Annotated in this window: 49 protein-coding genes and 1 riboswitch (1 of these 50 running past the window's edge); of the genes, 32 read left to right on the forward strand and 17 right to left on the reverse strand. The window is 63.7% G+C overall.

Features of this window, described 5'->3' with window-relative positions; translation table 11 throughout:
- Positions 1-180 precede the first annotated feature (180 nt).
- From KZJ38_RS20430 to KZJ38_RS20450, 5 genes are all read left to right on the forward strand, one after another.
- Positions 181-1,311 carry a PAS domain-containing sensor histidine kinase gene (locus tag KZJ38_RS20430; protein WP_219797960.1) on the forward strand — a complete coding sequence of 377 codons (1,131 nt, stop codon included), beginning with the start codon at positions 181-183 and terminating at the stop codon, positions 1,309-1,311.
- A 198-nt stretch (positions 1,312-1,509) separates the two neighbouring features.
- Positions 1,510-2,181 carry a gamma-glutamylcyclotransferase gene (locus KZJ38_RS20435; RefSeq protein ID WP_219797961.1) on the forward strand — a complete coding sequence of 224 codons (672 nt, stop codon included), beginning with the start codon at positions 1,510-1,512 and terminating at the stop codon, positions 2,179-2,181.
- A gap of 246 nt (positions 2,182-2,427) precedes the next feature.
- A complete protein-coding gene (locus tag KZJ38_RS20440) occupies positions 2,428-3,711 on the forward strand; it encodes an efflux RND transporter periplasmic adaptor subunit (protein WP_219800510.1) in 1,284 nt (427 codons plus the stop codon).
- 34 nt (positions 3,712-3,745) lie between these two features.
- A complete protein-coding gene (locus KZJ38_RS20445; RefSeq protein WP_219797962.1) occupies positions 3,746-6,973 on the forward strand; it encodes an efflux RND transporter permease subunit in 3,228 nt (1,075 codons plus the stop codon).
- Between the two features lie 17 nt (positions 6,974-6,990).
- Positions 6,991-8,523, forward strand: coding sequence for an efflux transporter outer membrane subunit (locus KZJ38_RS20450; RefSeq protein ID WP_246641571.1), 1,533 nt, complete (start codon positions 6,991-6,993; stop codon positions 8,521-8,523).
- Positions 8,524-8,617: 94 nt separating this feature from the next.
- On the opposite strand, the gene KZJ38_RS20455 is transcribed toward KZJ38_RS20450, so the two are convergent.
- Both KZJ38_RS20455 and KZJ38_RS20460 read right to left on the reverse strand, forming a co-directional pair.
- Positions 8,618-9,004, reverse strand: a complete 387-nt coding sequence (locus KZJ38_RS20455) for a YybH family protein (protein WP_219797963.1) — start codon at positions 9,002-9,004, stop codon at positions 8,618-8,620.
- Positions 9,005-9,107: 103 nt separating this feature from the next.
- A complete protein-coding gene (locus KZJ38_RS20460; RefSeq protein WP_219797964.1) occupies positions 9,108-10,028 on the reverse strand; it encodes a LysR family transcriptional regulator in 921 nt (306 codons plus the stop codon).
- A 382-nt stretch (positions 10,029-10,410) separates the two neighbouring features.
- On the opposite strand from KZJ38_RS20460, the gene KZJ38_RS20465 reads away from it, so the two are divergent.
- Complete coding sequence (locus tag KZJ38_RS20465) at positions 10,411-11,601, forward strand: oxidoreductase (RefSeq protein WP_219797965.1); 1,191 nt, start codon at positions 10,411-10,413, stop codon at positions 11,599-11,601.
- 40 nt (positions 11,602-11,641) lie between these two features.
- Here KZJ38_RS20465 and KZJ38_RS20470 read toward each other — a convergent pair whose 3' ends face one another.
- Positions 11,642-12,598 (reverse strand): LysR family transcriptional regulator, encoded by a 957-nt coding sequence (locus KZJ38_RS20470; protein ID WP_219797966.1) that lies wholly within the window; start codon positions 12,596-12,598, stop codon positions 11,642-11,644.
- A gap of 259 nt (positions 12,599-12,857) precedes the next feature.
- Here KZJ38_RS20470 and KZJ38_RS20475 point away from each other — a divergent pair, with 259 nt between their 5' ends.
- Both KZJ38_RS20475 and prpF read left to right on the forward strand, forming a co-directional pair.
- Complete coding sequence (locus KZJ38_RS20475; protein WP_219797967.1) at positions 12,858-13,514, forward strand: glutathione S-transferase family protein; 657 nt, start codon at positions 12,858-12,860, stop codon at positions 13,512-13,514.
- A 211-nt stretch (positions 13,515-13,725) separates the two neighbouring features.
- Positions 13,726-14,862: a 2-methylaconitate cis-trans isomerase PrpF gene (gene prpF, locus KZJ38_RS20480; protein ID WP_246641810.1), complete on the forward strand. Its 1,137-nt coding sequence runs from the start codon at positions 13,726-13,728 to the stop codon at positions 14,860-14,862.
- Between the two features lie 20 nt (positions 14,863-14,882).
- On the opposite strand, the gene KZJ38_RS20485 is transcribed toward prpF, so the two are convergent.
- From KZJ38_RS20485 to serC, 3 genes are all read right to left on the reverse strand, one after another.
- Positions 14,883-15,407, reverse strand: a complete 525-nt coding sequence (locus tag KZJ38_RS20485; protein WP_219797969.1) for an ArsI/CadI family heavy metal resistance metalloenzyme — start codon at positions 15,405-15,407, stop codon at positions 14,883-14,885.
- Between the two features lie 19 nt (positions 15,408-15,426).
- Positions 15,427-16,239: a class I SAM-dependent methyltransferase gene (locus KZJ38_RS20490; protein WP_219797970.1), complete on the reverse strand. Its 813-nt coding sequence runs from the start codon at positions 16,237-16,239 to the stop codon at positions 15,427-15,429.
- Between the two features lie 367 nt (positions 16,240-16,606).
- Positions 16,607-17,704, reverse strand: coding sequence for a 3-phosphoserine/phosphohydroxythreonine transaminase (serC, locus tag KZJ38_RS20495; protein WP_219797971.1), 1,098 nt, complete (start codon positions 17,702-17,704; stop codon positions 16,607-16,609).
- Positions 17,705-18,036: 332 nt separating this feature from the next.
- Here serC and KZJ38_RS20500 point away from each other — a divergent pair, with 332 nt between their 5' ends.
- Complete coding sequence (locus tag KZJ38_RS20500; RefSeq protein WP_219797972.1) at positions 18,037-19,488, forward strand: tetratricopeptide repeat protein; 1,452 nt, start codon at positions 18,037-18,039, stop codon at positions 19,486-19,488.
- A 37-nt stretch (positions 19,489-19,525) separates the two neighbouring features.
- Here the strand turns inward: KZJ38_RS20500 and KZJ38_RS20505 are convergent, their stop codons facing one another.
- Together KZJ38_RS20505 and KZJ38_RS20510 are read right to left on the reverse strand one after the other, a co-directional pair.
- The gene (locus KZJ38_RS20505) at positions 19,526-20,857 is read right to left on the reverse strand and encodes an MFS transporter (RefSeq protein ID WP_219797973.1); all 1,332 of its coding nucleotides are present in this window, start codon (positions 20,855-20,857) and stop codon (positions 19,526-19,528) included.
- Between the two features lie 189 nt (positions 20,858-21,046).
- On the reverse strand, positions 21,047-22,138 hold the full coding sequence (locus KZJ38_RS20510; protein WP_219797974.1) for a tartrate dehydrogenase: 1,092 nt from the start codon (positions 22,136-22,138) through the stop codon (positions 21,047-21,049).
- Positions 22,139-22,317: 179 nt separating this feature from the next.
- Here KZJ38_RS20510 and KZJ38_RS20515 point away from each other — a divergent pair, with 179 nt between their 5' ends.
- Positions 22,318-23,226 (forward strand): LysR family transcriptional regulator, encoded by a 909-nt coding sequence (locus tag KZJ38_RS20515; RefSeq protein ID WP_219797975.1) that lies wholly within the window; start codon positions 22,318-22,320, stop codon positions 23,224-23,226.
- Between the two features lie 157 nt (positions 23,227-23,383).
- Here KZJ38_RS20515 and KZJ38_RS20520 read toward each other — a convergent pair whose 3' ends face one another.
- Positions 23,384-24,064, reverse strand: a complete 681-nt coding sequence (locus KZJ38_RS20520; protein ID WP_219800513.1) for a FadR/GntR family transcriptional regulator — start codon at positions 24,062-24,064, stop codon at positions 23,384-23,386.
- Between the two features lie 173 nt (positions 24,065-24,237).
- Between KZJ38_RS20520 and dgoD the strand changes: the two genes are divergently transcribed.
- The 3 genes from dgoD (at position 24,238) to KZJ38_RS20535 (ending at position 26,351) form a co-directional block, all read left to right on the forward strand.
- Positions 24,238-25,386 (forward strand): galactonate dehydratase, encoded by a 1,149-nt coding sequence (dgoD, locus tag KZJ38_RS20525; protein ID WP_219797976.1) that lies wholly within the window; start codon positions 24,238-24,240, stop codon positions 25,384-25,386.
- Between the two features lie 291 nt (positions 25,387-25,677).
- Positions 25,678-25,980 carry a hypothetical protein gene (locus KZJ38_RS20530; protein ID WP_219797977.1) on the forward strand — a complete coding sequence of 101 codons (303 nt, stop codon included), beginning with the start codon at positions 25,678-25,680 and terminating at the stop codon, positions 25,978-25,980.
- 173 nt (positions 25,981-26,153) lie between these two features.
- Positions 26,154-26,351 carry a YodC family protein gene (locus tag KZJ38_RS20535; RefSeq protein ID WP_246641572.1) on the forward strand — a complete coding sequence of 66 codons (198 nt, stop codon included), beginning with the start codon at positions 26,154-26,156 and terminating at the stop codon, positions 26,349-26,351.
- A gap of 47 nt (positions 26,352-26,398) precedes the next feature.
- Here KZJ38_RS20535 and KZJ38_RS20540 read toward each other — a convergent pair whose 3' ends face one another.
- Complete coding sequence (locus KZJ38_RS20540; RefSeq protein WP_219797978.1) at positions 26,399-27,328, reverse strand: CopD family protein; 930 nt, start codon at positions 27,326-27,328, stop codon at positions 26,399-26,401.
- Positions 27,329-27,945: 617 nt separating this feature from the next.
- On the opposite strand from KZJ38_RS20540, the gene KZJ38_RS20545 reads away from it, so the two are divergent.
- The 4 genes from KZJ38_RS20545 to KZJ38_RS20560 all read left to right on the forward strand — a co-directional run bounded on the left by KZJ38_RS20545 (position 27,946) and on the right by KZJ38_RS20560 (position 32,589).
- Positions 27,946-28,677: a c-type cytochrome gene (locus tag KZJ38_RS20545; RefSeq protein WP_219797979.1), complete on the forward strand. Its 732-nt coding sequence runs from the start codon at positions 27,946-27,948 to the stop codon at positions 28,675-28,677.
- Between the two features lie 21 nt (positions 28,678-28,698).
- Complete coding sequence (locus KZJ38_RS20550) at positions 28,699-29,997, forward strand: cytochrome c (protein WP_219797980.1); 1,299 nt, start codon at positions 28,699-28,701, stop codon at positions 29,995-29,997.
- A gap of 83 nt (positions 29,998-30,080) precedes the next feature.
- Positions 30,081-30,701: a PAQR family membrane homeostasis protein TrhA gene (trhA, locus tag KZJ38_RS20555; RefSeq protein ID WP_219797981.1), complete on the forward strand. Its 621-nt coding sequence runs from the start codon at positions 30,081-30,083 to the stop codon at positions 30,699-30,701.
- A gap of 202 nt (positions 30,702-30,903) precedes the next feature.
- On the forward strand, positions 30,904-32,589 hold the full coding sequence (locus KZJ38_RS20560) for a DEAD/DEAH box helicase (RefSeq protein WP_219797982.1): 1,686 nt from the start codon (positions 30,904-30,906) through the stop codon (positions 32,587-32,589).
- Positions 32,590-32,792: 203 nt separating this feature from the next.
- Here KZJ38_RS20560 and KZJ38_RS20565 read toward each other — a convergent pair whose 3' ends face one another.
- Entirely contained in the window at positions 32,793-33,329 is a 537-nt protein-coding gene (locus KZJ38_RS20565; protein WP_219797983.1) for a hypothetical protein, read from the reverse strand.
- Between the two features lie 185 nt (positions 33,330-33,514).
- Positions 33,515-34,342 (reverse strand): ferritin-like domain-containing protein, encoded by an 828-nt coding sequence (locus KZJ38_RS20570; RefSeq protein ID WP_219797984.1) that lies wholly within the window; start codon positions 34,340-34,342, stop codon positions 33,515-33,517.
- 450 nt (positions 34,343-34,792) lie between these two features.
- Here KZJ38_RS20570 and KZJ38_RS20575 point away from each other — a divergent pair, with 450 nt between their 5' ends.
- Positions 34,793-35,572, forward strand: a complete 780-nt coding sequence (locus tag KZJ38_RS20575) for a DeoR/GlpR family DNA-binding transcription regulator (protein ID WP_219797985.1) — start codon at positions 34,793-34,795, stop codon at positions 35,570-35,572.
- A gap of 432 nt (positions 35,573-36,004) precedes the next feature.
- Positions 36,005-36,202 (forward strand): hypothetical protein, encoded by a 198-nt coding sequence (locus KZJ38_RS20580; protein WP_219797986.1) that lies wholly within the window; start codon positions 36,005-36,007, stop codon positions 36,200-36,202.
- 235 nt (positions 36,203-36,437) lie between these two features.
- Here the strand turns inward: KZJ38_RS20580 and KZJ38_RS20585 are convergent, their stop codons facing one another.
- Positions 36,438-36,812 (reverse strand): hypothetical protein, encoded by a 375-nt coding sequence (locus tag KZJ38_RS20585; protein WP_219800516.1) that lies wholly within the window; start codon positions 36,810-36,812, stop codon positions 36,438-36,440.
- 198 nt (positions 36,813-37,010) lie between these two features.
- Here KZJ38_RS20585 and glpD point away from each other — a divergent pair, with 198 nt between their 5' ends.
- The 3 genes from glpD (at position 37,011) to KZJ38_RS20600 (ending at position 41,067) form a co-directional block, all read left to right on the forward strand.
- Positions 37,011-38,639, forward strand: a complete 1,629-nt coding sequence (glpD, locus tag KZJ38_RS20590; RefSeq protein ID WP_219797987.1) for a glycerol-3-phosphate dehydrogenase — start codon at positions 37,011-37,013, stop codon at positions 38,637-38,639.
- 242 nt (positions 38,640-38,881) lie between these two features.
- The gene (glpK, locus tag KZJ38_RS20595; protein ID WP_219797988.1) at positions 38,882-40,384 is read left to right on the forward strand and encodes a glycerol kinase GlpK; all 1,503 of its coding nucleotides are present in this window, start codon (positions 38,882-38,884) and stop codon (positions 40,382-40,384) included.
- Positions 40,381-41,067: an HAD family hydrolase gene (locus tag KZJ38_RS20600; protein ID WP_219797989.1), complete on the forward strand. Its 687-nt coding sequence runs from the start codon at positions 40,381-40,383 to the stop codon at positions 41,065-41,067. Before glpK ends, KZJ38_RS20600 begins: the two co-directional genes overlap by 4 nt.
- 225 nt (positions 41,068-41,292) lie before the next feature.
- On the opposite strand, the gene ribB is transcribed toward KZJ38_RS20600, so the two are convergent.
- The 4 genes from ribB to KZJ38_RS20620 form a co-directional block, all read right to left on the reverse strand.
- Positions 41,293-42,057: a 3,4-dihydroxy-2-butanone-4-phosphate synthase gene (gene ribB, locus KZJ38_RS20605; protein WP_219797990.1), complete on the reverse strand. Its 765-nt coding sequence runs from the start codon at positions 42,055-42,057 to the stop codon at positions 41,293-41,295.
- A gap of 247 nt (positions 42,058-42,304) precedes the next feature.
- Positions 42,305-42,509, reverse strand: a riboswitch (FMN riboswitch).
- Positions 42,510-42,619: 110 nt separating this feature from the next.
- Complete coding sequence (locus KZJ38_RS20610) at positions 42,620-43,462, reverse strand: helix-turn-helix domain-containing protein (RefSeq protein ID WP_343223841.1); 843 nt, start codon at positions 43,460-43,462, stop codon at positions 42,620-42,622.
- A 229-nt stretch (positions 43,463-43,691) separates the two neighbouring features.
- On the reverse strand, positions 43,692-44,861 hold the full coding sequence (locus KZJ38_RS20615) for an MFS transporter (RefSeq protein ID WP_219797991.1): 1,170 nt from the start codon (positions 44,859-44,861) through the stop codon (positions 43,692-43,694).
- 106 nt (positions 44,862-44,967) lie between these two features.
- Positions 44,968-45,372, reverse strand: a complete 405-nt coding sequence (locus KZJ38_RS20620) for a VOC family protein (protein WP_219797992.1) — start codon at positions 45,370-45,372, stop codon at positions 44,968-44,970.
- A gap of 130 nt (positions 45,373-45,502) precedes the next feature.
- Between KZJ38_RS20620 and KZJ38_RS20625 the strand changes: the two genes are divergently transcribed.
- The 10 genes from KZJ38_RS20625 to gmhB all read left to right on the forward strand — a co-directional run.
- Positions 45,503-46,498 carry a LysR family transcriptional regulator gene (locus KZJ38_RS20625; RefSeq protein ID WP_219800519.1) on the forward strand — a complete coding sequence of 332 codons (996 nt, stop codon included), beginning with the start codon at positions 45,503-45,505 and terminating at the stop codon, positions 46,496-46,498.
- A gap of 189 nt (positions 46,499-46,687) precedes the next feature.
- Complete coding sequence (gene miaB / locus KZJ38_RS20630) at positions 46,688-48,064, forward strand: tRNA (N6-isopentenyl adenosine(37)-C2)-methylthiotransferase MiaB (protein WP_219797993.1); 1,377 nt, start codon at positions 46,688-46,690, stop codon at positions 48,062-48,064.
- Positions 48,065-48,117: 53 nt separating this feature from the next.
- Positions 48,118-49,233, forward strand: a complete 1,116-nt coding sequence (locus tag KZJ38_RS20635; protein ID WP_219797994.1) for a PhoH family protein — start codon at positions 48,118-48,120, stop codon at positions 49,231-49,233.
- Complete coding sequence (gene ybeY / locus KZJ38_RS20640) at positions 49,230-49,691, forward strand: rRNA maturation RNase YbeY (protein ID WP_219797995.1); 462 nt, start codon at positions 49,230-49,232, stop codon at positions 49,689-49,691. The genes KZJ38_RS20635 and ybeY overlap by 4 nt, the downstream gene beginning before the upstream one ends.
- 174 nt (positions 49,692-49,865) lie before the next feature.
- Positions 49,866-50,615: a gamma-glutamylcyclotransferase gene (locus KZJ38_RS20645; RefSeq protein ID WP_246641573.1), complete on the forward strand. Its 750-nt coding sequence runs from the start codon at positions 49,866-49,868 to the stop codon at positions 50,613-50,615.
- A 449-nt stretch (positions 50,616-51,064) separates the two neighbouring features.
- The gene (locus tag KZJ38_RS20650; RefSeq protein ID WP_219797996.1) at positions 51,065-51,961 is read left to right on the forward strand and encodes a CorC family transporter; all 897 of its coding nucleotides are present in this window, start codon (positions 51,065-51,067) and stop codon (positions 51,959-51,961) included.
- 242 nt (positions 51,962-52,203) lie between these two features.
- The gene (gene lnt / locus KZJ38_RS20655) at positions 52,204-53,877 is read left to right on the forward strand and encodes an apolipoprotein N-acyltransferase (protein ID WP_219797997.1); all 1,674 of its coding nucleotides are present in this window, start codon (positions 52,204-52,206) and stop codon (positions 53,875-53,877) included.
- A gap of 218 nt (positions 53,878-54,095) precedes the next feature.
- On the forward strand, positions 54,096-55,103 hold the full coding sequence (gene glyQ / locus KZJ38_RS20660) for a glycine--tRNA ligase subunit alpha (protein ID WP_219797998.1): 1,008 nt from the start codon (positions 54,096-54,098) through the stop codon (positions 55,101-55,103).
- A gap of 17 nt (positions 55,104-55,120) precedes the next feature.
- The gene (gene glyS, locus KZJ38_RS20665; RefSeq protein ID WP_425518268.1) at positions 55,121-57,229 is read left to right on the forward strand and encodes a glycine--tRNA ligase subunit beta; all 2,109 of its coding nucleotides are present in this window, start codon (positions 55,121-55,123) and stop codon (positions 57,227-57,229) included.
- Positions 57,230-57,239: 10 nt separating this feature from the next.
- A protein-coding gene (gmhB, locus tag KZJ38_RS20670) for a D-glycero-beta-D-manno-heptose 1,7-bisphosphate 7-phosphatase (RefSeq protein WP_219797999.1) crosses the window boundary here: on the forward strand, positions 57,240-57,671 show its 5' portion. 126 nt of this gene lie beyond the right edge of the window; 432 of the gene's 558 nt are visible here — the first part of the coding sequence; it begins with the start codon at positions 57,240-57,242; its stop codon lies beyond the right edge, outside the window.

Here is a 57,671-nt window from a genome sequence, read left to right on the forward strand (position 1 = left end):
TTGATATGGGTCAACCGGTGGCACCGTCGCCCACCGCATTCGCGGGCACTGCGATCGAATGCCGCAGCGCGCGCCGTATCGAGTCGCATAATACGAATGTCTGATCGGCGACCGGACGCGAACCGGTCGCCGCATGCATCACGAACCCCGTTGCGGACCCACTCGCGGAGGACCCAGCCGATGGCTTCATCGAACGAGCGCATGCCCGGCGCACAATCGCCGCCGTCGCCCGAAATCGCCATCGAAGACCGGCATCGCCTGCTGATCGATGCGGTCCGCGATTACGCGATCTTCATGCTGGACCCGAGCGGCCGCATCACGAGCTGGAATCCGGGCGCGCAGCGCATCAAAGGCTATACCCCCGACGAAATCATCGGACGGCATTTCTCGACGTTCTACACGCCCGACGACATCGCCGCGAACAAGCCGGCGCGCGAACTCGAACTGGCGAGCACCGCGGGGCGCGTCGAAGACGAAGGGTGGCGCGTGCGCCGCGACGGATCGCGCTTCTGGGCCAATGTCGTGATTTCCGCGGTGCGCGACGAATCGGGCACACTGCTCGGCTTCGCGAAAGTGACGCGCGACATGACCGAACGCACGCGGCTCGCGGCGCTCGAACGCGCCAGCGAAGTGTCGACGCAAATGCAGGTGGCGCGCGAAAACGAGCAGAAGCGTATCGCCCGCGAATTGCACGACGACCTCGGGCAGCAGCTGACCGCACTGAAAATGAGCGTCGCGCTACTCGAGGGCCGGCTCAGATCGCACGACGCGCCGGCCGCGCGTATCGAAGAAACGCATGAATTGAAGGCGCAAATCGATGCAATGGCCGCGTCGCTACGGCGTATTGCCTCCGATCTTCGTCCGCCGATGCTCGACGATCTCGGGCTGTCCGCTGCGCTTGAATGGCTCGCGGAAGACTTCACACGACGCTACGGCGTTCATGCGACCGCGCAGGTCACGCCGAACGCCGACGACATCAACGAATTCGCGGCCACGACGATCTTCCGCATCGTTCAGGAAGCGCTCACGAATGTCGCGCGGCATGCTCAGGCGCGCAACGTGTCAATCGATGTGACGCGCACTGAAGGCGGTTGCACGGTCAGCATCGTCGACGACGGCATCGGCGTGCCGGCCGACGCCGTGCCGAAGCCGCGATCGTTCGGCTTGCTTGGCATGCGTGAACGCGTGCGGCAACTCGAAGGCAGCATCGCGTTCCAGAGTACGCACGGTGCGGGCTTCCGGATTGCCATCGTCTTCCCCGAGCGCTCGTTGACGCGTGGGCCGGACGAATCGCCCGCCTCTTCCGGCTGACGACACCGGCAACACGCGCGCCGCACTGCGCGCTGCTTCTTCTACCTCGTCATTGTCGCCGCACGGGCGACGAAGCGTCTCCAACGGACGCGTTTATCCCGCGCCTCCTCGTGCGGATACTGCTGGTACGCGCAACGTGCCGGCCGACGGCTGCTGTGCGTTCCGACACACACGCTTATTGCCGCAAGCCGACTCATCATGCTGTCACGCGACGCTCTCCGCTCCGGCGCCTATCTCGATAGCTTCAGCGACCTTCCCGTGGAAACGCTATGGACGGCGCCACGCATCGAAGCATCGCTCGCGCAAACGCTCGCGCAGCGACCGCATGGCGATAGCGGTCCAATCTGGATTTTTGCGTACGGTTCGCTGATGTGGAATCCGCTGATCCACTTCGACGCCCACGCGACGGCGACGTTGCACGACTGGCACCGCAGCTTCTGCCTGAGAGTCGTCGCCGGCCGCGGCAGCCCCGATGCGCCCGGCCGCATGCTTGCGCTCGAACCGGGCGGCAGCGCAGCGGGCATTGCACTGAAGCTCGCGCCGGCATCGATGAACGAAGAGCTGCGGCTCGTCTGGATTCGTGAAATGGTGGCGGGTTCCTATCTGCCGACATGGGCGCCGATCACCTTCGCAGACGGCACGCATACGCATGCGATCGCCTTCGTCGCCGACCGCAATCAATCGCAATACGAAGCGGATGCGTCGGTACGCACCGTGGCTCCGCTGATTGCGATCGCCCGCGGTCGCCACGGGACGAATCGCGAGTATGTCGTCAGGCTTGAAGCGGCGCTCGACGAAGCCCGCTTGACGGACCTGTACATCGAGCAGTTGGCCGGCGAAATCCGGCGTCTGGCATCCGCGCACAAATGACGCGCCACGCCGCGATCGCGCTCCGAGGCAAGCCCCTCGCTCCGCCCCGTTGAACTGTATCCGGCCAGGATACAAAGCGTCGCCGATCGCCGTCTTTATCGCCATCAGGGCGTCAACCATACTGCTGCCAACGCTTGAGACCGTTGCCGAAGCACCGAACAACGGCCTACCCGCGGCGGCTGGCTGAGCTCGCTCATCAACCACGCGCAACGAAACAGTTCTGTTTATTAAGGATCACTAGCCATGATGAAGAATGCGAAAAACCGGAAGCGGCTATCGATTGCAATCGGTGCGCTGTTTATCGCCGGCACGACCGCAGGCATCGGTCTGATGCTGCACGAACGCGACGTCGGCCCCGTGACCCGCGCGCATGCGGCCGACGCGCCGGCGCCCGCCGCCGAAGTGGATGTCGCCAGCGTGCTCAATCAATCGGTGACCGACTGGCAAAGTTATTCGGGCCGCCTCGAAGCGATCGACCATATCGACGTGCGTCCGCTTGTGCCCGGCACGATCGTCGCCGTGCATTTCAAGGACGGCGCGCTCGTGAAGAAAGGCGATGCGCTCTTCACGATCGACCCGCGCCCGTATCAGGCGGAAGTCGACCGTGCGGCCGCGCAGCTCGCCGCCGCAAAAGCGCGCGCGATCTACACCACGGCCGACGCCGCCCGCGCCGAACGCCTGCTTACCGACAACGCGATCGCCAAACGCGACTACGACGAAAAGCAGAACGCATCGCGCGAAGCCAACGCCGGTGTCAAGGCCGCGCAGGCCGCGCTCGAAGCCGCACAGGTAAACCTCGGCTACACGACGATCACCGCGCCGATTTCAGGCCGCGTATCGCGCGCGGAACTGACGCTCGGCAATGTGGTGTCGGTCGGCGCGAACGCGCCGGTGCTCACCACGCTCGTTTCCGTGTCGCCGATCTATGCATCGTTCGACGTCGACGAGCAAACGTATCTGCAATACCTCGGTCGCGACCGCAACGCAAAGGTGCCCGTCTCGCTCGGACTGGCCGATGAAAGCGGCTACTCGCGCGACGGCACGATTACGTCGGTCGACAACCGGCTCGATATGACGTCCGGCACGATTCGCGTGCGTGCGAGCTTCGACAACGCGGACGGCGCGCTCGTGCCCGGTCTCTATGCACGCGTGAAGGTGGGCGGCGGCGCCGCGCATCCGGCGATTCTCGTCGACGACGCGGCGATCGGCACGGACCAGGCGAAGAAATACGTGCTCGTCGTCGATGCGTCGAACACGGTGCGATACCGCGAAGTCGAGCTCGGCGCGCTGCACGACAAGCTGCGCGTCGTCACCTCGGGTCTCAACGCGGGCGACCGGATCGTCGTGAACGGCATTCAGCGCGCCCGTCCCGGCGACAGCGTCACCCCGCACGCGGTCTCGATGACAGGCGCGGCGAAGTCCACCGCTTCATTGCCCGCTTCATTGCCCGCTTCATTGCCCGCTTCACCGCCTGCTTCACCGTCCGCTTCATCGTCCGATTCACCGTCCTCCTCAAAGTCCGCTTCATGACGCGTCCACTTCGACAGGATTCGGGAAAAACATCATGAACATCTCCAGGTTCTTTATCGACCGGCCCATTTTTGCTGGCGTGCTGTCGGTCATTATTCTGCTTGGCGGCATCATCGCGTTGACGATGCTGCCGACCTCCGAGTATCCGGAAGTCGTGCCGCCATCGGTTGTGGTTCGCGCGCAATATCCGGGCGCGAACCCGAAAGTCATCGCGGAAACGGTCGCCTCGCCGCTCGAAGAAAAGATTAACGGCGTCGAAAACATGCTGTACATGCAGTCGCAAGCGAATAGCGACGGCAACATGACGACCACCGTCACGTTCAAGCTCGGCACAAACCCCGACCTTGCCACCCAGCTTGTGCAAAACCGCGTGCAGCAGGCCCTGCCGCGCTTGCCTGAAGACGTGCAGCGGCTCGGCGTGACAGTCGTGAAGGCCGCGCCGACACTCGTGATGGGCGTGAACCTCGTATCGCCGAACGACCGCTATGACATGACGTATCTGCGCAACTACGCGCTGATCAACGTGAAGACGCGGCTCGAACGCATTCCCGGCATCGGCGAAGTGGTGCTCTGGGGGTCCGGCGACTACGCGATGCGCATCTGGCTCGATCCGACCAAAGTGGCGCGCCAGAACATGACCGCATCGGACGTGGTGAAGGCGATCCGCGAGCAGAACGTGCAGGTTGCAGCCGGCCTCGTCGGCGGCCCGCCGATGAGCGAAAACGTGCCGATGCAGCTGTCGATCAACGCGCAAGGCCGGCTCAAGTCCGAAGAGGAATTTCGCCATATCGTGCTGAAGACTTCGGCGGACGGCGCGGTCACGCACCTCGGCGACGTCGCGCGCGTCGAGCTCGATGCGCAGGAATACGGGCTGCGCGCGCTGCTCGATAACAAGGCGTCGGCACAGCTGATCATCTATCAGCAGCCGGGTGCGAACTCGCTGCAGATCTCCGACGAAGTCCGCAAGACGATGAAGGAGCTCAAGGGCGATATGCCCGACGGCGTCGACTATCGCATCGTCTACGACCCGACGCAGTTCGTGCGCGAAAGCATCGACGCCGTCGTGCATACGCTGATCGAAGCGATCGTGCTGGTGGTGATTGTCGTGATCGTATTCTTGCAAAGCTGGCGCGCGTCGATCATTCCGCTGCTTGCGGTGCCCGTATCGATCGTCGGGACGTTCTCGCTGATGCTCGCGTTCGGCTTCACGATCAACGCGCTGTCGCTGTTCGGCATGGTGCTGGCCATCGGCATCGTGGTCGACGATGCGATCGTCGTGGTCGAGAACGTCGAGCGCAATATCGCCGCAGGGTTGAAGCCGCTCGACGCAACCTACGAAGCGATGCGCGAGGTCAGCGGGCCAATCGTCGCGATCGCGTTGACGCTCGTCGCGGTTTTTGTGCCGCTTGCGTTCATGTCGGGCCTGACCGGCCAGTTCTACAAGCAGTTCGCGATGACCATCGCCATCTCGACCGTCATCTCGGCGTTCAATTCGCTGACGTTGTCGCCGGCCCTTGCCGCGTTGCTGCTGCGCGACCATCACGCGCCGAAAGACGCACTGACGCGTGTGATGGACCGTCTGTTCGGCCCGTTCTTCCGCGTATTCAACAAAGTGTTCACGCGCGGTTCCGAGTCGTACGGCAAAGGCGTCGGCAAGGTCATCGGCCACAAGGTCGCGATGCTCGTCATCTACGGCGTGCTGCTCGCCGCCGCCGGCCTGATGGCGAAGATCGTTCCCCGCGGCTTTGTGCCGGCGCAGGACAAGGATTATCTCGTCAGCATCGTGCAGTTGCCGAACGGCGCGTCGCTCGAACGCACAGAGAAGGTGATTCGCGAGATGGCCGACATCACGCTGAAGCAGCCGGGCGTCGAAAGCGCGGTCGAATATCCGGGCATGTCGGTGAACGGCTTTATGAACTCGTCGAGCGCGGGCGTCCTGTTCGTCGTGCTGAAGCCGTCGAAGACGCGCCATAAAGGCGAAACGGCCAACGAGATTGTCGCGGCGCTCAACGCGAAGTTCGGCGCGATCAAGGACGCACAGATCGCCGTCTTTCCGCCGCCACCCGTGCTCGGCCTCGGCGCGCTCGGCGGCTTCAAGCTGCAGATCGAAGACCGCGGCGCGCTCGGCTACGAAGCGCTGAATAGCGCGACGCAGGCGTTCCTCACGAAGGCCGCGCAAGCCCCCGAACTCGGGCCGTCGTTCTCGAGCTATCAGATCAACGTGCCGCAGCTGAACGTCAATCTGGATCGCGTGAAAGCGAAGCAGCTTGGCGTGAATATCACCGATGTGTTCGACACGATGCAGATCTATCTCGGCTCGCTGTACGTGAACGACTTCAACAAGTTCGGCCGCGTATTTCAGGTGCGCGCGCAGGCCGACGCACCGTTCCGCGCCACGGCGAACGACATCGGCCAGTTGAAGACGCGCAACGCCAATGGCGAGATGGTGCCGCTGTCGTCGCTCGTGAGCGTCACGCCGACGTATGGCCCGGAGATGGTCGTGCGCTACAACGGCTACACGGCAGCCGACATCAACGGCGGCCCCGCGCCCGGCTATTCGTCGGGTCAAGCACAGGCGGCCATCGAGCGGATCGCGAAGGAAACGCTGCCGCGCGGCGTGAAGTTCGAGTGGACCGATCTCACGTATCAGCAGGTACTCGCCGGCAGCTCCGCGCTGTGGGTGTTCCCGATCAGCGTGCTGCTCGTGTTCCTCGTGCTCGCCGCGATGTACGAAAGCCTGACGCTGCCGCTCGCGATTCTGCTGATCGTGCCGATGACGCTCCTCTCCGCGTTGACCGGCGTGTGGCTGACGCGCGGCGACAACAACATCTTCACGCAGATCGGTTTGATGGTGCTCGTCGGGCTCTCCGCGAAAAACGCGATTCTGATCGTCGAGTTCGCGCGCGAGCTCGAAATGCAGGGGCGCTCGATTGTCCAGGCCGCGATTGAAGCGAGCCGCTTGCGATTGCGCCCGATTCTGATGACGTCGATCGCTTTCATCATGGGCGTGGTGCCGCTTGTGATCTCGACCGGCGCCGGCGCCGAGATGCGCCGCGCAATGGGTATCGCGGTGTTCTTCGGGATGCTTGGCGTGACGCTGTTCGGACTGATGCTGACGCCCGTGTTCTATGTGCTGCTGCGCAAGCTCGCGGGCGGCAAGCATCTCGCGGACAAGCACGGCCATCATCCGCATATTCACGGCCCCGATGACAGCCCATCCGCTCCCGCCGTCCGTGTACCCGAACCGGCTTACGAAGACTAAGCGATAAGGAAAGCGTCATGAAACGATCGATGATGAAAAGCGTGTTGACCGGCTCGATACTGCTTGGCGCCTTGCTCGTGCTCGCGGGTTGCTCGCTTGCGCCGACGTATGGAGTGCCGTCCACGCCGATGCCGGCCGCGTTCAAGGAAGCCACGCATGAAACAACACATGAGGCCACGCAGACCGCGCTGCCCGCGTCGGAAGCGGGCAGCTGGAAGACTGCGCAGCCATCCGAAGCCATATCGCGCGGCGAATGGTGGAAGGTATTTGGCGATGCGAAACTCGATGCGCTCGAGCAGCAGGCTCTGGAAGCAAACCAGAACCTGAAAGCAGCGGCCGCGCGCGTGAAGGAAGCGCGCGCGCTGAACCAGGCCGCGCGTGCGGGACTATTCCCGACGCTCGACGCCGGCTTCGGCCCGACGCGGCAAAAGGTATCGGCGGCCTCGCAATTCCAGCCGGATGGCGCGAATATTCCGCAGCAGACGTTCTGGCGCGCGCAGGCGAGCGCATCGTATGAAGTCGATCTGTTCGGCCGCGTCGCATCGACGGTCGATGCGGCGAAGGCCGACACGCAGCAAAGCGAAGCGCTGTTCCGCTCGGTGCTGCTCGCGCTGCAGGCCGACGTCGCGCAGAACTACTTCGCGTTGCGCGAGCTCGATGCGGAAACCGACGTGTTCGACCACGCCGTCGAACTGCGCGAGCAGGCACTGAAGCTCGCGCAGCATCGATATGCGGAAGGCGACGTGACCGAACTCGACGTTTCGCGCGCCAAGGCGGAACTCGCGACCGCGCGTTCGGACGCGATGACGGTGCAGCGTCTGCGCGCCGCATCCGAGCACAGTCTTGCGGTGCTGCTTGGCCGCGCGCCAGCCGAGTTTTCGATGGCGGCCGATCCGCTGCAGCCGGTCGAGTTGCGCGTGCCGCCCGGGCTGCCGTCGTCGCTGCTCGAGAGGCGCCCCGATATCGCCGCCGCCGAGCGTGCGATGGCCGCGGCGAATGCGCGGATCGGCGTGGCGAAAGCGGCGTTCTTTCCGTCGTTGACGCTAACCGGCACCGGCGGCTTCGAATCGGCCACGCTCGGCGATCTCTTCAAATGGAGCAGCCGCGCGTTCCTGCTCGGCCCGCTCGCGGGCACGGCGCTCAATGTGCCGATTTTCGACGGCGGGCGTCGCAAGGGCAATCTCGCGAATGCGCGTGCCGTCTATGAAGAGGATGTCGCGGACTATCGGCAGCAAGTGCTGACCGCGTTCCGCGAAGTCGAAGACAGTCTGTCCGATCTACGCATTCTCGAAGCGCAGACGAAGCAGCAGAATGAAGCGGTGAATGCGTCGCAGCGTGCCGCCGATCTTTCGCGTACGCAGTACACGGAAGGCGCGATCAATTACCTGGACGTGATCGAGGCGCAACGCACGGTGCTGCAGGCGAAACGCGCCGCCGTGCAGTTGCAGGGTGTTCAGGCGGCGGCAACGGTGAACCTCATACGTGCGTTGGGAGGCGGCTGGGGCGATAACGTACCGGAACCCACGATGCCGCCGCTTGCGCAGAAGTAGCTCATCACCGCACGGCCCAGGTTCACTAAACGTGCGCTAAACAAAAACGCCCATCCGATGACATTGCAACGGATGGGCGTTCACGCGTAGGTAATCAGGTCTCGAGCACCTGCGGCCCCAGCGAATTGTCGATCAGCACTTTCCAACCGCCGCCCGGCTGCTTGCGAAAAACGGTTGTCGCAACCAGTTCTCTCGACGAGACTTCGCCATCGGTATCTTTGTATTCGAGCATCCACCGCGACAGGAACAGCGCGATACCATCTGCTTCGATAACATGCGTTTTGAGTTGCTTCGCCGATACGCCGGATTTCATCGCACGTTCGAAAAAACGTCTGAGTTCCGCGCGCTCGCGAACCGTTCTTCCCGGTTCCGTGACGACTACCGCGTCGTCTTCATAGAAGCCGATGACCGTATCGATGTCCTGCTCGTTGAATGCCCGGTCCAACAGTTCCACCGCATGTTCGGGGCTGGTCGCGATCATGGCTTTTTCCTCCGAAGTAACTCACATCATAGTCGAGTGACTGGTCGATGAGTGCTACCAGGGCAGGAAACTTTGTAAGTTGATTTCACAGCGCAATGGCAATTCAATCGCGCGGCCGCTCCGGCTCGCGCAAACTTTCGGCGAGATGATTGAGCACGGCTCGCGTTTTCGCGGCCATTTTTTGCCCGAGCGGAATGATTGCGTGCACGGGCGGACCGTCGACCGCCGCATGCGGCAGCACATGCACGAGCCGCCCTGCTTTCACATGCGGCAATGCAACGCGATCGTGAATCTGCGCGATGCCGAAGCCCGCGATCGCCGCATCGACGAGCGCCTGGCCATCGGCGAGAACGAGTGCGGATGTCACCGGCATCTCGCGTTTAACCGTCCCCTCGCGCAAAGTCCAGGGCCGCAACCTGCCCGTGGGGCCGCGAAACACGATGGCGTCATGCGAGGCGAGATCGGCGATCGTTTCGACCGGCCCTTTGCGCGTGAGATAGGCGGGCGCCGCGTACAGTCCTACCTTCAGATCGCACAGCTTGCGCACTGTCATCTCGCTGTCGACGGGCAACTCACCGATGCGCACGACGATATCCCAACCTTCGCCAACCGGGTCCGACATGCGGTCGGTCAATGCGAGTTCGAGCGTGACCTTCGGATGCTTGCGGCGCAGCGCTTCGAACGTGGGCAGGAGCAGCCGTCCGAAACCGGCCGGCAAATCGAGCCGCACGCGGCCGACCGGCTCCGACTGCCGCGCCGCGAGCTGATGCTCAGCTTCACGCAAACCATCGAGCGCGGCTTGCGCGGCGAACAGATAGGTTTCACCGTCTTCGGTCAGCCGCACGGCACGTGTCGTGCGCTGAAAAAGCCGCGTGCCGAGCCGCGTTTCGAGCCGCTGCACGGCCTTACCGACATTCGACTTGCTGGTGCCGAGGTCTTCGCCGGCGCGCGTGAAGCTGCCGGTCTGCGTGACCGCGATAAAGCACGCGATATCGGAAATCGAGGTTTCGCCACGCTCGGGCATTCGATCACCTGCTTCGTTTGCAAATAGGGGGATGCCGAATTCAATCGTGCCGTTCAACACGCGCATGGCGAGAAGAGCAAAGCCCGGGACGCAATGTCCCGGGCTTCCTCGGGCACGACCCTCGCCGTCTTTTCTTTTTATCGCCTTCACATGACGGCACTGCATTTTGCCTCACAGACGAACCGCGGATAAATCACCGTAGCGTGGTTACTCCGTCTCCTGCAAAGCGACAATGCACACCGTCTCCCGCGAAGCGACAGAGCGTCTCCCGCCGCAGGGTTTCTCGCAACGCATGCTCACCCTACGATGGACACCGAAACATCCGTTGCGCCGTGTTCACCGGACACCGGCGCCTGTCCCCTCGTTCCTGAAGGTGAACCCGATGAACCAGAATACAGAGGCCGCACTTGGCGCGAGCACGTCCATCGAAGCGCTCTCTCCCGCGCGCACCGCAAAGCTCTTCGAGGCCGTACGCATCGGCCCACTGACCCTTAACAATCGCATCGTGATGTCGCCCATGACACGCACGATGGCGCCAGCCGGCATTCCCGGCGAAGCGCATGCCCACTACTATGGAAGGCGAGCCAAAGGCGGCGCCGGGCTCATCATCACTGAAGGCACGTGGGTGCCGCACGACGCGGCGGCCAACGAAGAAGACGTACCGCGCATGTACGGCGTCGCCGCACTGAACGGATGGCGGCAGGTGGTCGAAGCGGTCCACGCGGAAGGCGCGTCGATCCTCGCCCAGCTGTGGCACGTCGGCCAGATGAAGCAACACACGATCGACGGGCTGTATGCCCCGAAGGGCGCCGGTTATCGGCCGCCGCGGCGCGTCGGTCCGTCGGGGCTGTTCGGTGGAATCGGCAAACCGATGACGCCCGATGGCGAACCGGCCCTGCCCGCGGACCTCGACGCGATCGTCGAAGCCTACGCGAAGGCCGCGGTCAACGCGCAGATGGCGGGCTTCGACGGCATCGAGCTCCATGCGGCACACGGCTATCTGCTCGACCAGTTTTTCTGGCCCGGCACGAACCGGCGCGACGACCGGTGGGGCGGAGCGCTGCGCAACCGCGCGCGCCTTGCAGCCGACGTCATCGCGGAAATTCGCCGCGTGACGGGTGTCCATTTCGCGATTTCGCTGCGCATATCGCAATGGAAGGTGCAGGACTTCGACGCGAAAAACTTCAACACGCCCGCCGAGCTCGCGGAGTTCACGGCGATCATGGTCGATGCGGGCGTCGATATTTTTCACTGCTCGACGCGCCGCTTCTGGGACACCGAATTCGGTTCGGAGCGCAACCTCGCCGCTTGGACCAAAGAGCTATCGGGCAAGCCTGCGATCACCGTGGGCGCGGTCGGCATGACCGGCGAGCATATCGACACGCTGATGGGCGAAGCGAGTCACGTCGCCTCGCTCGATCGACTGCTGGCGATGCTCGAACACGGCGACTTCGACCTCGTCGCGGTCGGCCGCGGCATGCTCGTGAATCCCGATTGGGCGAACAAGGTGCGCGAAGGACGCATCGACGAGTTGCGCAACTGGGACAGAAGCGTGCTGAACACGCTGATCTGACGGGCAGCAGAGGCGTCCCTTCGACGACGCCCTGCTTCGTTCACCGTGCACGCGAGCGCGCGCGAGCACCACCGGTCGCGCGCGGCGCCGTTTCCGCGCCGTTCAGAAACTCCGCGAGTTGATTGAGCACGACGCGCGTTCTCAACGACATCTTCTGTCCGGCCGGAATCATCGCGTGTACGGGCAAGCCCGCGACATCGGCTGCGGGCAGCACATGTTGCAGCCGCCCCGACTCGACGAGCGGCTGCACGATACGGTCGATCAGTTGCGAAATGCCGAGCCCGCTGACGAGCGCATCGTTGAGCGCCTGGCCGTCTTCGACGACCACCACGGGCGACGGCGCAATCGACCGCACCTCGCCGCCGTCATTGAGCGCCCACGGGCGCAGCCGACCGGAGGGCCCGCGAAAGATCACGGCATCGTGCTGCGCGAGATCCGCAATCGAGCGAATCTCGCCGCGGGCTGCCAGATACGACGGCGACGCATAGAGCCCGAAGCGCGTATCGCAGAGCTTGCGCACGGTCATGTCGCTGTCTTTCGGCAATTCGCCGATGCGGATCACGAGATCCCAGCCATCGGCGACCGGGTCCGACATCTTGTCGCTGAAGCCGAGTTCGAACGTGAGCCGCGGGTGCTGCTGCCGCAACGCGAGAATCGCCGGAAACAGCAGCCTGCCGAACGATGAAGGCAAGTCGAGCCGCACACGCCCGACAACTTCATCGCGCCGCGCGGCGAGTTCCTGCTCCGCTTCGCGCAGCCCGCCCAACGCGGACTGCACCGCGAGCAGATACGTTTCGCCGTCTTCGGTCAGGCGCACCGCGCGCGTCGTGCGCTGGAAGAGCCGTGTCGAAAGGCGCGCCTCGAGCCGCTGCACGAGCTTGCCGACATGCGATTTGCTCGTGCCGAGCGACTCGGCCGCTTTCGTGAAGCTGCCCTCCACCGCGACCGCCTCGAATGCGGAAATCTCGGATATCGAAGCATCCGCGCGTTCGACCATATCAGCTCTCCAGCAATCAGAAAGAAGCAGTAGGAACCGTTAAGCGGCACACCTCCAGCCGCGTCGAACGACACTGTAGCGGGAGCGTGCCGCAAGATAAAGACACTTGGCGCCAATGGCCGTGTTCCGGTCGCGATTGTCGCCCACGCGGCGACGCTCTAGCCACTGTTACGGCGTTTATCCGCACGAGCGCGGCCGGTAGAGTCTGTTCCATCGCAAACGCAATGCGACCCAGCCATCGACTCGAAAGGATACGCAAATGAAACTCTACATCGCTCAGGCAACCTGCTCGCTCGCGGTACAAGCCGTCTTCAACGAACTGGGCCTCGAACCCGAGCTGATTCACTACGACGTGTTCGGCAAGAGCACGACGGACAACGGCAGCTTCGTCGACGTCAACGAACTCGGTTATGTGCCGGTCCTCGTACTCGACGAAGGGCAAGCGGGCGCGCGTGCCGATGAAAAGCTAACCGAAACGATCGTCATCTCGTCGTACCTCGCCGACCAGCATCCGGAGTCCGGCCTGATTCCGGTGCACGGCACGATCGAACGCGTGCGGATGGACCAGTTGCTGACCTTTGTCGCGACCGAGATTGCGCAGAAGCATATCCCGCTAATGCGCAAACTGCTGACCGAAGAAGGCACCGCGTGGACGCGCGCGAAGCTCGTCAATGCCTACGCAAGACTCGATGCGCAACTCGCGGACGGCCGCACGTATCTGACCGGCGAGCGGTTCACCGTTGCCGACGCCTATGTGTGGGCAACGATGTGGCACGAGCGCTCGGGCGCGCAGATCGGTCACCTGCAGCACCTGATGGCGTATATCGCGCGTATCGAAGCGCGGGCGTCGGTAAAAAAGGCGCTGAAAGACGAGGCTGAACTGGTCGCGCGGCATAAGCAGCTTCTGGCCGCTTAAGCGCGGGGCGCGAGGCCGGCTCGCTTACAAGGCGTGCCGGTTCAGGCAAGCGTTGCCTTCGTTTCTGCGGTCTGACCTGCAGTTCGCCTATCATCGGTGACAATCGGTGACAAAGCGCGGCGAGATCGCCGCGCAAGCGGTCCGCAAGCAATCGAATGCCGCACGATATCAGGAGGCAACCTTGCCGCAATCGAAAATTCAGGCCGTCTACATGCGCGGCGGCACAAGCAAAGGCGTATTCTTCCGTCCCGACTGGCTGCCCACCGACGCTGCCCAACGCGACCGCATCCTGCTGCGCGTGATCGGCAGCCCCGACCCTTACGGACAGCATATCGACGGCATGGGCGGCGCGACATCGAGCACGAGCAAGGTGGTGATCGTCGGCCCCTCGTCACGCGCGGACTGCGATGTCGACTACCGCTTCGGACAAGTGGCGATCGACAAGCCGATCGTCGACTGGTCCGGCAACTGCGGCAATCTCACTTCGGCAGTCGGCCCGTTCGCGATCGCGCAAGGGCTCGTCGACGCTCCGCGCGACGGCATGGCGATCGTGCGCATCTGGCAGGCGAACATCAACGCCAAAATCATCGCGCATGTGCCGATGCGCAACGGTGAAGTGGTCGAGGAAGGCGATTTCGAACTCGATGGCGTAACGTTCCCCGCGGCCGAAATCAGGATCGAATTTCTCGATCCGACAGGCGATGCGGATCCGGACGCGCCGGACACCGGCATGTTCCCCACCGGCAACGCGCTCGACACGCTCGACGTGCCCGGCGTCGGCGCGCTCGAAATGACGATGATCAACGCGGGCAATCCCGCGATTTTTATCGATGCGGCAGCGCTAGACCTCACCGGCACCGAATTGCAACGCGATGTGAACGGCAACGCGGCGCTGCTCGAAAAAGCCGAAACGATCCGCGCGCACGCCGCCGTGCGCATGGGCCTCGCGCGCACGACCGAAGAAGCAACGACGCAGCGCCCGCACACGCCGAAACTGGCCTTCGTGTCGCCGCCCGCCAGTTACGTCGCGTCGAGCGGTAAACGCGTCGACGCCGCCACGCTCGACCTCAACGCGCGCATTTTCTCGATGGGCAAGCTGCACCACGCGATGACCGGCACCGGCGCAATCGCAATCGCCGTCGCGGCCGCGATTCCTGGCACGATTGTCAATCGTCTTGCGCCGGATGCGGCTGGCAGCGTGCGCTTCGGCCACGCATCAGGCAGCCTCGCGGTGGGCGCTGAGGCCGTGCAGAACGACGGCAGCTGGACCGTCACGAAAGTGGTGATGAGCCGTAGCGCGCGGCGGCTGATGGAAGGCTTCGTGTTCGTACCCGAAGCCGCGCTTTGACAGGCGCGCTCGCGCTATAACTAGCGGCGGCGTCTGAACGCGATCGTCACCGCGCTTTGCTGCGGCCCGCAGCGCGGCGTATTCGGCGACGACGGGTCGGAATCGATATCGGCACCGGTATCGGTGCGCGCCGCTGCCGCATCGGGCTCGCCGGCATCGTGCCGCGATTTTCCATACGTCGGCGCCGCTTCGAGCGTGCGGAACGTTTCCCATGCGACGCCTTGCGGGTCGACCGTCCACGATTTATCGGAGACCGCATAGCAGCATGGCGCCGCCGTTTCTTCTTCGGCAGCGATTTCCGCGAGCGCGAAGCGGTTACGCATTTCGGTCAGTTCTTCTTCGGTTTCGACCTGAATGCCGAAATGATCGATCCCCGAGCGCGCAAGACGCTGCGAGATCGCAAAGTTCACCGCGGGGTCCGATAATTCCCACTTGCAATAGTCGTGCTTGCGCACGGTCGGCTCGATGCCGCCGAACATCGCGCTGTAAAAGCGGATGCTCTCCGTCAAATTTTCGACTGAAACGTGAATGTGCATACGCTTCATATTGCAGCTCCACACCAGTTCAAGGCTTCTTCGCGGATGCCAGTACACAAGGCAACGGCACGCGAATGTCATCGCCGTTTCGATACGGCGCGCAGTCTTCTAAAACGGACTTTTCGATCGATGCGCGCGCTTCAGGCGTCTGCAATTTCAGCAGCGAGCCCATCCGCACCCCACCGTGCAACATCATGTGAAAGGCCGTCTCGGGCGCGCGCGTGTGTAGTGTCTGACTCACTTCGACCACGCGAGGTTCGATAAAGCCAATTGCTCGTAGCGTGCGTTCGCATTCGCTCCAGTCGCTAAAGCGCGCGAACGGCGGCCCCGGCGGCAGCGGCACGTCCAGACGTCCGTACGTCTCGACAGCCTTTAACACAAAGCCGAAACCGAGCGCGCGATCCGGCGTCGACCAGACGGTAAACGCGATTCTGCCGCCGCTTTTCAACACGCGAAACGCTTCGGCGAGCGCCTTGTCCGGATCGGCGAAATGCAACAGGCCGAAGCTGATGCCGACCGCGTCGAAGCTCGCATCGTCGAACGGCAACGCATCCGCGCTGCCACGCTGAAATTCGACATCGGGATACTCGCGCGTCGCTTCGTCGACCATGGCCTGCGCGAAATCGACACCGATCGCATGCGCGCCGCGGCGTGCCGCCGCTGCCGCGACATAGCCGGGCCCGGTCGCGACATCGAGAAAACGCGTACCTGCGCGAACCTCAAGCGCGTCGAGCAAGGCGCCGTTCGATTGCTTCGTCACTTCACCGAAACGCGGCTTATAGGCTTCGGCGAGTTGCTCCCAGCCGTCGCGTTCGAATGCGGTGAAGGCGTCCTGTTCCATACGGTGTGTCCTGTTTAGCGGTTACGAACTGTCAAATGCATGTCAAGCGCGAGTGAAGCGGGGGTGTCGCCCGCAGCGCGCCTGATCGCATACGTTGCTGTCAACCATGATATGTGATCGTAAGGGCACGCGCGATAGGCGTCCACCCCACGTACAAACGCGGGGGTTCAGGACTATTAACATTGGGAAAAATCAATCCGCGTCTCGGACGCGAAGACGGATCAGTCTCGGCGAACATGCACGTCGACTGCGTGCTTCACTCGCCCATGCGTATATTCCGGTTACCTGCGAGGAGCAGGCGAAGCCGGAAAGTGGTGCTGCCTGGCAGTTCGTGACGCCAAGCTTGCACCGCGTGCGTAAAAAGCCTTCAAACGTGCTGCACGGTGAATTCGTTGAGCACCTGACACAACGATTCGACGGCCTCTTCGGTGACCGCGTTATACAGCGATGCACGCAACCCGCCTACCGAACGATGACCTTCGAGCCCGACGATACTCTGATCCCGCGCTGCGGCAATAAAGGCCTGATCGAGCCGCTTGTCGCCGAACGTGAACGATACGTTCATCTGCGAGCGCCAGCGCGGGTCGGCATGAATCGTGACTGCATCGCCGAGCGCGTCGAGCGTCGCATACAGGCGCTTCGACTTCGCTTCGTTGATACGCTGCATGGCCTGCAAGCCGCCGATGTCGAAGCGCAGCCACCGTGTCACCAGCATCAACACGTAAATCGCGAAGACCGGCGGCGTGTTGTAGTTCGAATTGTGCAGAACGTGAGTGCGGAAATCGAGAATGGCGGGCAAGCCGTCGGGAATGCGGTCGAGCAAAGTGCGCCTGATCACCGCAACCGTGACGCCGGCCGGCCCGAGGTTTTTCTGCGCGTGCGCGTAAATCATCGAGTACGCGTCGCTGCGAAACGGCTTCGACAGGAAGTCCGACGACATGTCCGCGATCAGCGGCGCCGCGATATCGCCGGCTTCGCACGGATCGAACTGCAAGCCTTCGACAGTCTCGTTCGACACGTAGTGCAGATAGGCGGCCGACGGCGCGACGTCCAGCGTGCGCAACTCAGGCAATTGTTTGTAACCGGTCGCCTTGCCATCCCACACGATGTTGCGCCTGGTCACCTTCGCGGCTTCGGCGGTCGCTTTCGCGCTCCAGTAGCCGGAGGTCACATACTCGGGCGCCGCAGCCGCGCGCGCGGCGAAGTTCATCGGGATCGTCGCGAACAGCAGGCTGCTGCCGCCTTGCAAAAACGTAATCGCATAGTCGCTCGACAGGCCGAGCAGATGCCGCAGATTCATCTCAGCCTCTTCAAGCACCGAGCGGAACCATTCGGACCGATGGCTCATGCCGAGTACCGACATGCCCGTATCCGGAAGCGCGACGATCGCATCGCGCGTTTGTGCGAGCACGGTTTCGGGCAGCGCGCCGGGGCCGCCGGAGAAATTCAGAGCGTTAAATTTCATGTTCGATCCTGCGGATGCGCGGCACGTGCGAACGGATGAGCGCTTGATCGTTGAGTTGAGTTGATTTGCGGTCGAGACCATGATCGACGCAATGCGCGATGATGGACGGTAGCCACAATACCAACGGCCGCTCTTTAGCAAATGCGGGAACAAAGGGCCGATTTCCCGCTTGTTCGGTCGAGCCTGCAGGATGCGTACGCCATAAGGTGATGCACGCTGCAAGGCTTGCCTGCACGGTTTATTACAACCGGCTTATCAATGAAATACAGTCAAGCACGCAAACAGGCAGCCTCGCCGTAATCGCTGTTTCAACCGTATTCCGAAGGATCGATATGGCGCATTCCGCGCAACCCGCCGACGGTGAAGATGGACGCACCACCGAACCATCGGCGCGCAAGGATTCAGGCATCGAGAAAACGATCGCGATACTCAGCGCCGCGCTCGATGACGATCCGCTGAACACCGGCTTGCACGCCGCCCTCGCCGACTCGTTGCGCGATGCCGGCAACGAAACGGGCTACCTCGCGCATCGAATCGCGGTGGAAACGTCGAACGCGATTATCGCGTCGGCCACCGCGGCCGGTGCGAGCGCCGATGCAATCGCCGACATGCGCTCGGCGTTGCCGCTCTACAATCTCGCGACCTCGTATTACATGCGAGGCGACCATGCGGCTGCGCTGCACTGGTTCGAACACACGCTCGCGATAGAGCCGGACCTCGCGATCGCGCATCAAAATCTTGCGGCGGTGCTCGACGCGCTCGATCGTCCGCAAGATGCGCAGCAGCACCGCACGCGCGCCTACATCTTGCAGCGCGTGTTCGTCGAAGCCGCGGATCGTGCGCCGCGTCGCGTGCTGATTCTGTGCGCGGGCCGCACGTCGGGCAATGTGCCGTTCGACACGTTGCTGCCGGTGCAGACCAGCCACCGCATCAAATACGCCATCGACTGTGCCAACGAAGTCGAAGATTTTCAGCTGCCGCGTTACGACCTCGTGTTCAATGCGATCGGCGAACCGGACGTCGCGCAACCGCTGGAGAAACGCCTCGAGTCGTTCGCGCGCCGCTGCGGACGTCCGCTGCTGAACCGCCCCGCGGCGGTCATGCGGACGCAGCGTCATGTGCTGCCCGAGTTGCTGGCCGATATCGACGATGTGCTGACCGCGCCGTGCATGCGCATCGATCGGCCGCCCATCTCGCGCGACGAGCTCGCCACGCAGATCGATCAGGGCCGCGTCGGTTTTCCGCTGCTGCTGCGGCCGCTCGCGAAACACGGCGGCGAAGGCGTCTCGCTGCACCGGTCGATCGATACGCTATGGCCCGATGTAGAGGCCCTCAACGCGCCGTGCTACCTGACGATGTTCCGCAATTACCGCAGCGCGGATGGTCACTTCCGCAAGTACCGGAGCATCTTTATCGATCGCAAGCCGTTTCCGTACCATCTTGCGATCGGCTCCGAATGGATGGTCCACTACTTCTCCGCGGAGATGACGTCGCACGCATGGAAGCTCGAAGAGGAACGCCGCTTTCTCGAAGACCCGCGCACGGCGCTCGGCGAGCGCGCGATGCGCGCGCTCGAGGCGATCGGTGAAAAGCTCGATCTCGACTACGCGGGCGTCGACTACACGCTGCTCGACGACGGACGCGTGCTCGTGTTCGAAGCGAATGCGACGATGCTCGTGCATCGCGAGACGTCCGACGGGATGCTGGCGCACAAGAACGCGTTCGTCGAGCGGATCGTCGAGGCGTTCGAGCACATGCAGGCGGCGCGCACGCGCAGGAAGTAGCCAGCGCTTCAGCGCTACACGCACGCTACAACCGCCACTACAGCCCCGATTCCGTCACCGCCTGCGCGCGTTCGCCACGACGGCTCATCATCAGCGTCAGCACCGCGGATAGCGTGACGAATGCGGCCACCACGTAAAGGCCTGCCGCATAGCCGCCTGTCAGCGTCTTGAGCCACCCGATCAGGAACGGACCGACGAAGCCGCCGAGATTGCCGATCGAGTTGATCATCGCGATGCCGGCCGCGGCGCCCGCGCCGGACAGGAACGTAGCCGGCATCGCCCACAGCGGCGCCTTCGCTGCGCTGATGCCCACGTTCACGATAATCAGCGCGAGCACGACCTCGACGACCGTCTGTGACATCCCCGCGAACGCGAGGCCGAGCCCCGCGGCAACGCACGGAATGATCACATGCCACGCCCGCTCGCCCTTGCGGTCCGAGTGACGCGCCCACAGCACCATGCCGAGCACCGCGAGCACATTCGGAATTGCGTTCAGCATGCCGGTGCCGAAGGCGCTGAAGCCGAACTGCCGGATGATCTGCGGCGCCCACAGGCCGAGCGTGTAGAGACCCGCCGACGTGCCGAAGTAGATCAGCGCCATCACGAGTACGCGCGGGTCCGCAAGCGCGCGCATGGCGCCCGCGGTGTGGCCCGCATGTCGGCCGCGCTCGCGTTCTTCTTCGCGCAGCGTGCCGACTAGCCACTCGCGCTCATCGGGCGCGAGCCACGGCGCCTGCGCGGGCTTGTCGATCAGCACCTTCAGCACCGCGAAACCAAGCAGCACGGCCGGCACCGCTTCGATAATGAAAAGCCACTGCCAGTTCGCGAGGCCGCCCATGGTCGGCAGTTCCATCAACGCGCCGGAAATCGGCGAGCCGAGCGCGCTCGAGAGCGGCGCCGCGGCCATGAATGCCGCGGCTGCCACCGCGCGCTGCCGTGCGGGAAACCACTGGCTCAGATACAGAATGATGCCGGGAAAGAAGCCCGCTTCGGCGACGCCGAGCAGAAAGCGCAATACGTAGAACGACGTCGGTCCGGTGACAAACGCGGACGCGGCCGATACGAGCCCCCAGGTGATCATCACCCGCGCGATCCAGATGCGCGCGCCGACCTTGTTCAGGATCAGGTTCGAAGGCACTTCGCACAGGAAGTAACCGAGAAAGAAGATGCCGCCGCCGAGGCCGAACATCGTCGGCGTGAGACCGATTGCCTTGTTCATCGAAAGCGCGGCGAAGCCGACGTTCACGCGATCGAGAAAGCTGACGAAATAAAGCAGCATCACGAACGGCAGGATGCGCCACGTGAGCTTGCGCACCACGCGTGCCTGTAGATCGCGAGCCTCTAACTCGCGTGTTTGCAGATCGGCCATGCCTTGTCTCCGGTCGGCCGCGCCGTGGCCTCGTTGGGTCCGGCGCGATTGTTTTTGTTTCGGGGTGGAAGTGCTCCTTCAGATACGGGGATGCCGGCTGCGTTGCATGATCGATTGCAGCCGGCGCTTGTGCTCAATCGCGCGGACAGGCGGGCGCCGTTTTTGCGGCGCGCCGCTCCCGCGCCGTGCTCAGGCTGCGACGGCCGCGCGCGTATTGGCCGCGATGTGTTTGCACACGGCCTCGGTGACCTGCACGGTCGTTGCGTTGCCGCCGAGGTCGCCCGTATGCAGCGACGGGTTCGCGGTCACGTGCTCGATCGCGTTCATCACGAGCTTCGCGGCATCCGTTTCGCCGAAGTGCTCGAGCATCATCACGACCGACCAGAACGTGCCGACCGGATTCGCGAGACCCTTGCCCATGATGTCGAACGCCGAGCCGTGAATCGGCTCGAACATCGACGGATAGCGGCGCTCCGGATCGAGGTTCGCGGTCGGCGCAATGCCGAGGCTGCCGGCGAGCGCGGCGGCGAGGTCGCTCAGAATGTCCGCATGCAGATTCGTCGCGACGATCGTGTCGAGCGACGCGGGACGGTTCACCATGCGCGCGGTCGCCGCGTCGACGAGTTCCTTGTCCCACTTCACATCGGGGAATTCGCGCGAGACCTGCACGGCGATCTCGTCCCACATCACCATCGCATGACGCTGCGCGTTGCTCTTCGTGATCACCGTCAGGAGCTTGCGCGGGCGCGATTGCGCGAGCCGGAACGCGAAACGCAGCACGCGTTCGACACCGGCGCGCGTCATCATCGATACATCCGTTGCGACTTCGATCGGATGACCCTGGTGCGCACGGCCGCCGATGCCCGCGTACTCGCCCTCGGAGTTTTCACGCACGATCACCCAATCGAGATCGGCCGGCTTGCAGCGCTTGAGCGGCGCGTCGATGCCGGGCAGGATGCGCGTCGGTCGCACGTTCGCGTATTGATCGAAGCCTTGGCAGATTTTCAGACGCAGGCCCCATAGCGTGATGTGATCGGGAATATGCGGGTCGCCGGCCGAGCCGAACAGAATGGCGTCCTTGTTGCGCAGCGCGTCGAGGCCGTCGGCCGGCATCATCACGCCGTGCTGACGGTAATAGTCGCCGCCCCAGTCGAAGTCTTCGAACTCGAAGCGGAATTTGTCGCTGCGTGCAGCCAGCACTTCGAGAACCTGCTGACCGGCGGGTACCACTTCCTTGCCAATGCCGTCGCCGGGAATCGTCGCAATGCGATAGGTCTTCATGCTGAGGTGGCTCCTGAGAAATGTTCGGTGAAAGGCGCGCACGCTTCGCGTGGGCTGCGCTGGTGAAGGCCTGGTAGAGGCCCAGTGAAGGGATGAGTCGATAGTAAGAAATCGACGTGCGGTGCACGCGCTGCTAGACTTAAACCACCTTTAACTGCAGGTTAAGAATAGGCGGCGAAATGGGCGCTTCGGTGCAACCGGAAGACCTCGCGTTTTTCTCCGTGCTTGCGGGGCGCGGCAGCCTGACCGCGACCGCGCGCGAACTCGGCATTACCACGGCGGCGGTCAGCAAGCACCTCGCGCAGATGGAATCGCGCGCGGGTGTCGCGCTCGTCAATCGCACAACGCGCCGCATGAGTCTCACCGCGGAAGGCGAGATCTATCTGACGCACGCGCGGCGCATTCTCGGCGAGATGGATGAACTCGCGCAGGTGCTCGGCGGCGCACGTGCTGCGCCGAAGGGCTTGTTGCGCGTGAATGCGACGCTCGGCTTCGGACGCAGCCACGTGGCGCCGGTCATTTCACGTTTCGTGCAGCGCTATCCGGAAGTCGACGTGCAGTTACAGCTATCGGTCGACCCGCCGCCGATCAGCAGCGACACCTACGACGTCTGCATCCGCTTCGGCGAGCCGCCCGATGCGCGCGTGATCGCCCGACGCATCGCGCCGAACCGTCGCCTGTTATGCGCGGCGCCCGCGTATTTCAAGCATCACAAGATGCCGAAGACGCCTGCCGATCTCGCGCAGCACAACTGCATCGGTATCCGTCAGGGCGACGATGGTTATGGCATCTGGCGTTTGACGAGCGGACGCGCCGCGGCACAGAAAACCGCGACCGTGCGCGTGCGCGGCAACCTCACGACCAACGACGGTGAGATCGCGGTGAAGTGGGCGCTCGAAGGCCACGGCATTCTGATGCGCGCGGAGTGGGATATCGTCGACTATCTGGAAAGCGGCGCGCTCGTGCCGGTGCTGCCTGAATACCGAACGCCCGATGCCGATATCTTCGCGGTGTATTCGCCGCTGCATCAGATGTCCGCGCGCGTACGTGTGTTTATCGAGTTTTTGACGGCGGAATTGGGCGAGTGAATGCGGTGCGCAGGTATTGCTGCTCGCGAATCGTGACGGCGTCGCATGCGAACGTCGCGCACGCGTGTTGCGCGTGTGTTGCGCGCGTAAACGGGCGCGTGGTGAGTAGCATGTAACCAGCGCATTTACGCATTGCCCCGCGCATCACGCTTCAGTATCACGCTTCGATCCGCCCGCGCGTCACGCCAAGCAACCCAGCCATCGCATCGCGCGCACGCAGCATATCGCGATCGCGGATCGCTTCGAACACGGCCGTATGTTCGGCAAGCGACGCGTTAAACACATCGGCGCGCTTCGCGTTGAGCCGTAGCTGCGCTTCAAGCGTGCGCTCGATCAGCGTGCCGAGCGGAATCAGCAACTCGTTGCCGCAGGCCGCCAGCACGCTCAGATGAAACTCGAGGTCCGCACGCACCCATTCGTCGACGTTGCGCGCCGCGACCATCGCCGCGTGCGCGGCATCGAGCGCCGCAAACGACGCCTCGCTGCGCGACGCAGCCGCGAGCCCCGCTGCGTACGGTTCGATCATCTCGCGCATTTCCTGCAGCTTCAGCGCGAAGTCCACCGGTGGCGCGACGCGCGAGTACCAGTCGAGCACGTCGACGTCGAGCAGGTTCCACGCATCCTTTTGCCGCACGCGCGTGCCGACACGCGGCCGCGATTCGACGAGTCCCTTCGACGTCAGCGTGCGCAGCGCTTCGCGCAGCACGGTGCGGCTGACGCCGAACGCCTCCATTAATTCGGCCTCGCGCGGCAGGATCGATTCGGGCGGATAGTCGCCGCGCAGGATGGCCGTCGCAAGCTGATGTGCGACGCGGCCGTGCAGGTCTCGCTGAATGATTTCTCTCCATGTGGGCGGTCGCGGGCGGGACGCGAGCTCAAGTAAGCTCCCCCGGTAAGCGTCCCAAATAATACTATTAATAGTATTTAAACGCGATTCTGTTGTAGCATGTGGCTCCCCAGCCCTTCGGCCTCGATTCACGCCTGATTCAAGCGACTTACAGGAGACGCGTCATGAAAATCACCCGCATCGAAACCTTCATCGTCCCGCCACGCTGGTGCTTCGTGAAGATCGAAACCGACGAAGGCATCGTCGGCTGGGGTGAGCCGGTTGTCGAAGGGCGCGCGCATACGGTCGCCACGGCCGTCGACGAGCTGTCCGACTATCTGATCGGCAAAGACCCGCGCCTGATTGAAGACCACTGGCAGGTCATGTATCGCGCGGGCTTCTACCGCGGCGGCCCGATCACGATGAGCGCGATCGCCGGCGTCGACCAGGCGCTGTGGGACATCAAGGGCAAGTTCCACGGCGTGCCTGTGCATACGCTGCTCGGCGGTCAGGTGCGCGACAAGATCAAGGTGTATTCGTGGATCGGCGGCGACCGGCCGAGCGACGTTGCGAACAACGCGCGCGCGGTCGTCGAGCGCGGCTTCAAGGCCGTCAAGATGAACGGCTCCGAAGAGCTGCAGATCATCGACACCTTCGACAAGGTTCAAGGCGTGATCGACAACGTACGCGCGGTGCGCGAGGCCGTGGGCCCGAACGTCGGCATCGGCGTGGACTTCCACGGCCGCGTGCATAAGCCGATGGCGAAGGTGCTTGCAAAAGAACTCGATCCGTTCAAGCTGCTGTTTATCGAAGAGCCGGTGCTGTCCGAAAACGTCGAAGCGCTGCGCGATATCGTCAACCAGACGAGCACGCCGATCGCGCTCGGCGAGCGTCTCTACTCGCGCTGGGACTTCAAGCACATCCTCGCAGGCGGCTACGTCGACATCATCCAGCCGGATGCGTCGCACGCGGGCGGTATCACCGAATGCCGCAAGATCGCTTCGATGGCCGAAGCCTATGACGTCGCGCTCGCGCTGCACTGCCCGCTCGGCCCGATCGCGCTTGCCACGTGCCTGCAGATCGATGCGGTCAGCTACAACGCGTTTATCCAGGAGCAGAGCCTTGGCATTCACTACAACCAGGGCAACGACCTGCTCGATTACATCAAGAACCCCGAGGTCTTCAAGTACGAAGGCGGCTATGTGTCGATTCCGCAAGGCCCGGGCCTCGGCATCGAAGTGAACGAAGAGAAGGTGCGCGAGATGGCGAAGGTCGGCCACCGCTGGCGCAACCCGGTGTGGCGCCACACAGACGGCAGCGTCGCCGAGTGGTAAGCACGAGAGACCCAGTGCAGTGATCGAAGCGCCGCCGGTGGAGTGAATCGACCGGCGGCGTTTTCATTCGTGCAACGCGACGCGCGCGCTTTTTCGCGCGATGTTTCGCGGACGTTACGTTTCTGGCGCGCCGGCCGTCACACGCGGCGTAACGCGTGCGTCCGAGCAACGGTCATGCTTTACCGATGCCTTGCCGCACAATGCTTTGCGGCACGCTCGCGAGACGCGCGAGCATTCTGGCTTAGCTTTTGCTGAATGGTCTGCAAGACGACTTTTCAGCGATCGTGAGCCATGACCGAATTCCTTCCCGACTATCTGATTCGCCAGCAGGCGGCCGTCGGCGCGCTCGTTCTGTTCGGCGTGCTGCGCGTGATTTTCGCGGCTGTTGCGTATGAGCGCGGCTGGCGCATATCAATTGTGGAACGTTGCTTCGTGGGCGCTGCGGTTCTGTATTGCATCCCGCAGCTATTCGATCTGCTCCTGCACGTGTATAACGCTTCTGCCGCGTCCGCCGAACTCGAAGGCAAGGCCGCCGGCTGCGCCATCGCGCTTTTTTGCGCACCGATTCTCGGTCATCGGCTCGGCTTCGAATAGGTTTTTGCGCGCCGCGGTTACGTGCCACGGTTACGTGCCACGGTTGCGTGCCGCGGTTACGTGCAGCAGTCGCTTGCAGCCGCAGGTGCAACAGCAGGAGTACCAACAAGGGTAACAACGGGCAGGTGCAACAACAGCAACGACGTCACACGAAAGAACAACAAGGAGATATCGTGCCGCACACTACGCCGTATCAAACCGGGGATGTCTTTACGCTGAAGTCGGGTGGCCGCCCGATGACGGCCACCTGGGTCGGCCCGGTCGCGTTCGCGCCGGGCATCTGGCTCATCTGCGAATGGTTCGACGCTTCGGGCAAGCCGCAGCAAGGGATGTTCGACGCCGCGACGCTCGAACCCGTGGCTCACGCGTGAAACACATCTGGCGCGGCTGATTCGCTACTGATGCGAACGCCCACGGCCTAGCCCAGCGAGATAAACCCCGGCACGCTATCGGCAAGCGCTGCCGCCGCCGCGAAAACGCCGATTATCAGTAGCGCTTCGAGATGAAGCAGATTCGCAAACGTGTGCGCGTCCATTGTCGACGCCGTGCGACGCAGTCTCGGCAACGCGGAAAAACGGTTCAACCCGCCCAGCACCAATGCGAGCGCAACCAGCGCGAGCTTCAACGTCAACACATGGCCCCACGTGGTGTGCTCGATCGCGGCGAAGGTTCCGCCCGAGCCGCGCACCGCGTTGAAGATGCCCGTTAGCAGCACGAACACAACCGCCGCGAACGACATGTTCGACACCTGCGTCGCCGTGCGAATCAGCACGCCGCGCGCCACCGATGCGCCGAGCGCCGGCAACACCGCCAGCCCCGCCGCGAGGACAAGACCGCCCCACACGGTCCCGGCCAGCACATGCAGCGTCTGCAAGCCGACCGCCGGCGAGAGGGTCCCCGCATCGGCCGCGTGACCGAGCGACGCCTTGCCCGCCGCGACCGCGATCACCGCGAGCCACAGCAGCGCGTTGCGCAATGCGCCGGCGTGGCTCGCCAGCGACGTCAGCAGCAACAGTACCGCGCCGCCGAACGCGACCGCCCACGCATAGCCCGCATGCGTCTGCGCGAGCACGGTCGGCACGACGCCGAGCGCCGCCGGCAGACTCACGCCGCCCATCGATGCTGACGCGTACAGCAGCCAGCCGAGATCGGCGAGCACGAGCACGATCGCCGCGGTCTGCATCGACCGTTGCGCACGCAACCACGCGGGCCGCGCGGGCGCGACCTTGGCCTGCGCATCTTTAGCGAGCCACGCGGCAAGCAGCGCCGCGCCGACCGCAAAGGCAAACGCCACGTTCATCAGCGCGGCGAGGGCGACCTGCCCGATCCAGAGTCCGCTCATGGTCATACGAGGCCGCTTGAGTTGCCAACTGCGGTGCCAACTGAGTTGCGCAGTGAGGCGCAAACTACGGTGCGAACTGAGCTACGGGTCGAGACGGTCAGCGCGACGGTATCGCAGGCGACAGCGGCGCGCGGGTCAAACAGGCATGCGACGGCGAATGGCTTCATCAAAGGCGGATTGAAAGGATCGAGGCTTGGGGTGGGCGGGTTGAGTACATCGAGGCAAATCGGGCCGCGCTCCGAGCCTGGCGCATGACGGGCGTAGCGAGATCGCGGCGGAAACGTGCCATCTTAAAGGAAGCCTTGCCTGCTGCCGAGGCCTTGACACGCGGCATTGCGCGGTTCGCCGACACGGCACGCGTATTTGATGGACACTTCGGGGACTCGTAACGGGACTCGTAAGCGCGACACAGGCGTGCGAACCATCGTCCATGAGCGTTGCGTCAAACTGTCGCATAGCACCATCGCACGTGAACTTCAGCCTATGTGGCAAATAGTCACCATCAATCATCGATGATAGAATGCTGCGTCGCCGCAGCGCCCGCTGCCGCCAGAGGTAGTTCAGTTGTCTGTGAGTTGTCTTTATACCGAGCCAGCTCGAAGCTCGGTCAGGTCCCCGATTTCATGGAGTTACGCGTGTCTTCAAGACGCATTTTCCGCCCGCTGCTCGCGCTTCTGTTGATTGGCAGTGCAGGCGTCTATAGCGCTGCGAAAGCGCAGACTCAGCCCAAAGCCCCCGATACGATGGAAGCGCGCGTGCAGGGCTGCACGGCATGTCACGGCACGCATGGCCAGGGCACCGACAACGATTACTTCCCGCGCCTCGCGGGCAAACCGGCGGACTACCTGTACAACCAGCTGAAGAACTTCCGCGAAGGGCGCCGCAAGTACCCGCCGATGAACTACCTCGTCACGTACCTCTCCGACGACTACCTGCATCAGATCGCCACGTACTTCTCGCAGCAACGCCCGCCGTATCCGCCGCCCAACAAGCCGAACGTCTCCGACGCAACGCTCGCGCGCGGTCGCCAGATCGTGCTGAACGGCGACCCGGGCAAGCAGATCCCGGCCTGCGCGGCCTGCCACGGCAAGGCGCTCACCGGCATGGAACCGGCCATCCCCGGTCTCGTCGGTCTGCACTCGGACTACATCAGCGCGCAGCTCGGCGCCTGGCGTTCGGGCACGCGTCACGCGATCGAGCCTGACTGCATGCACACCATCGCCACGCGTCTTACCGACGACGACGTGAACGCCGTCGCCTCCTGGCTCGCCACGCAGCAGGCCCCGCAAAACCCTGTGCCGGCTCCGGCCAACTCGTTGAAGACTCCGCTTGCCTGCGGCAGCGAACCGCAATAAGGCACCGGGAGAGACCATCAAATGAAACGCAAGTCCCTGTTCGCCCTCTCGGCTGTCGTGATTGTTGCAGCCGCCGCGCTCGTTCCGGTCCTCTGGTCGGGCAGCGACAACCTGCACAACGGCGCCGCGATGGCGGCCACGCCGGCCGACCAGGCCGAGCTGATCAAGAAGGGCGAGTATCTCGCCCGCGCCGGCGACTGTATCGCGTGCCACACGGTGCGCGGCGGCAAGATCTTCGCCGGCGGCCTGCCGATGGCCACGCCGTTCGGCACGCTGTTTACGCCGAACATCACGCCGGACGACCAGTACGGCCTCGGCAAGTGGTCGTCGGACGACTTCTTCCGCGCGATGCACACGGGCCGTTCGAAGGACGGCAGCCTGCTGTATCCGGCCTTCCCGTTCACGAGCTACACGAAGGTCTCGCGCGCCGACTCGGATGCGATCTACGCGTATCTGCGCTCGATCCCGCCGGTTCATGAGCCGAGCCGTCCGCACGAACTGAAGTTTCCGTTCAACAACCGCAACCTGCTGATCGGCTGGCGCACGCTGTTCTTCCGCGAAGGCGAGTACAAGCCGGACCCGACCAAGTCGGTCGAATGGAACCGCGGCGCGTACCTGATCGAAGGCCTCGGTCACTGCGGCATGTGCCACACCTCGATCAACGCAATGGGCGGCCCGGTGAATTCGGCGGCGTTCGCGGGCGGTCTGATTCCGCTGCAGAACTGGTACGCGCCGTCGCTGACGTCGAACAAGGAAGCGGGCCTCGGCGACTGGGACATCAAGGAAATCTCCAGCCTGCTGAAGACCGGCGTGTCGGAGCGCGGCGCCGTGTTCGGCCCGATGGCCGAAGTCGTGCACAACAGCCTGCAGTACATGTCGGACGACGATATCCACGCGATGTCGACGTACCTGAAAACCATCCCGCAGAAGGACGAAGCGCCTGAGCATCTGCAGCTGGAAACGAGCCAACAGTTCGGTAGCGAACTGTTGAAGCAAGGCCAGAAGATCTACGCTGACAATTGTGCGAAGTGTCACGCGGAAAACGGTCTCGGCATGCCGCCGTCGTTCCCGCCGCTCGCGAACAACCAGTCCATCCAGATGCCGTCGGCGGTCAATCCGATCCGTATGGTCCTGAATGGCGGTTATCCGCCGAGCACGGGCGGCAATCCGAAGCCGTACGGCATGCCGCCGTTCGCGCAAGCATTGTCAAATCAGGAAGTGGCTGCGGTTGTGACGTACATCCGGATGTCATGGGGTAACCACGGCACGCCGGTGTCGCCGCAACAGGTCAGCGAACTGCGTTCGGCGCCGCTCGACTAAGCGACGCAAGAGGTAGCAGGGCGCGGCCATCGGAAGAAACGCGGGCCGCGCCCTTTGTTTTTGGTCGTTCGGGGAGAAACGCCGTGCCAATCGGCGAGCGTCTGAACTGCATCACCCATCTCGTCGGCGCGTTGCTGTCGGCGGTGGGGCTTGCGGCGCTCGTCACGCTCGGCGCCCTCGACGGCGATGCGTACAAGCTGATCAGCTTTAGCGTGTATGGCGCAATGCTGTTCGTGTTGTACGCAATCTCGACGCTCTACCATAGCGTGCGTGCGCCGCACGTGAAGAGCGTGCTGCAGAAATGCGATCATTCCGCGATTTACCTGATGATCGCCGGCAGCTATACCCCGTTCACGCTTGTTACACTGCGCGGGCCGTGGGGCTGGTCGCTATTTGGTGTCGTCTGGGGGCTTGCGGCGCTCGGCATCATGCAGGAACTCACGCTCGGAAGGCGCACTCGCAGCGTATCGATGGTGCTGTATGTGCTGATGGGGTGGCTTGGGCTCGTCGCAATCGAGCCGCTTATCGAAGCACTGCCGGCTGCGGGCACCGCATGGCTCGTCGCGGGCGGCGTCATTTACAGCGCCGGCATCTATTTCTTCGTCAACGACGAGCGCATCCGGCACGGACATGGTATCTGGCACCTGTTCGTGCTCGCCGGCAGTCTGTGCCAATTCGTCAGCGTCGCGCGCTATGTCGCGTAACGGCGGTTGCCGCTGTGATATATGACGATAGATGCAACTTAACGCCAGTCGACGTGTCTGCTTAGCGCGTTGAAGCATTCGGCATGCAACGTGCGTGCCGCCGATTTTTTCGCGAACGGCGTCGGCCGGGTTGCAGGAAGAGCCCGCTGAATGAACCGGTCAGTGTTACCACCGTTCGCCACATCCGCATTACGAAGAGCTTATGTCTTTTGATTCTCTCGGCTTGTCCGAACCGTTGGTCCGCGCTGTTCAAGAACTCGGCTACACGTCTCCTACTCCGATCCAGTTACAAGCGATTCCCGCCGTGCTGAACGGCGGCGACCTGCTTGCCGGTGCGCAGACGGGCACTGGCAAGACCGCCGGCTTCACGCTGCCGATCCTGCAACGGCTTTCCACGGGCGCGGCGGCCGCGGCACATTCGGCGGCTGCGGCGAGTGCGAAGCGCGTGGTGCGCGCGCTGATCCTCACGCCCACGCGCGAACTCGCTGCGCAGGTCGAGGAAAGCGTGCGCGCGTATAGCAAATACGTGAAGGTGAAGTCGACCGTGATGTTCGGCGGCGTCGGCATCAATCCGCAGATCGACGCGCTCAAGCGCGGTGTCGATATCGTGGTCGCGACGCCGGGGCGCCTGCTCGATCACATGCAGCAGAAGACGATCGACCTCTCGCGCCTCGAGATTCTCGTGCTCGACGAAGCCGATCGCATGCTCGACATGGGCTTCATTCACGACATCAAGCGTGTGCTCGCGAAGCTGCCGGCGAAGCGCCAGAACCTGTTGTTCTCCGCGACCTTCTCCGACGAGATCAAGGCGCTGGCCGACAGCCTGCTCAACTCGCCGGCGCTGATCGAAGTGGCGCGCCGCAATACGACGGCCGAGACGGTCGCGCAAAAGGTGCACCCGGTCGACCGCGACCGCAAGCGCGAGATGCTCACGCATCTGATCAAGCAGCACAACTGGTTTCAGGTGCTCGTCTTCACGCGCACGAAGCACGGTGCGAACCGGCTCGCGGAGCAGCTGACGAAGGACGGCATCAGCGCGCTCGCGATTCACGGCAACAAGAGCCAGTCGGCGCGCACGCGCGCGTTGAGCGAATTCAAGGACGCTACCCTGCAGGTGCTCGTCGCGACCGATATCGCCGCGCGCGGTATCGATATCGACCAGCTGCCGCACGTGGTCAACTTCGATCTGCCCAACGTCCCCGAAGACTACGTGCACCGGATCGGCCGTACGGGCCGCGCGGGCGCGACGGGCGAAGCGGTGTCGCTCGTGTGCGTCGATGAATTGCAGCTGCTGAAGGACATCGAGAAGCTGATCAAGCGTGCGGTGCCGCAGGAAGTGATCGCGGGTTTCGAGCCCGACCCGAATGCGCGGCCCGAGCCGATCCAGCGGCGTGGCCAGGGTGGCGGCGGCGGCGGTGCGCGGCCGCCGCGTGAGCCGCGTGAGGCAGGTGCCGGACGCGGTTCGGCGACAAGGGCGCAGAAGCCCTCGCAAAAGCGTGACGGTGCGGGCGCTGCGCAGCAGCGCGCGGGTAGTACGGGTAGTAGGCCGGCTGGTGGGCAGCAACAGGCGCAGCAAAGGAATCAGCAAGCGGAGCCGCGCAAGCAGCAGCATCAGGCGGGCAGCAAGCCGCATCCGCAGCAGCCGGCCAAACCGCAAGGTGCAAGAGCGGCGCACGCGGCACCGGCTCAAGCTCGCAAGGATGGCCCGCGCCACGACGCGACACGCACACATGAAAAGCCGCGCGCGAGCGCGCACGAACACGGTGCCGCGCATGCGCAGCGCAAGCAGGGCGGCAACCCGGGTGCGCTGCTTGGCGGCAACAAGCCGCGTAGCGATGCAGCGCCGAAGCGGCGCAACCCGTCGCGCGATACGCGGCGCGGCGACTGAGCTTCGGGCGACTCAGTTGACGGCGCGCGACTGCGGGTAAAACCACAGCGCGCGCGGTTCTCAAATGCGGTGAGCGGCGCACTCGCCGACGCAATCGCAGCAGCAACGAGCAAGGCAAGCACGCCACAGAACGCCAGGCACGAATACGCGCGATCCACGCCGCCGCCCTTGCGGCATGCTCCGCGCGCCCGCAGGCCGCCCCGCTACGCTTGCGCCGCCGCCTTCTTCAGATACTCCACCTGCTCGATCCAGCGTTCGAACGTCGCGTCCTTGCCTTCGGCGAGTTCGAACGTCATGCCGCTCGTGATGCGCGCATAGCGCACGCGCTGTGCCTCGCCGGTATCGATCGACCCGCTGAAACAGACGAGCCCGCCTAACGCCTTCAACTCCTCTTCCGCGCCTTCGACGACAGGCAGCGGTTCGAACGCGAGCTGCACCTGATAGAACGCTTCGTCGAATACGAAAGTGAGCGCCGCTCGCCGGTTCTGCGCAAGCGCGCGTGCCGCGCGCGCCTGCGGCCACAATGCAAGGCACAGCCTGCGCGAATCGGGCACATAGAGTTCGCCGATACCGAGCAGCGATGTGCGCAGATGTCCATTTGCATCGTTCGTGACGAGCGACGCCGTAAAGCCGATCTTCGTCGCGAGCGAACTGCCGTCGAAAAACGCGCGCAGCCCGTCGGGCCATTCGTCGAAGATGTCGAGGTCCTGAGCATGCTTTGGAACTGCGGAATCGGTCATTGAGCAATCTCCGTCGATGCGTGCAAAATGCGTGCAAATACGCGAACAGAAACAACGCCACATAACGCCACATAAGCAAATGGCCCGCTTACGCGGGCCATTCCGATCAGGCTGGCGGCACACGAGCCGCCTATTAACGCACAACGCCGACACGAAACATCGGCTAATCCGCTTACCCGCCGCGCTCAGCGAAAGAACACATGCTGCGCGATTTTCTCGAGCGGATAGTGCACGCCGGGCTGAATCTTCGCGGGCAGATCGAGTGGCTTCAACAGCATCTTCACACACATTTCGGCGGAGAGGTTGCGACGCACGAGCTTGTTCACGCGCGCCGAAAGCCCCCTGTTATAGGCAGGATCGGCGACGCGCTCCGGATAGCGGATCGCGAACACATGCCGAAGTGCGATCTCGGAGTCTTCATTCTTGATCTCGATCACGCGACGCATGAGCGCGCCGAGCACCGCGAGCCGTCCATTGCCTTCGATGCGGTTGTACTTCTTGAAGTATGTGAAAAAGTGCTTGTAATGCCGGACTTCGTCGGTGCGGATATTGTCGGTAATCTGCTTTAGCACCGGTTCGTCCGAGCATGCACCAATCGCGCGATAAAGCGTTGCCGTGCCGGTCTCGACCACGCAGCGCGCAACCATTTCGAGCGCGCGCGTCTTTTCGAACTCCTCGACGGAGCACGTCTTCGAATACTCTGCAAAGAAATTACGAAATGCGGTGTCCCAGTCGAACTCGGGCCACACGTGCGCGATATACGTCTTCAACGCGCGGCCATGCTGCAGTTCTTCGGGCTCCCATTCGGTATTGAGCCAGGCAGACACTTCGGGATCGTCGTTGAAGAAGCTGCTCAGGTTGCTTGTATAGAGATCTGTACCGCTTTCGATAAAAGAAGCCGCGCACAGCAGCAGCAGCAGATCCTCGTTGGCGACGGCGCGTGGATGATCGATTCGGCTCATGTCGATGTCTTCGATTCGCCAGGGCATTGCATGGATCGTTTTAGTCTGCATGTGTGGTGCTCCCTAAACTGGATCGTCTCGTTGAACGAAGCATGCCCAAATCGCGAGCGCGATGACCGGTCGTCTTACGCCTTTTCTCCCAAAATGCACGAAATCCTGAAGTGAACGATTTATTTTTACTTTCATCTTAGCCGCAGATTCGCAAAAGTGCAGAACACCAGCACAGACCATGCCGGAACACTTCAGGTTCCTGTGATCAATCAATCCGTCGGGCAAAACAATTTGTCTTTGCGGCAACGCGCAATACGCGTGCTTGCTGCACTTGGTTTTAGCGCTGTAAAGAACGGTAAAGACAAGCGCGCATGAGACTCACCGGGACATCGTCCGCCGCACATCGGTGCATGGCGCAGCGCATCGCGGACGGCAGTTCGAGCGGACGCCTTACAATACGCGCAAGCCAACCCTTGCCCGCCGCGCCCATGCGCGGACCCACGACAAGCTATGACCCGAGACCCGCGCCTCACGCTGAACGCACGCCAACAGGAATTACTCGAGTGGGTCCAGCGCGACGGCTTCGTTACCGTGGATGACCTCGCCGCCCACTTCGACGTCACGCCTCAGACCATCCGGCGCGACGTGAACTGGCTTGCCGACATCAACTTGCTGCGCCGCTATCACGGCGGTGCGAGTCTGCCGACGAGTTCGGAGAACGTGTCGTACAGCGCGCGTCAACGGATGTTCCACGACGAGAAGCGGCGCATCGCCGCACTCGTCGCCACGCACGTTCCCGATCAGGCATCGCTCTTTATCAACCTCGGCACGACGACCGAAGAAGTTGCGCGCGCACTGAACCGCCATCGCGGCTTGCATGTGATCACGAACAATCTGAACGTTGCGAGCATGATGAGCGGCTATCCCGATTGCGAAGTGCTCGTCACGGGCGGCATCGTGCGGCCGTGGGATAAGGGCATCGTGGGCGAGCTCGCGATCGATTTCATCCGGCAGTTCAAGGTGGACTTCGCGATTATCGGCACGTCGAGCATCGAGACCGACGGTACGCTACGCGACTTCGACACGCGCGAGGTGCGCGTCGCCGAAGCGATCATCGAGCATTCGCGCACAGTCTTTCTGGCCGCAGACCATTCGAAGTTCGGCCGCCCGGCGCTCGTGCGCCAAGGCCATCTGAACCAGATCGACTCGCTCTTCACCGATGCTGCGCCGCCCGCCTCGATGGCCGAGACGATCGCGGCCGCGGGCACGCAGGTGTTTATTGCGGAATAGAAGCGCGGAATAGAAGCGCGGAATAGAAGCGCGGAATAAAAACGCGGAGCAGAAGCGCGAAATAGCGTGCTAAATGAAGGCACCGAATGGCGATGCCGCATAGCAGAATCGCACGGGAACGCATGTTGCAATGCGCACGAACGATGCTGCGCCGCACGCGAAACCTGCAGTGAAATCGTGAAGTCGCGCGCCGGCCCGGACCGCCTGCGGCTCTTTCCGCTGTCAAATGGAAAATTTACTGGGGCGGATTTGGAGTTCGTGGGCCAGTTGACTAAACTCCAGTTCCCCGACGTGCTTATCGAGTGCGGCGGCCACGAAAGCTCAACCTCATGCCTGATCCCATAAGGATCGCAAGCCGGATCGCCGGCCCGTAAGCCAAGCCTTACGACTGGTCGCGAAGGCAGCCCGAGTACGCTGAAATGGAGAGAAACGATGCTGAGTCCGCATGAATTCGCCACATTGTTGCTCGTGAAGGACGCACCGAACCAGGTCGACATGCAGCGCGAAGAGCTCGACGCATTGCTCGAACGGCAACTCGTCCAGCTTGAACGTCTTGCGTCGGGCCGGCAGCAATGGCGCGTCACCGAGAGCGGCGATTCCGCACTCAGAGCCATCAAGCGGCTTTCATAGATCCCCGGCAATAGCAGGACCTTGCCGGCCGGCATATTGAATCTGTCCGCGCGTTCGCAACGAGCGCGCAAGCGACACCGATTCACGAACGGTCACGCGACATCTGCTCGCCTGACCGTTTTCTTATGCACATCTTTCTATTCGCTGTCGGACTAGCCGGCCGCGCGTCGGCCACCTGCGGAAGCTTTGCCCGCAGGCTCGCCGACTGCCCATTCGACTTACGCGGATTCTCCGATTAACCCGAGCGCAAGGTCGAGTCGACCGCCGCGCGCCATGTGATCGCCTTGGCGCGCTGGTCGTTGAAGAACGCGACCCAGCGATTGCGCGCCTCGCGGTCGCTGCTCGTGCCGAGTTCGGTGTAGTGCTGCGCGATCGACTGCTGGAACGCGCAGTAATTGTCCTGCGACAAGCCACCGCGCTTATGCGCGACATACGCGTCGAAGAACGTCACGTAGACGTTCTGCGAATCCTGCCCGTAGTCCACCGTTTGCTGGCCGCACATCTGCTGCAACGCCGCGAACGACGGCGCACCCGGTGTGCCGGTCAGACTCGGCGTGCTCACACACCCCGCGAGCAGCGCCGCGGCCCCGATCATTCCGATTCCACGCATCTTCTTCACCTCGACATAGCTGGTGCCAAGAGTATCGTCCGGCGCGGCGACGCGCGCCACCAGTCGTGCAAATTGCCCCAGCATGACTCCGCACGAACTTTACTTTTTCGAAAGTGTTCGTTAGAGTTCGAAAACGAAAATACAGTTTTCGATCAGCTTTCTTCGAAGACACACCAGGCACAACGCGAGGGCACACCGGTGGCACAAGCGTCTCCTTTCGATCTGCTCGTCGTAGGCGGCGGCATCAACGGCGCGGGCATCGCTCGCGATGCGGCCGGGCGCGGTCTATCGGTGCTGCTGTGCGAGCAGGACGATCTGGCCGCGCATACGTCGTCGTCCAGCACGAAGCTGATTCATGGCGGCTTGCGCTACCTCGAATACCGCGAGTTCGCGCTCGTCCGCAAGGCTTTGCAGGAACGCGAAACGCTGCTGCGCGCCGCCCCGCACATCATGTGGCCGCTGCGCTTCGTCATGCCGCACATGCCGAACCTGCGGCCCGCGTGGCTGATCCGCGCGGGACTCTTTCTCTACGATCATCTCGCCCGGCGCGAGTTGCTGCCGGGCTCGCGCGGCATCGATCTGCGCAAGCATCCGGCCGGCGCGCCGCTTATCGCCTCGATCCAGCGTGGCTTCGTCTATTCGGACGGCTGGGTCGACGACGCGCGGCTCGTCGTGCTCAATGCGCTCGACGCGAGCGAACGCGGCGCGCGCGTGCTGACGCGTACGAAGCTGGTTAGCGCCACGCGTACGAATGGTCTGTGGAACGCACGGCTTCTCCAGGCGGACGGCACGACGCTCGATGTCGAAGCGCGCGCCATCGCGAATGCGGCAGGTCCGTGGGTTGGCGAACTGCTGCATGCAGCGCTCGGGCGCACGACGAATCAGACGCCGAATCAAACCGCAACTCACGAGCAGAACAACGGCGCCAACCCGGCCGCGAACGGCGGCGCAAACAACAAGCCCGCTTACTCAGTGCGGCTCGTCAAGGGCAGCCATATCGTCACGCGGCGGCTCTTCGAGCACGACCACGCCTATATTTTTCAGAACCCGGACAAACGCATCATCTTCGCGATTCCGTACGAGCAAGACTTCACGCTGATCGGCACGACCGACGTCGAATACCGAGGCGATCCCTCGCAGGTCGCGATCACCGCGGAAGAAACGCAGTACCTGTGCGAGTCGATCAACCGCTACTTCAAGCAGCCCATTTCGCCGCGCGATGTGGTCTGGTCGTACTCGGGCGTGCGGCCGTTGCTCGAAGACGAGACGGCGGACAATCCATCCGCGGTCACGCGCGACTACCGGCTCGAACTCGATGCGCCGGCAGGCGCAGCACCGCTGCTGTCGGTGTTCGGCGGCAAGATCACGACGTTTCGCAAGCTCGCCGAAGAAGCGCTCGATGAACTCACGCGCGCGCTCGGTGCGCCGGCGCCCGCCTGGACGGCGGGTGCGCCGCTGCCTGGCGGCGATATCGCGCACGCCGATTTCGCGCGCTTTGCCGCGCAGTTCGCACAACAGCATCCGTGGTTGCCTGCACGGCTCGCGCATCGATATGCGCGCGCATACGGCACGCGTGCCGCGCTAGTGGTGGGCGATGCACAATCGCTCGCTGCGCTTGGGCATGCCTTCACACCCGATCTGTATGAAGCGGAGTTGCGCTATCTGCGCGAGGTCGAATGGGCGCGCAGCGCCTACGACGTGCTGTGGCGCCGCACCAAGCTCGGGTTGCATGTCGAACCGGACACGCTGGACGCGGTGTCACGCGATATCGACGCGTGGTTCGCACGTGAGACACCTGCTCAGCCCATCTATAACGCGCCCACCTGATCACAGTGCACGGCCCGCGTGCAACAATTAGGCCTTGGCAGCGCTGAATGCCGCGCGCGGCGCTCGTGCCGAGAGGCGGCAGTCGTGCGCGGCAAACAAGCCCGACAACCGTACATGGCAACGGCGCTCTGCAACCGGGCGGCCCGCCAAGGCCAGGCGCGAGCCTAGCGCCGAAAGGTGTACATAAAATCCCGCGCCCGCACCGCGCGCCAGCGACGCGTCCAAAACTGGAGAAGAGACACATGCCGGATCAATACATCCTCGCGCTCGATCAGGGAACGACGAGTTCCCGCGCGATGCTGTTCGACCGCAACGGCAACGTCCTGTCGACCGCGCAGAAAGAGTTCGAGCAGATCTATCCGCGGCCGGGCTGGGTCGAGCACGATCCGCACGAAATCTGGTCGACGCAGGCGGGCGTGGCCGCTGAAGCCGTCACGCGCGCGGGCGTCAACGGTTCGGCGATCGCCGCGATCGGCATTACGAACCAGCGCGAAACGACGGTGGTCTGGGACCGCGAGACCGGGCAGCCCGTATACAACGCGATAGTCTGGCAAGACCGCCGCACCGCCGACTTCTGCGATCAGCTGAAAACGCAGGGACTCGAAGCAACCGTGCGCGCCCGGACCGGCTTGCCGATCGACTCATATTTTTCGGGCACCAAGATCCGCTGGATTCTCGACAACGTCGAAGGCGCGCGCGAAAAGGCGAAGCAAGGCAAGCTCGCGTTCGGCACCGTCGACAGCTGGCTCGTCTGGAACTTCACGAAGCGCAGCCTGCATATCACCGACGTCACGAACGCATCGCGCACGATGCTTTTCAATATCCATACGCTGCAATGGGATGACGAACTGCTCGCGGCGCTCGATATTCCGCGCAGCATGCTGCCTGAAGTGCGGCCGTCGTCAGAGGTCTATGGGCCCGCGCAAGCCACCGTGTTCGCGTCGAGCATCCCGCTGGCGGGCATCGCCGGCGACCAGCATGCCGCGCTGTTCGGTCAGCTCTGCACGCAGTCGGGCATGGTGAAAAACACGTACGGCACCGGCTGCTTCCTCGTGATGAACACCGGCAATCAGCCGATCGAATCGAAGAACAATCTCGTCACGACAATCGCATGGCAGATCGGCGAGCGCGTCGACTATGCGCTCGAAGGCAGCATCTTTATCGGCGGCGCGGTCGTGCAGTGGCTGCGCGACGGCCTCGGCCTGATTCGCAGCGCGGCCGAAATTGAAACGCTGGCGGACAGCGTTGCGCATAGCGACGGCGTCTATCTCGTGCCGGCGTTTGCCGGGCTCGGCGCGCCGCACTGGAACGCCCGCGCGCGCGGCTCGCTGTTCGGCGTCACGCGCGGCACGACGTCCGCGCATATCGCACGGGCCGCGCTCGATTCGATCGCGTATCAGTCGGTCGACGTGCTGAAGGCGATGGAAGCGGATTCGGGCATGCGCATCGGCGAACTGCGCGTCGACGGCGGCGCATGCGCGAACAATCTGCTGATGCAGTTCCAGGCCGACATGCTCGGCGTCGATGCGGTGCGCCCGCGCGTCAGCGAAACGACGGCGCTCGGCGCCGCGTATCTCGCGGGGCTAGCGGTCGGCTACTGGAAGGACATCGATGCGCTGCAAAACCAGTGGCAGCTCGAGCGCCGCTTTTCGCCGTCAATGGCGCGGGCGGAGGTCGATCAGTGTCTCGCGGGCTGGCAGCGTGCGGTGCGCGCGGCGAAAGCATGGGCGGATGACGTAGCATGATCGACCACCTCATTTGTGACTGCGACGGCGTGCTCGTCGACAGCGAAGTCATCGCCGATCATGTGATGCACAGCACGCTCTCCGCGATGTATCCGGATCTGTCGTTCGACGCGATCGTCAAAACCGCGTTCGGTCAGAAGACGGCGCGCTTCCTCGAAAGCGTCGAAGCGGCGTTCGGCATCACGTTGCCCGTGGACTTTGTCAAGACCGTCGACCGGCAGGTCGAAGCGGAACTCGCGAGATCGTTGAGCGCGATCGCCGGCGTGCGCGATGCGCTGCATCGCGTGCCATTGCCGGCCGCGGTAGTGTCGAACAGCCGCCTCGCGCGGGTCACGACCTCGCTGGAGCGCACCGGCCTTACCGAACTGTTCGCGCCGCGCATCTTCAGCGCGGAACAGGCCGCGCGGCCCAAGCCGTTCCCGGACGTGTATCTGTTCGCCGCGCAGCAACTGGGCGTGGACCCGGCGCGCTGCCTCGTCATCGAAGACAGCATGTCGGGTCTCAATGCGGCGCGCGCAGCCGGCATGAAGACCATCGCGTTCGTCGGCGCGAGTCACATCCCCGACGGCTATGCCGATGTGCTGCGCAAGATGGGCATCACGCGCATCATGCAGCACATGAGCGAGTTGCCGGCGCTTGTCGAAGCGGGCATGCGAGGCGAGTTTGGCGACGTGCAGTCGTAACGTGCGATTCGGCGCGTTGCAGCGTGGGACGGCACAACACGGCACAGAACGGCGCGGCGCGAGCGCCCTGCGGAACGGCACGGCACGCCGACGATCCCGTATCGGTACGCACACCGCGCAAGACACACACGCCTTCGCACAGCGAGGCACAGCGGCGGCGCCCGACCGGATCATATCGGCAGCATGCTGCGCGTCATCAAACACGCGCCTCGCGCAGCGAATCGCTTAAGCCGCCTCTTCCGCCAATTCGCGAGCTGCCGCCAGCGCCTGCCGGAACTCGACGAGTTCGGGAATCGTCAGCATCGGCATCGCGTGCTGCGCGGCGAAGCGCTCGACATCGGCGCCGCGCATCATCGTGCCGTCGGCGTTCATCAGTTCGCACAGCACGCCCGCGGGCTTGAGGCCTGCGAGCGTCACGAGGTCAACCGTGCCTTCGGTATGGCCGCGCCGCGCAAGCACGCCGCCCGGCATCGCGCGCAGCGGGAACACGTGGCCCGGCCGCACGATGTCGGTGGGTTTCGCGTTGTCGGCAATCGCGGCACGGATCGTCGTCACGCGGTCGGCGGCGGATACACCCGTCGATACGCCGTCGCGCGCCTCGATCGATACCGTGAACGCGGTGCTGTTGCGGCTCTCGTTGTTGGTTGTCATCGGCGGCAGTTCGAGTGCGCGAATCCGCTCGTCGGGCAGGCACAGACAGACAATGCCGCTGCATTCGCGAATCAGCAGCGCCATCGTCTCGACGCTCAGGCGCTCGGCGGAGACGATCAGATCGGCTTCGTTCTCGCGGTCGTGATCGTCCTGCAGCACGACGGCGCGGCCATCGCGCAGCGCTTCGAGCGCGGCGGCGATACGCGGCGGGATGTCATCGGCGGGAGGCAACGGCAGATCGGCGAGCGCGTCGTCGGCTCGGATTGCAGGCTCGGGAAAAGTGGAAATTGCGGCGGAAACAGAAGTGGAAACAGCAGCGGATGCGGCAGTAACGGACATGTGAAACGCTCCTCGCAAAGGGTTCGGGCGAAAAACGTTTCAGGGCATTGCAAACAGACAAACGCGTCCAGCCGGCGCACCGATATCGCAGCGAAAACAGCACTCAACTACGCGACAAAACATCATCACGAAGCAGCGCGGCTCCCTATTGCAGCGATGTCTCACGGCTACGCACCGCGGCACCGATACACTGATACACCGCCCTCTCAAACAGGCGGCACGCCAATGGACGAACAGATGACTATCTGCACATCTTCTTCCATCCGGACTCTAACCGTCGGCTCTGGCCTCTCACCAGATCTGCTGACCTCGCACGTGCTTCGAACTGCTTTGAAGACACGTTCACGCGAGCGCTCGCGGGCTTGCAGACTGGTGTGCACCTGACGCTCAAGATTGCACGACACCGTCTGCATACCGCCGGTGGGGAATTTCACCCCGCCCTGAAGACGTACTGATTGCCGGAACGATGTTTCCGGCGGGCAAAGAATACAACAATCGTCGCTATCGTGCTGGACCTGTTTAATCCGCTCATGCACGTTCACACGCGCGTTCACATGCGCAGTCACACCGCGTGCGTCACGGCCCAGCGCGGTGGCGCTTCCGGATTCACAGTCACACGAAACGCGCGCGCCTCGGTATCGCCGGGGTTGCGCAGCGTGTGAGGCTGGTCGGCGTCGAACACGATCGCGTCGCCAGTCGCAAGCAACTGGCGCCGATCGTGCACGCTGATCTCGAGCGTCCCTTCGCTGACGACGAGATGGGCCGTCGTGCCCGGCGCACGGCGCGTGCCCGGCTCCGTATGCAGCGGCGCGATGCGCAACTCGTGGAACTCGGCGGCGGCCGGTTCGGCATCCGGATAAAGCGCGCGCGTCGCGAAGCGACCGTTCGACGTCAGAAGCCGCGCCGCGCGATCGGCCGGCAAATGCTCGAAGCCGTGCACCGCGTAGCGTCGCAAAAACGCCGACACCGATACTTTCAGCGCCGCCGCGATCTTCGACAGCACCTTGATCGACGGCACGCTGCGCGCGGATTCGATCTGCGCGAGCATCGCGCGCGAGACGCCTGACAGGCGCGCAAGCGCATCGAGCGACAATTGCCGCTCCGAGCGCAAACGCGTGAGATTGAGACCGACTAGTTGCTCGAGCCCGTCGACCGTGTCGACGGCCGCCGTATCGACAGCCACCGTTTCGACAGCCACCGCATCGACGACCGCCGTTTCCACGCCCGTCGTTTGCGTGGCGGACGCTGCCACGGCCACGGTTTCCGCAGCGGCCGCAGCTTTGACTGAAGCCGCTGTCAAGGCGACGGTTTCAGCGACGCCTGGCACCGTGGCCGTCGCCGTCGACCCGTGAATTTCGACGGACCTCGCACTGGGTTCGCGCACAAGCGCAAGCGGGGAATGCATGACGTACCTCCTCCTTGCGCGCCGCGTTCGCGCGGCGCAAGCATGATCGGAGACAAGCCTAGCATCGGCAAGCATCAAGCCTAACCAAGATATCGTCACACCGATATCAGCTTCGCCGTCAGATGCTTGCTCACAAAGAAAGCGGCATGGAATGCGTGGCGATCAACGTGGCGGCGACACGCCCCGTCGTCGTGCTTGAGCGTCAACTGCCAGCGCCCCATTCCATCACTCAAACCCGCACGCGCTGCACAACCGTTGCGGGCACATCCATGCGCGCCGCCACCCATGTCAGCACGAGCGCCGCAATCGCAACGGCCGCCGCGACCCACGGCAGCACATCGAGTCCATAACCATGCCCGATCGTGAGTCCGCCGAGCCACGCGCCGGCCGCATTGCCGACATTGAATGCGCCGATATTGAGCGTCGAAGCGAGATTCGGCGCAGCCGCCGCTTTCTCGACCACGCGCATCTGCAACGGCGGCACCGTCGCGAACGCCGCGATGCCCCACACGAACACGGTTACCGCTGCGGTGATCTGCGCATGACTCGTGTGCGCAAACACCGCCATCACGACCGCGAGCACCGCGAGAATGCCCATCAGCGACGGCATCAGCGAGCGGTCGGCCAGCTTGCCGCCGATCATGTTGCCGACCGTGAGCCCAACGCCGAACAGCACGAGAATCAGCGTCACGCCATGCGGCGTGAAGCCGCTGACCTGTTCGAGAATCGGCGCGATATACGTGAACACGACGAACACGCCGCCAAAGCCGAGCACCGTCATCGCAAGCGCGAGCCACACTTGCGGCTCCTTCAGCACGCGCACCTCATGACCGAGGTTTGCGGGTCCGCTGTCATGCCGGTTCGGCACGAGCGCGGTGACGCCCGCAAGCGACAGCACGCCGAGGCCACTGACAATCCAGAACGCGACACGCCAGCCGAACTGCTGGCCAATGAACGTGCCGAACGGCACGCCGAGCACATTCGCGAGCGTGAGGCCCGTGAACATCAGCGCGATCGCGCTGGCGCGCTTTTCCTGCGGCACGAGCGACGCGGCCACGACCGCGCCGATGCCGAAGAACGACCCGTGCGCAAACGACGTCACGACGCGCGCGACCATCAGCACACCGTAGCTGGGTGCAATCGCGCACAGCACGTTGCCGACGATAAACACGCCCATCAGCAATTGCAGCGCGATCTTGCGCGGCATGCGGCTCGTGACGACGGCGAGCAGCGGCGCACCGACCGCGACGCCGAGCGCATAGCCGCTCACGAGCAGACCGGCCGACGGCAGTGAAACGGCGAGATCGTTCGCGACCTCGGGCAGGAGCCCCATGATCACGAATTCGGTTGTACCAATGGCAAACGCGCTGATCGCCAGCGCTAACAGCGGAATAGGCATTTCAACATGCTCCAGGGATAACTCAGATCAGGCCAGGCGCGCGTAAGTACGGACGAAGCGTGGACAAGCCGCGCACCGAACTACGTACGACGACGCATCGCTTCACTCACGAGGACGCGTTTTGCGCAGCCGTGACGAATTCGATGACGACGTCGGTTGCCAGCGCCACGAACAACTGCACTTGCTGCGTAAGCGGCACTTCGGCGCGCTGGTAGGCGACGCCCGCGGCATCCATGCGCGCGATCAGCGCGTGCCACGCGTCATGGCTGTCGACGCGAAACGCGACGTGATCGATGCGCGGCGATACACGGCCATGCACGGCATCGTTGGGCGAGCCCGCAGGCGAGGTCGAGTCGACCAGATGAATCACGGCTCGCCCGTCCGCGTACAGCCACGCGCCGTCGAAGCGGAACGGCGGCCTTGCGCCGTCGCTCAGGCCAACGATGTCGACAAAGAAGCGGCGCACGGCATCGAGGTCGGGCGTCACGATCGTTGCATGGTCGAGATGCATGGCAGCTCTCCAGGGTTTTCACCGATGCGACGCATTGTGACCGCAAAGCACCGGTTTGAGAATTGACCTAACATTTGAAGGATTCTCAAAAACTTTTTGAATATCGATTTCTCTGCACATCATGGAAGAAATCAACAATCTCGGCGACATCCGGCTCTTCGTCGAGGCCGCGCAACTGGGCAGCCTTTCCGCCGCGGGACGCAAGCTGGGCCTGACGCCCGCCGCCGCCAGCGCGCGTCTCGCGAAGCTCGAAAGCGGCCTGAAGGCGCGGCTTTTCGAACGCACGACGCGGCAGCTGCGGCTCACCGAAGAGGGCAGGCTTTTTCTGCAAGGCTGCCGTCAGGCGCTCGGCGCGCTCGACGACGCGCAAATGGCGCTTCAGGCCGGCCAGAACGTCGTGCGCGGCAAGGTGCGCATTTCGACGACGTCGGACTTCGGACGCAACCTGCTGATGCACTGGCTCGACGAATTCAATGCGCTATACCCGGATGTGACGTTCGGCCTCGCATTGTCCGATTCTCTGTCGAACCTCGTGCAGGAAGACATCGACCTCGCGATCCGCTTCGGCGTGCCGCCCGACAGTTCGCTCGTGGCGCGGCGGCTGGCGCCGAATCCGCGCGTCGTGTGCGCGTCGCCCGACTACGTTGAGCGCTACGGGCAGCCCGAGCATCCGCGCGACCTCGCGCGCTTTCATTGCATCGTGCTTTCGACGGCGTCGGGTCCCGTCAACGAATGGCGTTTTACGCGCGGCGACGAAGTCGAGGTCTATACGGTGCCGCTCGATGCCGCACGCGAAACGAACGATGGCGCGGTCGCCCGCGAGTGGGCGCTGCGCGGTTACGGGATCGTCGTGAAATCGATGTGGGATGTGGAGGCGGACCTGCGCTCGGACGGCCTGCGCGTGCTGCTTCCCGGCTGGCGCTATCCAGACGCGCCGCTGCACGCGCTCTATCACCGCAACCGCTTTATGGCGCCGCGCGTGCGCGTACTGCTCGATTTTCTGGCCGAGCGCTTTACGCGCACGCTGGCCGAACTCGAGGCGCGCTGCGGCTATACGGATACGCCGGAGCCGCCCGATTCCGCGGATGCCGCCGCCCAAACCAGCGCCGGAAAAGGCGCTCGGTGAACGGCTATAATATCGGACTACGCTGCAAACACGCCCCCGTCGGTACCCATTGCGTACCGAATTGCGCTCGAACTGCACTTGTGACGCTTGAACCACGCTCGAGCAATACCAACCGCGCGTTTGCACCCCACTTCAATCCGAAAACTGAACCGCGCCCCCAGGTCAACCACTGCGAACGGCGAACCCCAGATGACCAAGAAAGTTTATGTAAAGACCTTCGGCTGCCAGATGAACGAGTACGACTCCGACAAGATGGTCGACGTGCTCGGCGCCGCTGAAGGCCTCGTGAAAACCGACACGCCGGAAGACGCGGACGTCATTCTGTTCAACACGTGCTCGGTGCGCGAAAAAGCGCAGGAAAAAGTCTTCTCCGATCTCGGCCGCGTGCGCGAACTGAAAGAAGCGAACCCGAACCTGCTGATCGGCGTCGGCGGCTGCGTCGCGAGCCAGGAAGGCGCGTCGATCGTGTCGCGCGCGCCGTATGTGGACCTCGTATTCGGCCCGCAAACCCTGCACCGTCTGCCGCAGATGATCGACGCGCGCCGCGCGAGCGGCCGTCCGCAGGTCGACATCTCGTTTCCCGAGATCGAAAAGTTCGACCATCTGCCACCGGCGAGCGTCGATGGGCCGAGCGCGTTTGTGTCGATCATGGAAGGCTGCAGCAAGTACTGCAGCTACTGCGTCGTGCCGTACACGCGCGGCGAGGAAGTGTCGCGCCCGCTCGACGACGTGCTCACAGAAGTAGCCGGCCTCGCCGACCAGGGCGTACGCGAAGTCACGCTGCTCGGCCAGAACGTCAACGCCTACCGTGGCGCGCTGACCGTCGGTTCGTCCGATATCGCGGACTTCGCGACGCTGATCGAATACGTCGCCGACATCCCCGGCATCGAGCGCATCCGCTATACGACGTCGCATCCGAAGGAATTCACGCAGCGCCTCATCGACACTTACGCGAAGGTGCCGAAGCTCGTGAGCCACCTGCATCTGCCGGTTCAGCACGGCTCCGACCGCATCCTGATGGCGATGAAGCGCGGCTACACGGTGCTCGAGTACAAGTCGGTGATCCGCAAGCTGCGCGCGATCCGTCCCGATCTGTCGCTGTCGACCGACATCATCGTCGGCTTTCCCGGCGAGACCGAAGACGACTTCGCGAAGACGATGTCGCTCGTTCACGACATGAGCTACGACACGAGCTTCTCGTTTATCTATAGCCCGCGTCCGGGCACGCCCGCGGCGAATCTGCACGACGACACTCCGCGCGAAGTCAAGCTGCAACGGCTGCAACATTTGCAGGCCACTATCGAGGAGAACGTGGCGCGCATCAGCGAAGCGATGGTCGGCAAGGTCGAGCGCATTCTGGTCGAACGGCCGGCGCGCAAGGACCCGACCACCGAACTCGCGGGCCGCACCGAAAACAACCGCGTCGTCAATTTCCCGGCGCCGCTCGAATCGCATGCGCGACTGATCGGACAAATGATCGACGTGAAAATCGTCCGCGCGTACCCACATTCGTTAAGGGGCGAACTCGTGCTCGCGCACGAGAACTCGCCCGAGACCACTCATTGAGCGACGCCGGGCACCTAAGCCGCGTCGCGCACCGACAGGATCGAACCATCGCCTTGAAGACCACTCAGCAACAACTGGAATTCACTGCACCGCGCGATGACAATGCGCGGCTTGCCAACCTCTGCGGCCCGCTCGACGAAAACCTGCGGCAGATCGAACAGGCGCTCGACGTCACGCTGCAACGCCGCGGCCACCGCATCAGCATTCGCGGGCGCGGCGCGAAAGTCGCGCTCAATGCGCTCGAAAATTTCTACAACAACGCGCGCGACCCGCTATCGGTCGACGACATCCAGCTCGCGCTCGTCGAATCGCGTCATCCGGGCAACCACGGCGGAAACCACGCGGGCAACAACGGCCGGCCGAACGGCGACGACGAAGTGGACCCGAGATTTCGCGGCGACCCCGATCATCCGTTCGACGAACCGGCGAGCGTCGCCACCGACGACGAGGAAGAACTCGGTCCGAAGCTCTATACGCGCCGCGCCGATCTGCGCGGCCGCACGCCCGCACAGCGCGAATATCTGAAGCAGATCGTTGCGCACGACGTCACGTTCGGCGTCGGGCCCGCGGGCACCGGCAAGACCTATCTCGCCGTTGCGTGCGCGGTCGACGCGCTCGAGCGCGATCAGGTGAAGCGCATCGTGCTGACGCGCCCCGCGGTCGAAGCCGGCGAGCGGCTCGGCTTCCTGCCGGGCGACCTCGCGCAGAAAGTCGATCCGTATCTGCGGCCGCTCTACGACGCGTTGTACGACCTGCTCGGTTTCGACAAGACCGCGAAGATGTTCGAGCGCCAGATGATCGAGATCGCGCCGCTCGCCTATATGCGCGGCCGCACGCTGAATCATGCGTTCATCATCCTGGACGAAGCGCAGAACACGACGCCCGAACAGATGAAGATGTTCCTCACGCGGATTGGCTTCGGCTCGAAGGCCGTGGTAACCGGTGACACGACGCAGATCGACTTGCCGCGCGGCCAGAAAAGCGGGCTGATCGAAGCGGAACAGGTGCTGTCGAATGTGCGTGGTATCGCGCTGACGCGCTTTACAAGCGCCGACGTCGTGCGTCACCCGCTCGTCGCGCGGATCGTCGAAGCGTACGACGCGCATTCGAAGAAGGAAGACAGGGCGGCCGCCCCGGCACAGGTTCAGGCGGGCGCCAAAGCCCAATGACCCGCGCACCGAAACTTTCGTTGAACCTGCAGTTTCCCGCGGCAAAAGCGTGGCCCGAACACAAGTCGCTGCTGCCGCGCGCAACCGTCGCAAGCTGGATCAAGGCCGCACTTTTCGCCGACGCGGAACTGGCCGTGCGTTTCGTCGACGCGGAAGAAGGCCGCACACTGAACCGCACCTATCGCGGCAAGGATTACGCGACCAATGTGCTGACCTTTGCGTACGCGGAATCGGAAGACGATCCGGTCAGCGGCGATCTGATCCTGTGCTGTCCGGTCGTCGAAAAGGAAGCGGCTGAACAGCATAAGCCGCTTGTCGCGCACTATGCGCACCTGCTCGTTCACGGTACCCTGCACGCTCAGGGCTACGATCACGAGAACGATGCCGATGCACAGGAGATGGAAGCGATCGAGAAAGACGTGCTGGCAGGGCTCGGTTTCCCGGACCCTTACCGCTGAACTCGCTGAACCCGCAGCGGCAACGGCGAGTCAAACCGCGCTTGATACCTCGCTTAATACCTCTCCTGATGCCGCGTTTCACCGTCGTGATGTCATCGTCGGCGCCCTGTGGCAACTCACGCTTGATATCACGTCTGATCGCGGCCCTCAGGCGCCGCTTATCTGGAACGCACCGTGACTGCCCGCCATCCCGATCCCGCACCGCCCACTGAGCCTGACGGCCGCGGCTATCCGCCGGCGCTCGGCGAATCGCGGCTGCTCTCGGATGAAGAATTGCGTGCGTCGATGGATAAAACGCTCGCGCGCTGGGATCGCATGAGCGACCTGTGGCTGTTCGGTTATGGCTCGCTGATCTGGAACCCCGGTTTGCCGACCGCCGAAGCCGTCCGCTCGCGCGTGCACGGCTATCACCGCGGGTTATACCTGTGGTCGCGCGTGAATCGCGGCACACCCGAGCAGCCGGGTCTCGTGCTCGCGCTCGACCGCGGCGGCTCGTGCAGCGGCATCGCGTTTCGCCTCGCGGCCGAGGGCTCGATACCGCATCTCGAAGCGTTGTGGCGCCGCGAAATGGCGATGGGCTCGTACCGTCCCGCATGGCTGCCGTGCGTGCTCGCCGACGGGCGGCGCGTCGACGCGCTCGCGTTCGTGATGCGCCGCGACGTGCCGAGCTATACCGGCAAGCTTTCCGACGAAGTCGTGCGCATCGTGTTCAACTGCGCGACCGGCCGTTACGGCACGACGCTCGATTACGTGAACCGCACCGTCGACGCCCTGCGCAAAAGCGGCATGCCTGACCGCGCGCTCGAGGCGCTACTCGCGCGTTGTGATCGACAAACGCGGCAAGCGCGCCAAACGCAGCAAGCGCAGCAAACCGCGGAGCCGACCATTCCGGCGAGCGGGCCCCGCGAACCGACCCCGAAGTAACGCGCCTTGGCGCGCAAAAACGGCATCGGCCGGAGGCTTGCACTGCGCCGGCCGCGTCCACAGATTAAATTTCTTCACCTCACGCCGCAGGTTTATCCGTTAGGATAAAAACACGTACCGCCCGCTAGCACGACCGCCGGCGCCGTGGCGAACGCCCGTGCAGAAGCCTCCAGATGTCCAGTCAAAGCCGATCGGCAGGCCTGCCGCGGCAAAACCGGGCTCGGTCTGGCCGATTCATAGGCCGATTCATGGGTCGGGTCACAGGCCGATTCATAGGCCGATTCACAGGCCGACTGATAGACCGCCGCGCCGGCTAAGCCGCAGGCCGCGCGCCGGCCAGCCCCGGGCCTGCAACAAGGCCATGCCCGGCGGGACACGGACGCGCCATGCGTGTGGTGTATCCTTAACACTCTGCAACAGCGCGCCGGGCACGAGCCGGGCGCACCACCATGAACGACACGTATCCCAGTCGACGATCTGCCAGCGACAAACCCACCGAAAAGCGCTCACTGCTCGAGCGACTGACCGACTTCATCTCGCCAGAGCCCGATTCCCGCGGCGAACTCCTCGAAATCCTGCAGGACGCGCACGAACGTAACCTGATCGACGCCGATTCGCTCTCGATGATCGAAGGCGTGTTCCAGGTGTCGGAACTGAGCGCGCGCGACATCATGGTGCCCCGCGCACAGATGGACGCGATCAACATCGCCGACACGCCCGCCGACTTCATCCCGTTCATGCTCGAAAAGGCGCACTCGCGCTACCCGGTCTACGAAGGCAATCGCGACAACGTGATCGGCGTGCTGCTCGCGAAAGACCTGCTGCGCTACTACGCGGAAGAAGAATTCGACGTGCGCGGCATGCTGCGGCCCGCGGTGTTCATTCCGGAATCGAAGCGCCTCAACGTGCTGCTGCATGACTTTCGCGTGAACCGCAATCACATCGCGATCGTCGTCGACGAATACGGCGGCGTCGCGGGGCTGATCACGATCGAGGATGTGCTCGAGCAGATCGTCGGCGATATCGAGGATGAATACGACTTCGACGAAGAAAGCGGCAATATCATCGCGTCGCCGGACGGGCGTTATCGCGTGCGCGCGCTGACCGAAATCGAGCAGTTCAACGAAGAATTCGGCACGCACCTGTCGGACGAAGAAAACGACACGATCGGCGGACTCGTCACGCATCACTTCGGGCGCGTGCCGCATCGCGGCGAAAAGGTGCGCCTCGGTGATCTGATTTTCGAAGTGCTGCGCGCCGACGCGCGGCAAATTCATATGCTGCTCGTGCGCAAGGACCCGCTCGCGGGTCAGCGCGAGCGCGACGCACAGCACGTCGGAACCTGATCGCGCTTTCCGGATCCGGCAGCGAGAACGCAACACGGCTGCAGGCGAACGCGCGCGGCTCGTCCAGGGCTCATACGGGGCTCGTCCCGGGCTCGCGAGGGGCTGACTTAGTCCGCACGCCGCGGCTGCGGCCGTCGCCGCAAGAGAAACAAGTCGCGGCATGTCAACGATAAGCCGCGGCAGCACGCTACCGTAAGCAACGCACCTGCAACACCACCATAACGAACGCACCGGAACGCAACATGGCCGACCCGATCCCCTCCCGTCTGCCCCGTGGCGTGACGCCCAACGACGCGACAGCCGCCCGCCGCACGTTGCCGCGCTGGCACTACCTCGCGGCGCTTGCCGCGGGCGCCCTCAATACGCTGTCGTTTGCGCCGACGCCGCATGGCGGCTGGCTCGAACTCGCGATCTTCGTTTTCTTCTATGCGTGGCTCACGCGCGCGACCGGCTGGAAGAGCGCCGCACTGACCGGCTTCGCGTTCGGCTTCGGCAACTTCGTGTCGGGCATCTGGTGGCTATACGTGAGCATGCACGTCTACGGTGGCATGGCCGCACCGCTGGCGGGCGGCGCGGTCGTGCTGTTCTCGATGTATCTCGCGCTATACCCGGCGTTTTCGGCAGCCTTGTGGTCGTTCTGCGCGGGACACGCCCGCAACGGCAAAGCCGACGACACGCCGTTCTCGCCGACCTGGCATGGCGCCTTCGCGTTCGCGAGCGCGTGGGCGCTCGGCGAGTGGCTGCGCGGCACGGTCTTCACCGGCTTCCCGTGGCTCGCGAGCGGTTATCCGCAAGTCGACGGGCCGTTCGCAGGCTTTGCGGCGCTGGCGGGCGTGTATGGCGTCGCCTGGGTGCTGGCGTTGACGGCCGCATTGATTGCGCAGGCGTTGCTGCGCGCACGCATAAGCCGCGCACGCATCGTCGCGCCCGCGGCCATCGCCATCGCGCTGATCGCGGCCGGCTTGCTGCTGCCGCTCGCGTCATGGACGCATGCCGCGAACGCCACGTTAACCGTGCGCCTCCTGCAAGGCAACGTGAAGCAAGACATGAAGTTCGAAGAAGCGAGCGTGATCGAGGAAATCGCTGAATATCAGAAGATGATCATCGCGAAGCCGGCCGACCTGATCGTCACGCCCGAAACCGCGATTCCGGTGCTGGCGCAGGACATCCCCGTCGCATTCGCCGAAACGATACGCGGCTTCGCCGATTCGACCGGCTCGTCGATCCTGTTCGGCGCGATCGGCGGCACGATCACGCCGGACGGCCAGGTGGTCGACTATACGAACAGCTTTTACGGCATCACGCCGAACGATAAAAGCGTGTACCACTACGCCAAGCATCATCTCGTGCCGTTCGGCGAATTTGTGCCGTTCGGCTTCCACTGGTTCGTCAACCTGATGAACATTCCGCTCGGCGACTTCGCGCGCGGCGCCGCGGTGCAAAAGCCGTTCTTCGTGCATAACCAGGCGGTATCGGTCGATATCTGCTACGAGGATATTTTCGGCGAAGAGATCGCACGCACGATCCGCGAGAACCCGACGCCGGCCGGCATCCTGATCAACGTGACGAACCTCGCGTGGTTCGGCGATACGATCGCGCTCGACCAGCATCTGCAGATGGCGCGCATGCGTTCGCTCGAAACGGGCCGGCCGATGCTGGCCGCGACCAACACCGGCGTGACCGCCGCCATCGACGAACACGGCAAGGTCATCGGGCGCCTGCCGACTTTCACCGTAGGCTCGCTCGATGTGACGATCCAGGGCATGGCCGGCGACACGCCGTACATCACGAGCGGCAACAACACGGTGCTCGCGGCGTCGCTGTTTCTGCTTGCATTCGGGTTCGCGTTCGGCCCGTCGCGGGTGGACCGCCGCCGCAAAAACGCCGGTAAGGACGCCGGCAAAAAACGCCGATAAAAGTGCAGACGAGGCCGCGCCCAACGACGCAAACCGCAATCGCCCCATCGACTGAACGAGGCTGAGCGGCACGCAAAGTCTCAACGTAACGCCAATCCGGTAAAATTCAGGGTTTTAGCACTGGGCCGCGCGACGGCCCGCCGCCGGACCGGAGCATGCAGCGGTCGGTCCCGCGGCGGTTCGAATGCGCGCCGCACTTCCCGCCGGAAAGGCACTTCATGCTCACGTTTCAGCAAATCATCCTGACGCTGCAGTCCTACTGGGACAAGCAGGGTTGCGCGCTGCTCCAGCCGATCGACATGGAAGTCGGCGCCGGCACCTCGCACGTCCATACGTTCCTTCGTGCGATCGGCCCCGAGCCGTGGCGCGCGGCTTACGTGCAGCCCTCGCGCCGTCCGAAGGACGGCCGCTACGGCGAGAACCCGAACCGCCTGCAGCATTACTACCAGTACCAGGTGGTGCTGAAGCCGGCCCCCGAAGACATCCTCGACCTGTACCTTGGCTCGCTCGAAGCGCTCGGCTTCGATCTGAAGCAGAACGACGTGCGCTTCGTCGAAGACGACTGGGAAAATCCGACGCTCGGCGCATGGGGTCTCGGCTGGGAAGTCTGGTTGAACGGCATGGAAGTCACGCAGTTCACCTACTTCCAGCAGGTCGGCAAACTCGACTGCAAACCGGTGCTCGGCGAAATCACGTACGGGCTCGAGCGCCTCGCGATGTATCTGCAAAAGGTCGAGAACGTCTACGACCTCGTCTGGACCGAGTGGGAAGAACAAGGCCCGAATGGCCCTGAAATGCGGCGCCTCACCTATGGCGACGTGTACCACCAGAACGAAGTCGAACAGTCGACGTACAACTTCGAGCAGGCCAACGTCGAACTGCTGTTCACGTTCTTCAATAGCTACGAAGCGGAAGCGAAGCGCATGATCGACGCGCATCTGCCGCTGCCCGCGTACGAGCTCGTGCTCAAGGCCGGCCACACGTTCAACCTGCTCGATGCGCGCGGCGCGATCTCGGTCACCGAACGCGCGGCGTATATCGGCCGCATCCGCAATCTGTCGAGCTTTGTCGCGCAGGCTTATTACGAGTCGCGCGAAAAGCTCGGTTTCCCGATGCTCGGCAACCCGGTGCACGCGGTGCCCGGCCTCGAAACCGACGAACAGGAAGCCGCGAAGCCGGCCTGGGCGCCGTCGCTGAAGCTCGAGCCGAAGTTCGACAAAGACTGACGAGACAAGAACACATCATGCATTCCCAACACGCCACCCTGCTCGTCGAACTGTTGACCGAAGAGCTGCCGCCGAAAGCGCTTGCGCGTCTCGGCGACGCGTTCGCCGAAGGCATTGCGCAGCGCCTCGCGGCGCGCGATCTGATCGAAGGCGAGCTGTCGTTCGAACGCTATGCCACGCCGCGGCGCCTCGCGGTCACCGTCAACAACGTGCGCGCGGTCGCGCCGGAAAAGCACGTGCGCGAAAAGGTGCTGCCGGTATCGGTTGCGCTCGATGCGAACGGCCAGCCCACCGCGCCGCTCGCGAAGAAGCTCGCCGCGCTCGGCTTTGCCGATTTTTCGGTGAGCGATCTCGAACGCGCATCGGACGGCAAGGCTGAAGCATTCTTCCTGCGCTATGCGGCGCCTGGCGCGACGCTCGCCGAGGGCCTGCAGGCCGCGCTCGACGAAACACTCGCCAAGCTGCCTATTCCGAAGGTCATGACCTATCAGCGCCCGGACGGCACCAACGTGCAATTCGTGCGCCCCGTGCATCGTCTGACTGTTCTGCACGACAACCGGATCGTGCCCGTCAGCGCATTCGGTATCGACGCGGACGACACGACGCTGGGCCATCGCTTTCTCTCGGAAGGCTTCGTGCAGATCCAGCATGCGCATGCGTATGCGGAAACGTTGCGTCATCGCGGCCACGTGGTCGCGAACTTCTCCGACCGCAAGAACGTGATCCGCTCGCACCTGCTCGCGCATGCGAACGGCGATCAGGTCGTGATGCCTGAAGCGCTGCTCGACGAAGTGACGTCGCTCGTCGAATGGCCGGTTGTCTACGCATGCCGTTTCGAGGACGAGTTCCTGCAGGTGCCGCAGGAATGCCTGATCCTCACGATGCAGACGAACCAGAAATATTTCGCGCTGACCGATGCGAACGGCAAGCTGCGCTCGCGCTTTCTGATCGTCTCGAACATCGAGACCGATACGCCCGTCGATATCGTCGAGGGTAATGAACGTGTCGTGCGCCCGCGTCTGGCCGACGCGAAGTTCTTCTTCGAGCAGGACAAGAAGAAGCCGCTCGCGGACCGCGTGCCGCTGCTGGCGAACGTCGTGTATCACAACAAGCTCGGCTCGACGCTGCAGCGCGTCGAGCGCATCGAAGCGCTCGCCGGCGAAATCGCGGCGCTGACGGGCGCCGACGTCGCGCTCGCGAAACGCGCCGCGCGCCTCGCGAAGGCGGACTTGATCACCGATATGGTCGGCGAGTTCCCCGAGCTGCAAGGCACGATGGGGACGTACTACGCGCGGCATGACGGCGAAGCCGACGAAGTCGCGCTCGCATGCTCGGAGCACTATCAGCCGCGTTTCTCCGGCGATGCGCTACCCGCCACCGCAACGGGCACGACCGTCGCGCTCGCGGACAAGCTCGAAACGCTCGTCGGCATCTGGGGCATCGGCCTGCAGCCGACCGGCGAAAAAGACCCGTTCGCGCTGCGCCGCCATGCACTCGGCGTGCTGCGCATTCTGGTCGAGAAGCAGTTGCCGGTCGATCTCGTTCAATTGCTGCGCGCCGCGCACCGGCAGTTTGCCGCGCTGCCGGCTGTCGCCGATTCGACGTCCGCGCTCTACGAATTCTTTATGGACCGCCTGCGCGGTCTGCTGCGCGAGCGCGGTTATGGTGCGGGCGAAATCGACGCCGTGCTCGCGCTGAATCCGACGCGCCTCGACGATATCGTCGCGCGCCTCGACGCCGTGCGCGAATTCGCGGCGCTGGCTGAGGCGGCATCGCTTGCCGCGGCAAACAAGCGGATTTCGAACATCCTGAAGAAGTCCGAAGGCGCGGCAGCCGACGGCGCGCAGGCCACCGTGCAGGCGGCATTGCTTGTCGAAAGCGCGGAGAAGGCACTGCATGCGCAGCTCGAACAGGTTGCGCCGCGCGTGCAGTCGCAGCTCGCGGAGCGTCAGTACACAGGCGCGCTGTCCGCGCTCGCGGCGCTGCGCGAACCGGTCGACACGTTCTTCAACGACGTGATGGTCAACGCCGAAGACCCGGCGTTGCGCGCGAACCGGCTAGCCCTGCTCGGTGCACTGCACCAGCAGATGAACTGCGTCGCCGATATTTCGCGGCTCGCCGCCTGAGCGCCCCACCATGGCCAGCCAAAAGAAAATCGTGGTGCTCGACCGGGACGGCGTGATCAATGTCGACTCGGAGGCGTTCATCAAGTCGCCGGACGAATGGGTCGCGTTGCCCGGCAGTCTCGATGCGATCGCGCGGCTCAATCAGGCCGGCTATCGCGTCGCGATCGCAACGAACCAGTCGGGCATCGGACGCGGCCTGTTCGACATGGCAGCGTTGAACGCGATGCATGAAAAGATGCATCGGATGGCGGCCACGGTCGGCGCGCGCATCGACACGATCTTCTTCTGCCCGCATACGGCCGAAGACCAGTGCGAATGCCGCAAGCCGAAGCCCGGCATGCTGAAGATGATCGCCGAGCGGTACGACATCGATCCGAAAGGCACGCCCGCGGTCGGCGATTCGCTGCGCGATCTGCAGGCGGGCGCGGCGCTCGGCTTTACG

This window comes from Paraburkholderia edwinii (genome assembly GCF_019428685.1).
Classification (GTDB): domain Bacteria; phylum Pseudomonadota; class Gammaproteobacteria; order Burkholderiales; family Burkholderiaceae; genus Paraburkholderia; species Paraburkholderia edwinii.

Coding starts and splice junctions, on each gene's coding strand:
- KZJ38_RS20430 (WP_219797960.1), top strand. CDS start 181: ATGGCTTCATCGAACGAGCGCATGCCCGGCGCACAATCGCCGCCGTCG.
- KZJ38_RS20435 (WP_219797961.1), top strand. CDS start 1,510: ATGCTGTCACGCGACGCTCTCCGCTCCGGCGCCTATCTCGATAGCTTC.
- KZJ38_RS20440 (WP_219800510.1), top strand. CDS start 2,428: ATGAAGAATGCGAAAAACCGGAAGCGGCTATCGATTGCAATCGGTGCG.
- KZJ38_RS20445 (WP_219797962.1), top strand. CDS start 3,746: ATGAACATCTCCAGGTTCTTTATCGACCGGCCCATTTTTGCTGGCGTG.
- KZJ38_RS20450 (WP_246641571.1), top strand. CDS start 6,991: ATGAAACGATCGATGATGAAAAGCGTGTTGACCGGCTCGATACTGCTT.
- KZJ38_RS20455 (WP_219797963.1), bottom strand. CDS start 9,004: ATGATCGCGACCAGCCCCGAACATGCGGTGGAACTGTTGGACCGGGCA.
- KZJ38_RS20460 (WP_219797964.1), bottom strand. CDS start 10,028: ATGCCCGAGCGTGGCGAAACCTCGATTTCCGATATCGCGTGCTTTATC.
- KZJ38_RS20465 (WP_219797965.1), top strand. CDS start 10,411: ATGAACCAGAATACAGAGGCCGCACTTGGCGCGAGCACGTCCATCGAA.
- KZJ38_RS20470 (WP_219797966.1), bottom strand. CDS start 12,598: ATGGTCGAACGCGCGGATGCTTCGATATCCGAGATTTCCGCATTCGAG.
- KZJ38_RS20475 (WP_219797967.1), top strand. CDS start 12,858: ATGAAACTCTACATCGCTCAGGCAACCTGCTCGCTCGCGGTACAAGCC.
- prpF (WP_246641810.1), top strand. CDS start 13,726: ATGCGCGGCGGCACAAGCAAAGGCGTATTCTTCCGTCCCGACTGGCTG.
- KZJ38_RS20485 (WP_219797969.1), bottom strand. CDS start 15,407: ATGAAGCGTATGCACATTCACGTTTCAGTCGAAAATTTGACGGAGAGC.
- KZJ38_RS20490 (WP_219797970.1), bottom strand. CDS start 16,239: ATGGAACAGGACGCCTTCACCGCATTCGAACGCGACGGCTGGGAGCAA.
- serC (WP_219797971.1), bottom strand. CDS start 17,704: ATGAAATTTAACGCTCTGAATTTCTCCGGCGGCCCCGGCGCGCTGCCC.
- KZJ38_RS20500 (WP_219797972.1), top strand. CDS start 18,037: ATGGCGCATTCCGCGCAACCCGCCGACGGTGAAGATGGACGCACCACC.
- KZJ38_RS20505 (WP_219797973.1), bottom strand. CDS start 20,857: ATGGCCGATCTGCAAACACGCGAGTTAGAGGCTCGCGATCTACAGGCA.
- KZJ38_RS20510 (WP_219797974.1), bottom strand. CDS start 22,138: ATGAAGACCTATCGCATTGCGACGATTCCCGGCGACGGCATTGGCAAG.
- KZJ38_RS20515 (WP_219797975.1), top strand. CDS start 22,318: ATGGGCGCTTCGGTGCAACCGGAAGACCTCGCGTTTTTCTCCGTGCTT.
- dgoD (WP_219797976.1), top strand. CDS start 24,238: ATGAAAATCACCCGCATCGAAACCTTCATCGTCCCGCCACGCTGGTGC.
- KZJ38_RS20530 (WP_219797977.1), top strand. CDS start 25,678: ATGACCGAATTCCTTCCCGACTATCTGATTCGCCAGCAGGCGGCCGTC.
- KZJ38_RS20540 (WP_219797978.1), bottom strand. CDS start 27,328: ATGACCATGAGCGGACTCTGGATCGGGCAGGTCGCCCTCGCCGCGCTG.
- KZJ38_RS20545 (WP_219797979.1), top strand. CDS start 27,946: ATGGAGTTACGCGTGTCTTCAAGACGCATTTTCCGCCCGCTGCTCGCG.
- KZJ38_RS20550 (WP_219797980.1), top strand. CDS start 28,699: ATGAAACGCAAGTCCCTGTTCGCCCTCTCGGCTGTCGTGATTGTTGCA.
- KZJ38_RS20560 (WP_219797982.1), top strand. CDS start 30,904: ATGTCTTTTGATTCTCTCGGCTTGTCCGAACCGTTGGTCCGCGCTGTT.
- KZJ38_RS20565 (WP_219797983.1), bottom strand. CDS start 33,329: ATGACCGATTCCGCAGTTCCAAAGCATGCTCAGGACCTCGACATCTTC.
- KZJ38_RS20570 (WP_219797984.1), bottom strand. CDS start 34,342: ATGCAGACTAAAACGATCCATGCAATGCCCTGGCGAATCGAAGACATC.
- KZJ38_RS20575 (WP_219797985.1), top strand. CDS start 34,793: ATGACCCGAGACCCGCGCCTCACGCTGAACGCACGCCAACAGGAATTA.
- KZJ38_RS20580 (WP_219797986.1), top strand. CDS start 36,005: ATGCTGAGTCCGCATGAATTCGCCACATTGTTGCTCGTGAAGGACGCA.
- KZJ38_RS20585 (WP_219800516.1), bottom strand. CDS start 36,812: ATGCGTGGAATCGGAATGATCGGGGCCGCGGCGCTGCTCGCGGGGTGT.
- glpK (WP_219797988.1), top strand. CDS start 38,882: ATGCCGGATCAATACATCCTCGCGCTCGATCAGGGAACGACGAGTTCC.
- KZJ38_RS20600 (WP_219797989.1), top strand. CDS start 40,381: ATGATCGACCACCTCATTTGTGACTGCGACGGCGTGCTCGTCGACAGC.
- ribB (WP_219797990.1), bottom strand. CDS start 42,057: ATGTCCGTTACTGCCGCATCCGCTGCTGTTTCCACTTCTGTTTCCGCC.
- KZJ38_RS20610 (WP_343223841.1), bottom strand. CDS start 43,462: ATGCATTCCCCGCTTGCGCTTGTGCGCGAACCCAGTGCGAGGTCCGTC.
- KZJ38_RS20615 (WP_219797991.1), bottom strand. CDS start 44,861: ATGCCTATTCCGCTGTTAGCGCTGGCGATCAGCGCGTTTGCCATTGGT.
- KZJ38_RS20620 (WP_219797992.1), bottom strand. CDS start 45,372: ATGCATCTCGACCATGCAACGATCGTGACGCCCGACCTCGATGCCGTG.
- miaB (WP_219797993.1), top strand. CDS start 46,688: ATGACCAAGAAAGTTTATGTAAAGACCTTCGGCTGCCAGATGAACGAG.
- ybeY (WP_219797995.1), top strand. CDS start 49,230: ATGACCCGCGCACCGAAACTTTCGTTGAACCTGCAGTTTCCCGCGGCA.
- KZJ38_RS20650 (WP_219797996.1), top strand. CDS start 51,065: ATGAACGACACGTATCCCAGTCGACGATCTGCCAGCGACAAACCCACC.
- lnt (WP_219797997.1), top strand. CDS start 52,204: ATGGCCGACCCGATCCCCTCCCGTCTGCCCCGTGGCGTGACGCCCAAC.
- glyQ (WP_219797998.1), top strand. CDS start 54,096: ATGCTCACGTTTCAGCAAATCATCCTGACGCTGCAGTCCTACTGGGAC.
- glyS (WP_425518268.1), top strand. CDS start 55,121: ATGCATTCCCAACACGCCACCCTGCTCGTCGAACTGTTGACCGAAGAG.